55 protein-coding genes and 2 tRNA genes (2 of these 57 running past the window's edge) are annotated in these 56595 nt (G+C 60.8%); 36 read left to right on the top strand and 21 right to left on the bottom strand.

The annotated features are described in order from the left end of the window. The 3 genes from ACSQ8V_RS12160 to ACSQ8V_RS12150 all read right to left on the bottom strand — a co-directional run. On the bottom strand, positions 1–620 hold the beginning of the coding sequence (locus ACSQ8V_RS12160; protein ID WP_213761844.1) for a fumarate hydratase. 904 nt of this gene lie to the left of the window's left edge; only the first 620 of its 1524 coding nucleotides appear in the window; the start codon lies at positions 618–620; the stop codon falls past the left edge of the window. A 91-nt stretch (positions 621–711) separates the two neighbouring features. Further along, positions 712–1299 carry a TIGR00645 family protein gene (locus tag ACSQ8V_RS12155; RefSeq protein ID WP_213761843.1) on the bottom strand — a complete coding sequence of 196 codons (588 nt, stop codon included), beginning with the start codon at positions 1297–1299 and terminating at the stop codon, positions 712–714. 319 nt (positions 1300–1618) lie between these two features. Then, positions 1619–2527, bottom strand: coding sequence for a DMT family transporter (locus ACSQ8V_RS12150; protein WP_213761842.1), 909 nt, complete (start codon positions 2525–2527; stop codon positions 1619–1621). A gap of 409 nt (positions 2528–2936) precedes the next feature. On the opposite strand from ACSQ8V_RS12150, the gene acs reads away from it, so the two are divergent. The 3 genes from acs (at position 2937) to ACSQ8V_RS12135 (ending at position 7401) form a co-directional block, all read left to right on the top strand. Continuing rightward, positions 2937–4919, top strand: coding sequence for an acetate--CoA ligase (gene acs, locus ACSQ8V_RS12145; protein ID WP_436205862.1), 1983 nt, complete (start codon positions 2937–2939; stop codon positions 4917–4919). 126 nt (positions 4920–5045) lie between these two features. Beyond that, positions 5046–5375 (top strand): DUF4212 domain-containing protein, encoded by a 330-nt coding sequence (locus ACSQ8V_RS12140; RefSeq protein WP_436205861.1) that lies wholly within the window; start codon positions 5046–5048, stop codon positions 5373–5375. A 7-nt stretch (positions 5376–5382) separates the two neighbouring features. Next, complete coding sequence (locus tag ACSQ8V_RS12135) at positions 5383–7401, top strand: sodium:solute symporter family protein (RefSeq protein WP_436205860.1); 2019 nt, start codon at positions 5383–5385, stop codon at positions 7399–7401. A 102-nt stretch (positions 7402–7503) separates the two neighbouring features. On the opposite strand, the gene ACSQ8V_RS12130 is transcribed toward ACSQ8V_RS12135, so the two are convergent. Together ACSQ8V_RS12130 and ACSQ8V_RS12125 are read right to left on the bottom strand one after the other, a co-directional pair. Then, positions 7504–7593 (bottom strand) — tRNA-Ser (locus ACSQ8V_RS12130). Between the two features lie 106 nt (positions 7594–7699). Next, positions 7700–9874 (bottom strand): malate synthase G, encoded by a 2175-nt coding sequence (locus ACSQ8V_RS12125; RefSeq protein WP_436205859.1) that lies wholly within the window; start codon positions 9872–9874, stop codon positions 7700–7702. A gap of 250 nt (positions 9875–10124) precedes the next feature. Between ACSQ8V_RS12125 and ACSQ8V_RS12120 the strand changes: the two genes are divergently transcribed. From ACSQ8V_RS12120 to ACSQ8V_RS12045, 16 genes are all read left to right on the top strand, one after another. Beyond that, on the top strand, positions 10125–10829 hold the full coding sequence (locus ACSQ8V_RS12120; protein WP_436205858.1) for a glutathione S-transferase N-terminal domain-containing protein: 705 nt from the start codon (positions 10125–10127) through the stop codon (positions 10827–10829). A 409-nt stretch (positions 10830–11238) separates the two neighbouring features. Then, entirely contained in the window at positions 11239–11397 is a 159-nt protein-coding gene (locus tag ACSQ8V_RS12115; protein ID WP_031359061.1) for a periplasmic nitrate reductase, NapE protein, read from the top strand. 53 nt (positions 11398–11450) lie between these two features. Further along, on the top strand, positions 11451–11786 hold the full coding sequence (locus ACSQ8V_RS12110; protein WP_213761739.1) for a chaperone NapD: 336 nt from the start codon (positions 11451–11453) through the stop codon (positions 11784–11786). Next, positions 11758–14262, top strand: a complete 2505-nt coding sequence (napA, locus tag ACSQ8V_RS12105) for a periplasmic nitrate reductase subunit alpha (RefSeq protein WP_213761738.1) — start codon at positions 11758–11760, stop codon at positions 14260–14262. The genes ACSQ8V_RS12110 and napA overlap by 29 nt, the downstream gene beginning before the upstream one ends. A 10-nt stretch (positions 14263–14272) precedes the next feature. Next, positions 14273–14770, top strand: coding sequence for a nitrate reductase cytochrome c-type subunit (locus ACSQ8V_RS12100; protein WP_213761737.1), 498 nt, complete (start codon positions 14273–14275; stop codon positions 14768–14770). A 9-nt stretch (positions 14771–14779) separates the two neighbouring features. Then, positions 14780–15394, top strand: a complete 615-nt coding sequence (locus ACSQ8V_RS12095) for a NapC/NirT family cytochrome c (protein ID WP_436205857.1) — start codon at positions 14780–14782, stop codon at positions 15392–15394. 10 nt (positions 15395–15404) lie between these two features. Beyond that, positions 15405–16100, top strand: a complete 696-nt coding sequence (gene ccmA, locus ACSQ8V_RS12090) for a cytochrome c biogenesis heme-transporting ATPase CcmA (RefSeq protein WP_213761735.1) — start codon at positions 15405–15407, stop codon at positions 16098–16100. Further along, positions 16088–16756 (top strand): heme exporter protein CcmB, encoded by a 669-nt coding sequence (gene ccmB / locus ACSQ8V_RS12085; protein WP_213761734.1) that lies wholly within the window; start codon positions 16088–16090, stop codon positions 16754–16756. Before ccmA ends, ccmB begins: the two co-directional genes overlap by 13 nt. Before the next feature lie 13 nt (positions 16757–16769). Continuing rightward, complete coding sequence (gene ccmC / locus ACSQ8V_RS12080) at positions 16770–17489, top strand: heme ABC transporter permease CcmC (RefSeq protein WP_436205856.1); 720 nt, start codon at positions 16770–16772, stop codon at positions 17487–17489. Then, positions 17486–17677 (top strand): heme exporter protein CcmD, encoded by a 192-nt coding sequence (locus ACSQ8V_RS12075; RefSeq protein WP_436205855.1) that lies wholly within the window; start codon positions 17486–17488, stop codon positions 17675–17677. The genes ccmC and ACSQ8V_RS12075 overlap by 4 nt, the downstream gene beginning before the upstream one ends. Continuing rightward, positions 17674–18144, top strand: coding sequence for a cytochrome c maturation protein CcmE (ccmE, locus tag ACSQ8V_RS12070; protein ID WP_436182076.1), 471 nt, complete (start codon positions 17674–17676; stop codon positions 18142–18144). Before ACSQ8V_RS12075 ends, ccmE begins: the two co-directional genes overlap by 4 nt. Beyond that, on the top strand, positions 18141–20198 hold the full coding sequence (locus ACSQ8V_RS12065; protein WP_436205854.1) for a heme lyase CcmF/NrfE family subunit: 2058 nt from the start codon (positions 18141–18143) through the stop codon (positions 20196–20198). The genes ccmE and ACSQ8V_RS12065 overlap by 4 nt, the downstream gene beginning before the upstream one ends. Beyond that, positions 20195–20734: a DsbE family thiol:disulfide interchange protein gene (locus tag ACSQ8V_RS12060; RefSeq protein ID WP_213761730.1), complete on the top strand. Its 540-nt coding sequence runs from the start codon at positions 20195–20197 to the stop codon at positions 20732–20734. The genes ACSQ8V_RS12065 and ACSQ8V_RS12060 overlap by 4 nt, the downstream gene beginning before the upstream one ends. Beyond that, the gene (locus ACSQ8V_RS12055; RefSeq protein WP_436205853.1) at positions 20727–21320 is read left to right on the top strand and encodes a cytochrome c-type biogenesis protein; all 594 of its coding nucleotides are present in this window, start codon (positions 20727–20729) and stop codon (positions 21318–21320) included. The genes ACSQ8V_RS12060 and ACSQ8V_RS12055 overlap by 8 nt, the downstream gene beginning before the upstream one ends. Then, positions 21317–22543: a c-type cytochrome biogenesis protein CcmI gene (gene ccmI / locus ACSQ8V_RS12050; RefSeq protein WP_436205852.1), complete on the top strand. Its 1227-nt coding sequence runs from the start codon at positions 21317–21319 to the stop codon at positions 22541–22543. Before ACSQ8V_RS12055 ends, ccmI begins: the two co-directional genes overlap by 4 nt. A 99-nt stretch (positions 22544–22642) precedes the next feature. Beyond that, entirely contained in the window at positions 22643–23401 is a 759-nt protein-coding gene (locus ACSQ8V_RS12045; RefSeq protein ID WP_436205851.1) for a ribonuclease HI family protein, read from the top strand. Here the strand turns inward: ACSQ8V_RS12045 and ACSQ8V_RS12040 are convergent. After that, the gene (locus ACSQ8V_RS12040; RefSeq protein ID WP_436205850.1) at positions 23341–24072 is read right to left on the bottom strand and encodes an SDR family oxidoreductase; all 732 of its coding nucleotides are present in this window, start codon (positions 24070–24072) and stop codon (positions 23341–23343) included. The genes ACSQ8V_RS12045 and ACSQ8V_RS12040 overlap by 61 nt on opposite strands. A 406-nt stretch (positions 24073–24478) precedes the next feature. On the opposite strand from ACSQ8V_RS12040, the gene ACSQ8V_RS12035 reads away from it, so the two are divergent. Both ACSQ8V_RS12035 and ACSQ8V_RS12030 read left to right on the top strand, forming a co-directional pair. Beyond that, complete coding sequence (locus ACSQ8V_RS12035) at positions 24479–26011, top strand: peptide MFS transporter (protein ID WP_436205849.1); 1533 nt, start codon at positions 24479–24481, stop codon at positions 26009–26011. 78 nt (positions 26012–26089) lie between these two features. Further along, positions 26090–26166, top strand: a tRNA-Met gene (locus ACSQ8V_RS12030). Positions 26167–26750: 584 nt separating this feature from the next. Here the strand turns inward: ACSQ8V_RS12030 and rpsU are convergent. The 4 genes from rpsU to ACSQ8V_RS12010 form a co-directional block, all read right to left on the bottom strand. Further along, complete coding sequence (gene rpsU, locus ACSQ8V_RS12025; protein ID WP_006999077.1) at positions 26751–26963, bottom strand: 30S ribosomal protein S21; 213 nt, start codon at positions 26961–26963, stop codon at positions 26751–26753. Positions 26964–27183: 220 nt separating this feature from the next. Further along, positions 27184–27531, bottom strand: coding sequence for a 2Fe-2S iron-sulfur cluster-binding protein (locus ACSQ8V_RS12020; protein ID WP_436205848.1), 348 nt, complete (start codon positions 27529–27531; stop codon positions 27184–27186). After that, the gene (locus ACSQ8V_RS12015) at positions 27528–28130 is read right to left on the bottom strand and encodes an IMPACT family protein (RefSeq protein ID WP_213761725.1); all 603 of its coding nucleotides are present in this window, start codon (positions 28128–28130) and stop codon (positions 27528–27530) included. The genes ACSQ8V_RS12020 and ACSQ8V_RS12015 overlap by 4 nt, the downstream gene beginning before the upstream one ends. A 117-nt stretch (positions 28131–28247) precedes the next feature. Beyond that, positions 28248–28793, bottom strand: coding sequence for an N-acetyltransferase family protein (locus ACSQ8V_RS12010; RefSeq protein WP_436205847.1), 546 nt, complete (start codon positions 28791–28793; stop codon positions 28248–28250). A 472-nt stretch (positions 28794–29265) separates the two neighbouring features. Here ACSQ8V_RS12010 and ACSQ8V_RS12005 point away from each other — a divergent pair, with 472 nt between their 5' ends. The 9 genes from ACSQ8V_RS12005 (at position 29266) to astE (ending at position 39349) form a co-directional block, all read left to right on the top strand. Beyond that, positions 29266–30477, top strand: coding sequence for an EAL domain-containing protein (locus ACSQ8V_RS12005; RefSeq protein ID WP_436182066.1), 1212 nt, complete (start codon positions 29266–29268; stop codon positions 30475–30477). 33 nt (positions 30478–30510) lie between these two features. After that, positions 30511–30939: a hypothetical protein gene (locus tag ACSQ8V_RS12000; RefSeq protein WP_255631105.1), complete on the top strand. Its 429-nt coding sequence runs from the start codon at positions 30511–30513 to the stop codon at positions 30937–30939. A 144-nt stretch (positions 30940–31083) separates the two neighbouring features. Continuing rightward, positions 31084–31899 (top strand): ABC transporter ATP-binding protein, encoded by an 816-nt coding sequence (locus ACSQ8V_RS11995; protein WP_255631104.1) that lies wholly within the window; start codon positions 31084–31086, stop codon positions 31897–31899. Between the two features lie 232 nt (positions 31900–32131). Then, complete coding sequence (locus ACSQ8V_RS11990) at positions 32132–33343, top strand: aspartate aminotransferase family protein (RefSeq protein WP_436205846.1); 1212 nt, start codon at positions 32132–32134, stop codon at positions 33341–33343. 55 nt (positions 33344–33398) lie between these two features. Beyond that, positions 33399–34454: an arginine/ornithine succinyltransferase subunit alpha gene (gene aruF / locus ACSQ8V_RS11985; protein WP_436205845.1), complete on the top strand. Its 1056-nt coding sequence runs from the start codon at positions 33399–33401 to the stop codon at positions 34452–34454. Further along, positions 34451–35488, top strand: coding sequence for an arginine N-succinyltransferase (astA, locus tag ACSQ8V_RS11980; protein WP_436205844.1), 1038 nt, complete (start codon positions 34451–34453; stop codon positions 35486–35488). The genes aruF and astA overlap by 4 nt, the downstream gene beginning before the upstream one ends. Before the next feature lie 11 nt (positions 35489–35499). Next, positions 35500–36975: a succinylglutamate-semialdehyde dehydrogenase gene (gene astD, locus ACSQ8V_RS11975; protein WP_436205843.1), complete on the top strand. Its 1476-nt coding sequence runs from the start codon at positions 35500–35502 to the stop codon at positions 36973–36975. Positions 36976–36984: 9 nt separating this feature from the next. Continuing rightward, on the top strand, positions 36985–38328 hold the full coding sequence (gene astB, locus ACSQ8V_RS11970; RefSeq protein ID WP_213761719.1) for an N-succinylarginine dihydrolase: 1344 nt from the start codon (positions 36985–36987) through the stop codon (positions 38326–38328). Beyond that, positions 38312–39349, top strand: a complete 1038-nt coding sequence (gene astE / locus ACSQ8V_RS11965) for a succinylglutamate desuccinylase (protein ID WP_436205842.1) — start codon at positions 38312–38314, stop codon at positions 39347–39349. The genes astB and astE overlap by 17 nt, the downstream gene beginning before the upstream one ends. On the opposite strand, the gene ACSQ8V_RS11960 is transcribed toward astE, so the two are convergent. Genes ACSQ8V_RS11960 through ACSQ8V_RS11945 form a run of 4 tightly spaced genes read right to left on the bottom strand, consistent with a single transcriptional unit; the run spans position 39344 to position 44114 of the window. Next, positions 39344–40222 (bottom strand): efflux RND transporter periplasmic adaptor subunit, encoded by an 879-nt coding sequence (locus ACSQ8V_RS11960; protein ID WP_436182058.1) that lies wholly within the window; start codon positions 40220–40222, stop codon positions 39344–39346. The genes astE and ACSQ8V_RS11960 overlap by 6 nt on opposite strands. 28 nt (positions 40223–40250) lie before the next feature. After that, positions 40251–40451 carry a DUF1656 domain-containing protein gene (locus ACSQ8V_RS11955; protein ID WP_213761716.1) on the bottom strand — a complete coding sequence of 67 codons (201 nt, stop codon included), beginning with the start codon at positions 40449–40451 and terminating at the stop codon, positions 40251–40253. After that, positions 40441–42612: an FUSC family protein gene (locus tag ACSQ8V_RS11950; protein ID WP_436205841.1), complete on the bottom strand. Its 2172-nt coding sequence runs from the start codon at positions 42610–42612 to the stop codon at positions 40441–40443. The genes ACSQ8V_RS11955 and ACSQ8V_RS11950 overlap by 11 nt, the downstream gene beginning before the upstream one ends. Positions 42613–42614: 2 nt before the next feature. Further along, a complete protein-coding gene (locus tag ACSQ8V_RS11945; RefSeq protein ID WP_436205840.1) occupies positions 42615–44114 on the bottom strand; it encodes an efflux transporter outer membrane subunit in 1500 nt (499 codons plus the stop codon). Positions 44115–44321: 207 nt separating this feature from the next. Here ACSQ8V_RS11945 and ACSQ8V_RS11940 point away from each other — a divergent pair, with 207 nt between their 5' ends. After that, positions 44322–45260 (top strand): LysR family transcriptional regulator, encoded by a 939-nt coding sequence (locus ACSQ8V_RS11940; RefSeq protein WP_436205839.1) that lies wholly within the window; start codon positions 44322–44324, stop codon positions 45258–45260. 181 nt (positions 45261–45441) lie between these two features. Continuing rightward, the gene (locus ACSQ8V_RS11935) at positions 45442–45612 is read left to right on the top strand and encodes a hypothetical protein (protein ID WP_158934310.1); all 171 of its coding nucleotides are present in this window, start codon (positions 45442–45444) and stop codon (positions 45610–45612) included. Positions 45613–45854: 242 nt separating this feature from the next. On the opposite strand, the gene ACSQ8V_RS11930 is transcribed toward ACSQ8V_RS11935, so the two are convergent. The 4 genes from ACSQ8V_RS11930 to wrbA form a co-directional block, all read right to left on the bottom strand. Continuing rightward, positions 45855–46658 carry a metallophosphoesterase gene (locus ACSQ8V_RS11930; RefSeq protein WP_436205838.1) on the bottom strand — a complete coding sequence of 268 codons (804 nt, stop codon included), beginning with the start codon at positions 46656–46658 and terminating at the stop codon, positions 45855–45857. A 22-nt stretch (positions 46659–46680) separates the two neighbouring features. Continuing rightward, on the bottom strand, positions 46681–48144 hold the full coding sequence (locus ACSQ8V_RS11925; protein ID WP_436205837.1) for an FAD-binding oxidoreductase: 1464 nt from the start codon (positions 48142–48144) through the stop codon (positions 46681–46683). Positions 48145–48255: 111 nt separating this feature from the next. Continuing rightward, a complete protein-coding gene (locus tag ACSQ8V_RS11920; protein ID WP_436205836.1) occupies positions 48256–48708 on the bottom strand; it encodes a DUF2069 domain-containing protein in 453 nt (150 codons plus the stop codon). Next, on the bottom strand, positions 48708–49325 hold the full coding sequence (gene wrbA / locus ACSQ8V_RS11915) for an NAD(P)H:quinone oxidoreductase (RefSeq protein ID WP_436205835.1): 618 nt from the start codon (positions 49323–49325) through the stop codon (positions 48708–48710). Before wrbA ends, ACSQ8V_RS11920 begins: the two co-directional genes overlap by 1 nt. 134 nt (positions 49326–49459) lie before the next feature. Here wrbA and ACSQ8V_RS11910 point away from each other — a divergent pair, with 134 nt between their 5' ends. After that, positions 49460–50767, top strand: a complete 1308-nt coding sequence (locus ACSQ8V_RS11910; protein WP_436205834.1) for a YihY family inner membrane protein — start codon at positions 49460–49462, stop codon at positions 50765–50767. Between the two features lie 24 nt (positions 50768–50791). Here ACSQ8V_RS11910 and ACSQ8V_RS11905 read toward each other — a convergent pair whose 3' ends face one another. The 3 genes from ACSQ8V_RS11905 to ACSQ8V_RS11895 all read right to left on the bottom strand — a co-directional run bounded on the left by ACSQ8V_RS11905 (position 50792) and on the right by ACSQ8V_RS11895 (position 53442). After that, positions 50792–51112, bottom strand: a complete 321-nt coding sequence (locus ACSQ8V_RS11905; protein ID WP_060819075.1) for an Mpo1-like protein — start codon at positions 51110–51112, stop codon at positions 50792–50794. Positions 51113–51298: 186 nt separating this feature from the next. After that, complete coding sequence (locus tag ACSQ8V_RS11900; RefSeq protein WP_436205833.1) at positions 51299–52120, bottom strand: alpha/beta fold hydrolase; 822 nt, start codon at positions 52118–52120, stop codon at positions 51299–51301. Next, complete coding sequence (locus tag ACSQ8V_RS11895) at positions 52117–53442, bottom strand: O-acetylhomoserine aminocarboxypropyltransferase (protein WP_436205832.1); 1326 nt, start codon at positions 53440–53442, stop codon at positions 52117–52119. The genes ACSQ8V_RS11900 and ACSQ8V_RS11895 overlap by 4 nt, the downstream gene beginning before the upstream one ends. A 266-nt stretch (positions 53443–53708) precedes the next feature. Here ACSQ8V_RS11895 and ACSQ8V_RS11890 point away from each other — a divergent pair, with 266 nt between their 5' ends. The 3 genes from ACSQ8V_RS11890 to aroC form a co-directional block, all read left to right on the top strand. Beyond that, positions 53709–54161, top strand: coding sequence for a CBS domain-containing protein (locus ACSQ8V_RS11890; RefSeq protein ID WP_031359018.1), 453 nt, complete (start codon positions 53709–53711; stop codon positions 54159–54161). A gap of 207 nt (positions 54162–54368) precedes the next feature. After that, complete coding sequence (locus tag ACSQ8V_RS11885; protein WP_436205831.1) at positions 54369–56303, top strand: MFS transporter; 1935 nt, start codon at positions 54369–54371, stop codon at positions 56301–56303. Between the two features lie 150 nt (positions 56304–56453). Then, positions 56454–56595, top strand: partial view of a chorismate synthase gene (aroC, locus tag ACSQ8V_RS11880; protein WP_436205830.1) — the start only. Its footprint extends 962 nt past the window's final position; 142 of the gene's 1104 nt are visible here — the first part of the coding sequence; it begins with the start codon at positions 56454–56456; the stop codon falls past the right edge of the window.

The raw sequence follows: 56595 nt of genomic DNA, 5'->3' as shown, positions 1-56595 counted from the left end.
TCCTTCGCCATGACCATCGCTTTCTCCGCCGTCCCGCCGATGCCGATTCCCAGCATGCCGGGCGGGCACCAGCCGGCGCCCATCAGCGGCACGGTTTTCAGCACCCAGTCCACGATGGAATCCGACGGGTTCAGCATCGCGAACTTCGTCTTGTTCTCCGATCCGCCGCCTTTCGCTGCGATCTGGACGTCGACTTTATCGCCGGGGACGATCTCGTAATGGATCACCGCCGGCGTGTTGTCCTTCGTATTCTTGCGCGCGCCTTCGGGCGGACTCACGATGGATGCGCGCAGCACGTTGTCCGGATTCAGATAACCGCGGCGCACGCCTTCGTTGATCATGTCGGTGACGCCCATGGTTGCACCGTCCCACCGTACGTCCATGCCCACTTTCACGAACACCGTGACGATGCCGGTGTCCTGGCAGATCGGCCGGTGACCTTCCGCGCACATGCGGCTGTTCGTCAGGATCTGCGCGATGGCGTCTTTCGCGGCCGGACTCTCTTCGAGTTCGTACGCGCGGCCGAGCGCCTGGATGTAGTCGAGCGGATGGTAATAGCTGATGTGCTGCAACGAATCCGCAATGCTCTGGATCAGGTCTTCCTGCTTGATGATGGTCATGGCTTGAACGTGTGGGGAACGGGACGTTATCGGGACTGTTTGCGGCGCTTTAAGAAGCGCTCATGGGTGTATTTCTGCTGCTGGTCTAAGCTTACTCGTGCGCCTTCGCGGGCGTGCCGGAAGGTTCGTGAAAATGCTCCGGATGCGTGTGCGTGGTCAGCCGGTCGACCCACGCCATGATCAGCGCCGACGCGAGGAACGCCACATGAATGATCACTTGCCACATCACCGCATGTTCGGAGTACTGGTCCGGGTTGATGAAGGTTTTCAGCAGATGGATGGACGAAATGCTGATCAGCGCCATGGACAGCTTCACCTTCAGCACGCCGGCATTCACGTGATCGAGCCATTCCGGCTGATCGGGATGGCCTTCCACGCCGAGTCGTGAGACGAAAGTCTCGTAGCCGCCCACGATCACCATGATCAGCAGGTTGGAGATCATCACCACGTCGATCAGGCCGAGGACGACCAGCATGATGTTGGTTTCATCGAGCGTCGTCATGTGAGTGACGAGATGCCAGACCTCCTTCAGGAACAGGACGACGTAGACGCCCTGCGCCACGATCAGGCCGAGATACAGCGGCACCTGGAGCCAGCGGCTCATGAAGATGACGGCTGGAAGGGGTTTCATGGGACGGCGGGGAGGACGGGTGCCGGGGATGTTCGAGGATGCGGACATGAGCGGTGCCGGGTCGTGGAAGGTTGATTGAATCGAGTAACTGCTTGGGTCGTGGCGAGCGCGAAATAAGGCGAAACCGGATGAAACCGGATGAAACCGGATGAAACCGGATGAAACCGGAAATAGGGCGAAACCGGATTTCGCGCGCATTTTTTTGAGAAAGCCCGTCATTGTAGCGCGATGGCGGCGCCGGGTTGCGGGTGAACCCTGAGGCAGTCCGCACGCGCAACCAGCCCCAAAACCTGCTCACCGGCGGTTCCACCACGCGTGCGAAATTCGTGCAAAGCCCGTGCAAAGCCCGTCTGGAAGCCGTCCCCGGTCAAGAAATCATCGGCGGCGCCGTTTTCGCCTTCGTGCTGGCCAGGACGATCCCGGTGACCACGCATGCCAGTGCAATTCCATGCGCGATAGTCGGACGCTCGCCGAGAAACACGATGCCGTAGAGCGCCGCCGCGATCGGCAAGAGGCCGGAAAATACGCCGGCGAGACTGCCATCGACGTGCCGGATGCCTTTCATCCACAGCCAGAACGAGAAGATGCTCGCCGATAACCCGTACCAAAGCACGAGGCTCCAGACACTCAGGCTGACGCTGCTGTAATTGAAGCTGACGAGCGCGGAAAACCCGAACGGCAGCATCAGCAGGAAGCCGAAGAAATGCGTGTAGGCGCAGATATCGATGGCGGGAAGCGTCTGCGTCAGGCGTCGCGACAGGATCACGTAGAACGACTCGCAACACACCGCGCCGAGCACCATCAGGTTGCCAAGTACCGAGCTATCCTGCGGTCCGCTGCCCGATCCGTGGCCGCCCGTTCCTTGCGCAACGTTGATCACGACCACGCCGACAATGGCAAGCGCAATGGAAATCAACGCACGCCCGTTCGGGCGTTCTTTCAGGAAAAACCACGAGAACAAGGCGACCACCGCTGGAATCGTACTGGTGATCACGCCCGCCGCGACGACGCTCGTGCGCTGCACGCCGTTGAGCATCAGCAACGTGAACATGAAGGTGCCGAAGAACGCCTGCTGGATCAGGTTGGCCCATTCGTCGCGCTTGACCAGCCGGATCTTCGCGGGACGCAACAACGGCCAGAGCACCGCCATCGCAATGACAAAGCGCAGCAGCGCGAACAGCGGGACCGGAATGAAAGCGACCACCGACTTGCCGACGCCGACATTGCTGCCGGCCAGCAGCATGGCTGCGATGAGATAGAGCGCGTAACGATTCAAGCTGGAATCCGGACGGCGAGTTCAGTTAACATGGCGTGGCGCGTCATGGATCGCGCGCAACGCGGGATGGGGGTAAGCAGCACGTGAGCGCAAAGCGCATCATTGTATTGATGCGTTGAAACGGTCGAATAGTATAAGTGCGGGTGCGTACGTGTATACCCCGTGGCTTTCGGGGCGATCGCGTAAGTAGCGGGTAAGGCGCGCGGCTTATCTTCGTCCCATCGTCACATAAAGCCTGGCGCGCCTATGCTGCGCTGCATCGAACAGGCAACGCACAGAGGCAGGAGACGCGGCAGGTCGCATGACAAATATGAATGCGCCTGCCGTCCACGCCTAAAGACATGGCGGCTTCGGAGCTTGGGCTCCGGTGTCGCGGTTATCAGATTCACCATCAAAGAAGGGGTTGTCGATGTCTGCGATTGAATCCGTACTCCAGGAACGCCGTATTTTCCCGCCCTCGGCCAAAGCAACGGCCGGCGCAACGATTTCCGGCATGGACGCGTACAAGGCTTTGACGTCTGAAGCCGAACGCGATTACGAAGGTTTCTGGGCGCGGCTCGCGCGCGAAACGCTTAGCTGGCACAAGCCGTTCACAACTGTCCTCGACGAATCGAATCCGCCGTTCTACAAGTGGTTCGAAGACGGCGAAATCAACGCGTCGTATAACTGCATCGACCGTCATGTGGAAGCCGGCAACGGCGCGAAGAACGCGATCATCTTCGAAGCCGACGACGGCACCGTCGTGAACGTCACGTATCAGGATCTTCTGCAGCGCGTCTGCCGCTTCGCCAATGCGCTGAAAAAGCGCGGCGTGAAGAAGGGCGATCGCGTGGTGATCTACATGCCGATGTCTATCGAAGGCGTGGTCGCCATGCAGGCCTGCGCGCGGATCGGTGCGACGCACTCGGTCGTGTTCGGCGGGTTCTCATCGAAGTCGCTCAACGAACGGCTGGTGGACGTGGGCGCGGTCGCACTTGTTACGTCGGATGAACAAATGCGCGGCGGCAAGGCCCTGCCGCTGAAGAGCATCGCCGATGAAGCTATCGCAGCCGGCGGATGCGAAGCGGTCAAGAGCGTGATTGTGTACAAGCGCACGGGTGGCAAGACGCAATGGCATGAAGGCCGTGATCTCTGGATGCACGAGCTGGTCGAGCATGAATCCGATCAGTGCGAGCCGGAATGGGTCAGCGCCGAACATCCGCTGTTCATCTTGTACACGTCCGGTTCCACGGGCAAGCCGAAGGGCGTTCAGCACAGCACCGGCGGCTTTTTGCTGTGGGCCGCGCAGACCATGAAGTGGACCTTCGACGCCAGGCCCGACGACGTGTTCTGGTGTACCGCCGACATCGGCTGGATCACGGGGCATAGCTACATCGCGTATGGTCCGACTGCCATTGGTGCGACCCAGGTCGTGTTCGAAGGTGTGCCGACCTATCCGCACGCCGGGCGCTTCTGGGACATGATCGGCAAGCACAAGGTCACGATTTTCTATACCGCGCCGACCGCTATCCGCTCACTCATCAAGATGGCCGAAGCCGATGCAAAAGTGCATCCGAAGAGCTTCGATCTGTCGTCGCTGCGCATTCTCGGCACGGTCGGCGAGCCGATCAATCCAGAAGCGTGGATGTGGTATCACGAGAACGTGGGCGGCGGCGTGTGTCCTATCGTCGATACATGGTGGCAGACCGAAACCGGCGGCCACATGATCACGCCGCTGCCGGGCGCGACGCCGCTTGTGCCGGGTTCCTGCACGCTGCCGTTGCCCGGCATCATGGCTGCTGTCGTCGATGAAACCGGCCAGGACGTGCCGAACGGGCAGGGGGGCATCCTCGTCATCAAGCGGCCGTGGCCGTCTGCGCTACGCAACGTTTGGGGTGATCCGGACCGCTACAAGAAGAGCTACTTCCCTGAAGAACTCGGCGGCAAGCTGTACCTCGCGGGCGATGGCGCCGTGCGCGACAAGGACACGGGTTACTTCACGATCATGGGCCGGATCGATGACGTGCTGAACGTGTCGGGGCATCGGTTGGGGACCATGGAGATCGAGTCGGCGCTGGTGTCGAATCCGATCGTGGCGGAAGCGGCCGTGGTCGGCCGTCCCGACGATACGACCGGCGAAGCGGTGTGCGCGTTCGTCGTGCTGAAGCGTTCGCGGCCTGAGGGCGATGAAGCCAAGCAGATCGCCAATGAACTGCGGGCGTGGGTCGCAAAAGAGATCGGTCCGATCGCGAAACCGAAGGACATTCGTTTCGGCGAGAATCTTCCCAAGACCCGTTCAGGCAAGATCATGAGGCGGTTGTTGCGTTCGCTGGCGAAGGGCGAGGAGATCACGCAGGACATCTCGACGCTCGAGAATCCCGCGATCCTCGATCAACTTGGCGAAGCGCGTTGAATTTGCTTTAGTATCATCTGGCTTGAAAGAACGGCTCCCTGTTTCAGGGAGCCGTTTTTATATCCCCGGCCGGCGCACGATGTCGATCCCGATTGCCGCGTCTTAAAGCATTTGGTAGATAAGCACATGTCCTCGATTCCACCGCCTGCTTCGAGTCCCGCCGAACCACCGCCCGTCACGGAGGCGATGGCGCAAGCGCATCGGTTCTACTGGCGAACGAATCTTGCGGTGATATCGGTGCTGATGCTGATCGGATTCGTGGTCTCGTTCGGCATTCCGCTCATGGCGACGCGGCTCGCTGATGTGCGTTTCGCGGGTTTTCCGCTGCCGTTCTACTTTGGCGCCCAGGGCGCGATCCTGGTGTATGTCGCGTTGATCGTGGTGTATATCGTGCTGATGCAATTCGCCGATGCCCGTTTGCAACGGACCCTTGCCGTAGCTAAGCCCGAGCCATGAAGCGCCGATGAAGCTTACCCATCGACTCATCCGCGCCTACGCGCTTTACACGCTCGGCTTCTTCCTGTTCATCTACGTGATGGCGCGGATCGAGCGCGTGACCGGGCCGGGCATGTGGATCGGCTATGTGTTTTTGTTCGTGCCGATAGCCGTCTATGCCGTCATCGGCTTGTTGTCGCGGACGTCGGATCTGGTCGAATATTACGTGGCCGGGCGGCGCGTGCCGTCCGCGTTCAACGGCATGGCCACGGCGGCGGACTGGTTATCGGCGGCGTCGTTTATCGGGCTGGCCGGGTCCATCTATGCAACCGGTTACGACGGTCTTGCGTATATGATGGGCTGGACTGGCGGCTATTGTCTCGTTGCGTTCCTGCTCGCGCCCTACGTCCGCAAGCTTGCTCGATACACCATTCCCGACTTCCTCGGCACGCGCTTTTCAAGCAACCTCGTGCGCGGGATCGCGGCGTTCGCGGCCATCCTGTGCTCGTTCGTTTATCTCGTCGCGCAGATCCAGGGCATCGGGCTGATTGCGTCGCGGTTTATCGGTATCGACTTTGCTATCGGGATCTTCTGCGGGCTTGCGGGTATTCTCGTGTGCTCGTTTCTTGGCGGCATGCGCGCTGTCACGTGGACGCAGGTCGCGCAGTACATCATCCTGATCAGCGCCATGCTGATTCCCGTCTCGATGATCGCCCATCGCGAAGGGCTCGGCTGGTTGCCGCAGCTTTCGTATGGACGGTTGCTGGAGCGTGTGGAAGTGCTTGAACGGGAGGTGGAACGCTCGCCCGAAGAAGCCAGGGTCCGTGACGATTACCGGCGTCAGGCGCAGCAGATCCAGACGCAGATCGATGAGTTGCCCACGTCGTTTCATACCGGGCAGGCTCGGCTGATGGAGGAGATCGCGGGTCTGCGCCGGCATAACGGGCCGTTGCGCGATATTAACGAGCGGGAACGTGAACTGGCGTCGTTCCCGAAGACACCCGCGGAGGCGCACGTTCAATGGACCCGCGCCCGCGATGCGATGCTCGAGCGCGCTGCGCCGCCGGTGCCAATGGCTGAAGCATTCCCCCCATCCGACGATGAAAACGCGCGGTTGCACAGGCGGAATTTTTTGTCGTTGCTGCTGTGTTTGTCGCTGGGAACGGCGAGCTTGCCGCATATTTTGACGCGCTATAACACGACTACATCTGTGGCTTCTGCGCGGCGCTCGGTCGGCTGGACGCTGTTTTTTGTCGCGCTGTTTTATGTGACCGTGCCCGTGCTCGCGGTGCTGATCAAGTACGAGATGCTGACGGGAATCGTCGGGCACAAGTTCGCTGATCTTCCTACGTGGGTCATGCAATGGCGCAAGGTGGAGCCGTATCTGATTCGTATCGGCGATGTGAACGGTGACGGCATCGTGCGCTGGTCCGGGATTCAGATGCAGCCGGATATGGTGGTGCTCGCCGCGCCGGAGATTGCCGGGCTGCCGTATGTGATGTCGGGATTGATTGCTGCGGGGGCGTTGGCCGCGGCGCTTTCTACCGCCGATGGCTTGCTATTGACGATCGCGAATGCGCTTTCGCACGACGTCTATTACTGCATGGTCGACAAGACGGCGAGCAGTCAGCGAAGGGTGACGATATCGAAGATATTGTTGCTGGGGGTGGCGTTGTTTGCTTCTTATGTGGCTTCGCTGAATACCGGGAATATCTTGTTCTTGGTGGGGGCGGCGTTTTCGTTGGCGGCGTCGAGTTTGTTTCCGGTGTTGGTGCTGGGCGTGTTCTGGAAGCGGACGACGAAGCTCGGGGCGGTCGCGGGAATGCTGGCGGGCTTGAGCGTGTGCGTCTATTACATCGTGTCGACGTATCCGTACTTCACACAGATGACGGGTTGGTCGGGCGCGCGGTGGTTTGGGATCGAGTCGATCAGTTCGGGGGTGTTTGGCGTGCCGGCGGGGTTTGTGGTGGCGGTGGTGGTGAGTCTTTTCGATCGGAAACCGGACGCGTATACGAGGGCGTTGGTGGATTATATTCGGCATCCGTGAGGAGGAGATTTGCGGGTTTGGCGGTGGCGAAAAACAAAAAACCCGCGTCGGCACAAGGCGCGATGCGGGTTTTGGGGATACTTGACAATGTGATACGTATTCTGGCGGAGAGACGGGGATTCGAACCCCGGTTAGGTTTGACCCTAAACACGCTTTCCAGGCGTGCGACTTAAACCGCTCATCCATCTCTCCAGCAAGTCGCGGATTATAGCAAACTCGCGCGTCTGTGCCAGCCCCCTTGTGGAGAAGAGGTTATCGAGGTTGAAATCCGGCGGCGACGCGACTTGCCACCGGTCGCTCACCCCCGCTGCTTAACCTCCAGCCGGAACTTATGCAGCAAAGGCTCCGTATATCCGCTAGGTTGCGCACGCCCCTCAAAAACCAGCGCCTTCGCCGCCTTGAAAGCCAGCGACGTTTCAAAGTGACCGGCCATCGGCTGATAGTGCGGGTCGCCGGCATTCTGCTGATCAACCACCTTCGCCATGCGCTCGAACGTCTCGCTGACCAGCGCCTCCGACACCACGCCGTGATGCAGCCAGTTGGCAATATGCTGGCTCGAAATCCGCAGCGTCGCGCGGTCTTCCATCAGCCCGATATCGTGGATATCCGGCACCTTCGAACATCCCACGCCCTGGTCGATCCACCGCACCACGTAACCCAAAATCCCCTGCGCGTTGTTCTCGATTTCCTGGCGAATTTCCTCATCCGACCATTGCGCCTTTTCGACGACGGGAATCGTCAGCAGCCCATCGAGCAATTCATCGCGGGCGCCGCTGTAACGGGTTTTCTCCAGCTCCTTCTGCACGGCTTGCACATCGACCTGATGGTAATGCAGCGCATGCAGCGTCGCGGCGGTCGGCGAGGGCACCCATGCCGTGTTCGCGCCCGCTTTCGGATGAGCGATCTTCTGCTCGAGCATCGCGTGCATCAGGTCGGGCATGGCCCACATGCCTTTACCGATTTGCGCGCGCCCACGTAACCCCGAGCTCAGTCCCGCGAGCACGTTATTGCGCTCATAAGCCGTGATCCACGCCGACGATTTCATGTCGCCCTTGCGCATCATCGGACCGGCTTCCATCGCGCTGTGCATCTCGTCGCCGGTGCGGTCGAGGAAGCCCGTGTTGATGAACGCCACCCGCGCCGAAGCCACCGCAATGCACGCCTGCAGGTTGACGCTCGTACGCCGTTCCTCGTCCATGATGCCCATCTTGACCGTGTAGCGCGGCAGGCCGAGCAGGTCCTCCACGCGGCCGAACAGCTCATCGGAGAAAGCGACTTCCGCCGGGCCGTGCATCTTCGGCTTGACGATATAAATCGATCCCGTGCGCGAATTGAGCTTGTTTTGCAGGTCGTGCATTGCACCGAGCGACGTCATCACGGCGTCGAGAATGCCCTCGGGAATCTCGTGCCCGTCGCGATCGACAATAGCCGGATTCGTCATCAGATGCCCGACGTTACGGATGAACAGCAGCGAGCGGCCATGCAGCTTCACCGTCGAGCCATCGGGTGCGGTGTATTCGCGATCGGCGTTCAGACGGCGCGTGAAGGTCTTGCCGTTCTTGGTGACTTCCTCCGCCAGATCGCCTTTCATCAGGCCGGTCCAGTTGCGGTAGAGCTGGACCTTGTCGGCGGCATCGACGGCGGCCACCGAATCCTCGCAATCGATGATCGTCGAGACCGCGGCCTCCATCAGCACGTCCTTTACATGCGCGGCATCGGTCTTACCGATGGAGTCGGTCGCGTCGATCTGGATCTCGAAGTGCAGGCCGTGATGCTTGAGCAGCACCGCGGACGGCGAGCCGGCATTGCCCTGGAAACCGATGAACTGATCGGGTGATTTCAACGCCGATGAACCGCTTTTCAGCGCAATGACAAGCTTGCCGCCCTCTACGCAATACGAGGTGGCATCGACGTGAGAACCGTTGGCGAGCGGCGCGGCTTCATCGAGGAACGCCCGAGCGCGGGCAATTACCGCTGCACCGCGAGCCGGGTTGAATTGTGCTGTGCGTTCGGCGCCGTCGGTGTCGGGGATTGCGTCGGTGCCATAAAGCGCGTCGTACAAACTGCCCCAGCGCGCATTCGCGGCGTTGAGTGCATAGCGCTGGTTCGACAGCGGCACGACGAGTTGCGGCCCGGCTTGTTCGGCGATTTCCGTATCGACGTTTTCGGTTGTGGCCTGCACAGCAGCGCTCGCCGGCACGATGTAGCCGATGCCTTCCAGAAATGCACGATACGCTTTCAAATCGCGCACCGGTCCCGGATTCGCCTTGTGCCACTGATCCAGTTCCGTCTGCAACCGGTCACGCTCGGCGAGCAGCGCACGGTTCTTCGGGGCGAGGTCGTGAACGAGGGCATCGAGTCCTTTCCAGAACGCTTCGCTCTCTATACCGATTCCCGACAGCGCTTCGTCATCGACATACTGGCTAAGCTCGGCTGCAACCTGCAATCCGTTTCGCTTGATCATTTGACTCATGGGTAACTCCAGCTCGGTTTGTATTCTGTCCGCGTTCGCCGCTTTGCAGCAATGTATTGCCATGTTAACGCTTCTTGATTGTTTCGATCGGTTCCGGCGTAGGCGATCACCTCGACACACAGCCGCAGCGCGTAAAGACAAGATCCGCGGGAGTGACTATATTTGTCGTCCTGTGCGCCGAAACAGACCAATAAACCGCTCCGGCCAGGCGTTATGCCGCACCTTCCACGCTTTTGTCTAAAGGATATCCATGACCGATTTGTCCGCTTTCCCCATCACAGCAAAATGGCCTGCGCAGCATCCCGACCGGATTCAGCTTTATTCGCTGCCGACACCGAACGGCGTCAAGGTCTCGATCATGCTGGAGGAGACCGGGCTGCCGTACGAGCCGCATCTGGTGAGCTTCGAGACCAACGACCAGATGTCGCCCGCGTTTTTATCGCTGAATCCGAACAACAAGATCCCCGCAATCCTTGATCCCAATGGCCCGGATGGCAAGCCGCTGCCGTTGTTCGAGTCGGGCGCGATCCTGCTCTATCTCGCCGACAAGACCGGTCAGTTCATCCCGCAGGACGCGGCCGGCCGCTATGAGACGATCCAGTGGGTCATGTTCCAGATGGGCGGCATTGGCCCGATGTTCGGCCAGCTCGGTTTCTTCAACAAATTCGCCGGCAAGGACTACGAAGACAAGCGCCCGCGTGAGCGCTACGTGGCCGAGTCGAAGCGCCTGCTTGGGGTACTTGAGCAACGCCTGGGCGGGCGTGAATGGATCATGGGCGACACCTACACGATCGCCGATATAGCAAGCTTTCCGTGGATACGAAACCTGATCGGCTTTTACGAGGCAGGCGAGCTGGTCGGTATCGAAAACTTCCCGAATGTCAGGCGCGCGCTCGATGCGTTCGTCGCCAGGCCGGCGGTAGCAAGAGGGCTGAATATTCCGAAGCGGGGGTGAAGAGGCTTGCGAACCGGCTGAAGTGTATTCTCGACGAAGGCGGCCACGCGCCGGCTTCGTTTATCTGGACATTGACCAACGCCATATCGGGCCACGTTTCTCTTCCGGCCGAATGTTTGTTCACCCGTCGCGAGCGTCGATCTTTAATCAAGTTATCAAAAAAATAATAGATTTTATTCAAATTTCCAAAATCCGGGTTTTAACTAAATAGAGTTTAAGTTGGTTTAGTAATCAGCGATATAAAGCTGTCCGTTTTTAATAATTATTTTTAAATGAAACAATCGATCGTTTCTCGTATGTCCGTAAAACAATAAATCCCTTGACGCTTTCCCCGCGTACGCCAACAATCATCTCCACAGCATCTCGAAAAACCGGATTTTAATCGCACGGCCTCTCGTATTTCATAATCATGACGGAAACCGAAACTCGCCTTCGAAAGACGGAAGAGCTCCGTAGCTTCCTCTTTCTGACCATTATCATGGTTCCTGTATTGACCATCATGTTTGTTGCCATTTATGGCTTCAGCGTGTGGTTCTATCAAATGCTGATCGGCGGTCCGCCTCACTGACCAATGCGCGGATTAATTCGTTTCATGTAATTGAAAGCGACAGGAGTCGATTCATGTCTGCACGCCTGAAAAATGCATTCGCTGAACTCGTTTCAATTCCCGAGGCGCATATTGCGGGAATTGTCGTGCATGCAAGTCAATCGAATCTTGAAAAGATCAAGCAGGCTATTTCACTTATCCCCGGGTCCGAGATTCACGTAACCAGTCCAGAGGGAAAAATAATCGTGACGCTGGAGGCGCGCCGCTCTGTTGACATCGTCGATCAACTGAATGCCATCCATGCGCTGCCGGGTGTTTATTCGGCGTCGCTTGTTTATCAACATCACGAGGATATTGAAGCGCTCGACCAGGAGATTCGCGATGAGCCTGACGCGTCGAAGCTTTATTAAGCAGACGGCGGCGGCGACCGCTGCATCGGCGGCCGGCGTCGCGCTGCCAGCGCTTTCCGCTGGCGTGAACAAGAGCCTCGCTGCTGTCGCCGATGCCGACGTGACCTGGTCGAAGGCGCCATGCCGCTTTTGCGGGACAGGCTGCGGTGTGAGCGTAGGCGTAAAAGCCGGCAGGGTAGTCGCGACCCAGGGCGATCCGCTGGCCGAAGTGAATCGCGGCCTGAACTGCGTAAAAGGTTATTTCCTCTCGAAGATCATGTACGGCGAGGACCGCCTGACCACGCCGCTGCTGCGCATGAAGGACGGCAAGTATGCGAAGGACGGTGAGTTCACGCCGGTCTCGTGGGACCAGGCATTCAGCACGATGGCCGAGCAATTCAAGCGCGTGCTGAAAGCGAAGGGGCCGACAGCAGTCGGCATGTTCGGCTCGGGCCAGTGGACGGTGTTCGAAGGCTATGCCGCGGTGAAACTCATGAAGGCGGGGTTTCGCAGCAACAATCTTGATCCGAACGCACGGCATTGCATGGCGTCGGCAGTGACCGGTTTCATGCGCACCTTCGGCATGGACGAGCCTATGGGCTGCTACGACGATATCGAGCAAGCCGACGCGTTCGTGCTCTGGGGATCGAACATGTCGGAGATGCATCCGATCCTCTGGACTCGTGTGACGGACCGCAAGCTGAGCGTCCCGAAGACAACGGTCGCCGTGCTGTCGACGTTCGAGCATCGCAGCTTTGATCTCGCGGACTATAGGGTGATTTTTACGCCCCAGTCCGACCTCGCGATCATGAATTACATCGCGAACGTGATCATCAAGACGAATCGCGTGAACAAGGACTTTGTCTCGAAGCACGTGACGTTCAAGGAAGGCAATACGGATATTGGCTATGGCCTGCGTCCCGATCATCCATTGCAGAAAGCCGCTAAAAACGCGGGCGATCCGAATGGTTCGAAGCCCATGGACTTCGACGCATTCGCGCGCTTCGTCTCGAAGTACGACGCGGATTACGTGACGAAGTTGTCGGGCGTGCCCAAGGCCAAGCTCGATCAGCTCGCCGAGCTTTACGCCAATCCGAATATCAAGGTGGTGTCGTTCTGGACCATGGGTTTCAACCAGCACACGCGCGGCACGTGGGCGAACAACATGATCTACAACCTTCACTTGCTGACGGGCAAGATCGCAACGCCGGGCAATAGCCCGTTCTCGCTGACCGGGCAACCGTCGGCATGCGGCACGGCACGGGAAGTGGGGACGTTCTCACATCGGCTGCCGGCGGACATGGTGGTGACGAACCCGGAACACAGGGCGCACGCGGAGCAGATCTGGCGGTTGCCCGCAGGCACAATTCCAGAAAAGCCCGGCTATCACGCGGTGCTGCAAAACCGCATGCTGAAGGACGGCAAGCTGAACGCGTATTGGGTCATGTGCAATAACAACGTCCAGGCAGGCGCGAACCTGAACGAAGAGACGTTGCCCGGATATAGGAACCCTGAGAATTTTATTGTGGTGTCGGACGTATACCCGACCGCGACGGCCGTGTCCGCCGACCTGATCCTGCCCGCGGCAATGTGGGTGGAGAAAGAAGGCGCGTATGGCAATGCCGAACGCCGGACGCAATTCTGGCATCAACTGGTGGAAGCACCTGATGGCGCCCGCTCCGATTTATGGCAGTTGATGGAGTTCTCGAAGCACTTCAAGGTCGAGGAGGTCTGGCCGCCGGAGTTGATCGCAAAGAAGCCGGAACTCAAGGGCAAGACGCTCTACGACGTGCTCTACCGCAACGGCCAGGTCGATAAATTTTCGAGTAAAGATAGCAATCCGAACTATAAGAACGATGAAGCGAAGGCCTTTGGTTTTTATGTGCAGAAGGGGCTCTTCGAAGAATACGCGACCTTCGGTCGTGGGCATGGTCACGATCTTGCCCCCTTCGACGCTTATCACGAAGCGCGCGGTTTGCGTTGGCCGGTAGTCGATGGCAAGGAGACGCGCTGGCGTTACAGGGAGGGATCGGACCCTTACGTGAAAGCCGGCACGGGGTATCAGTTCTACGGCAACAAGGATGGCCGGGCAGTGATTTACGCGCTGCCCTATGAACCGCCGGCCGAAGCGCCGGACAAGGATTTTCCGTTCTGGCTCGCAACGGGACGCGTGCTCGAACACTGGCATTCCGGATCGATGACGCGCCGCGTGCCGGAGTTGTATCGGGCATTCCCCAACGCCGTATGTTTCATGCATCCCGACGATGCAAAAGCGCTCGGCTTTCGACGCGGAGACGAAGTCAAGGTGATGTCGCGACGCGGTTTTATCCGTACGCGGATCGAGACACGCGGTCGTGACAAACCGCCGCGCGGTCTCGTTTTTGTACCGTGGTTCGACGCGAGTCAGTTGATCAACAAAGTGACGCTCGACGCCACCGACCCGATCTCGCTACAGACCGACTACAAGAAGTGCGCCGTCAAGATTGTCCGAGTCTGAGGAGGCTGCCATGCGAGCGTGGACCGTGGTGGTTGCAGCAAGTCTTTGTGTTTTTTCCCAGGCGGCGTCGACCCAGCCGGTGATTCCTGCCGAACCGTTTCACGACGCCATGCGCGGCACAACGCCGATCGATGAAGAGGCGAAACCGCCTTTGATTGCACCTATCGAAAATAAGGATGTCATCCGTGGCCGCGCCTATGCACAGCAGCCGCCGACGATCCCGCACAAGATCGACGGTTATCAACTCGACAAGAACGCCAACCGTTGCCTCGCGTGCCATGCGAGGAGCCGCGCGGCCGAGAGTGGAGCCGTGCCTATCGGCGTATCGCATTACCTCACCCGAGACAACGTCACGCTCGGAAGCCTCTCGCCGCGGCGCTATTTCTGCACGCAGTGTCATGTCCCGCAAGCCGATACGAAGCCGCTTGTCGGCAACACGTTCACGGATGCGGAAGATGTGCGCGTCGCGCCCGGGCCTGCTGGGCCGAACGCGGCCGGGAAGAAGTAGGAGCGTGCGATGTTCGGCTTGATAAAGCGCTACTGGCAGACGATCAACCGCCCGAGCACCTACTACAGCCTCGGCTTCCTGACGCTGGGCGGGTTTATCGCGGGCGTGGTGTTCTGGGGTGCGTTCAACACGGCGCTGGAAGTGACGAGCACTGAAGCGTTCTGCACCAGTTGCCATGAGATGCACGACAACACCTTCGCTGAACTGAAGAGCACGATTCATTACAGCAACCGTAGCGGCGTGCGGGCGATCTGTTCTAACTGCCATGTGCCGCACGACTGGACGGACAAGATCGCGAGAAAGATGCAGGCGTCGAAGGAAGTGTGGGCCAAGGTATTTGGCACGGTCAACACGCGCGAGAAGTTCCAGGAGAGGCGGCTTGAACTCGCCGAACACGAGTGGCGCCGCATGAAAGCGAACGACTCGCTGGAGTGCCGCAATTGCCACTCGTTCGAGTCCATGGATTTCACGCGCCAGAGCCCGCGGGCACAGAGCGCGCATCAGCGCTTTCTCGGCACGGGCGAGAAGACGTGTATCGATTGTCACAAGGGTATTGCACACGAATTGCCGGACATGACCCAGGCAATGCGAGATCAACAGCTGCGCGAAGCGCGTTCACATTGAGAGGTCTACGATGAAGCAGAACACGTTTATCCCGTCGGAATTCTCTTCGGCAAGATCGGGCGATGCACTTTTGTCTGTCGACAAACTGGCCTTCGACCGCGGTGGGCAAAGGCTCTTTAGCGACGTTGGATTCGACGTTGACGCCGGCCAGGTGCTGCAGATCCACGGCCCGAATGGCAGCGGCAAGACCACGCTGCTGCGCGTGCTCGCGGGTCTGTTGCAACCGAGCGAGGGCACGGTGCGATGGCGCGGCAAGGATGCGCAGGCGCGTCCGGAAGTGTGGCGGCAATCGCTTGCGTATCTCGGGCATCTGAACGGCATCAGCGACGATCTGACCGCTGCCGAGAACCTGACCTTCAGCTCGGTGCTGGGCGAAGTTGCCGAAGAGCGGGTAGAGGTCCAGGAGAAGGCGCTCGAGAGCGTCGGGCTCGACCGCTATCGGCACGCGATTGTGCGCGGCTTGTCCGCGGGACAAAAGCGCCGGCTCGCTATCTCGCGGCTGTTGCTGGAACACAAGCCGCTGTGGTTGCTCGACGAACCGGCGGCAGCGCTGGACGAAGAATCGTCCGGTGTGCTCGAACGCTGCATTGCGGGACATCTGGAGCGAGGCGGCATCGTATTGATGACCACGCATAAGCTCATCACCACCGCGCCTTCGGCCACCCGCAATCTCTATTTCGAACCGTGCGGCCGATGTTCCGACTGACGGCGCGCATCGTGCAGCGCGAACTGGCCCTGACGTGGCGGCGACGCACCGCCGCGCTCGGCTGCCTGCTGTTTTTCGTCATCGCGGCGAGCCTGTTTCCGCTCGCGGTCGGGGCTGATCCAGCGCTGTTGCAAGCTATTGCACCCGGCGTGTTGTGGGTGACCGCGCTATTCGCCGCAATGCTTTCGCTAGGGCGTTTATTCGGCCCTGATTTCGCCGATGGCGCGCTCGACCAGATGCTGCTTTCGCCGCGTTCGCTAATGACGATTGTCGTGGCGAAGATCGGCGCGCACTGGCTCACGAGCGGCTTCGCGCTCGTGTTGCTTGCGCCCGTTCTGGCGCTTCAATACGGTTTGTCCTTCGATAGCGTCTGCCGCCTCACGGCAGCGTTGTTGCTCGGAACGCCTGTTCTGAGCCTTATCGGTTCGATGGGCGCAGCGTTGACGCTCGGCGTGCGGGGCGGCGGCATGCTGCTCGCGGTATTGGTGCTTCCACTCGAAACCCCCGTGCTGATCTTCGGCGCCAACGCGGCCGATCCATCACGTGCCGGCGCATGGTCGACGGCCAATTTTTCGCTGCTCGGCGCAAGCCTGCTGGCGGCACTCGCGCTGTGCCCGGTCGCAACCGTCGCGGCGCTGAGAATCTCGGCGGAATGAGGGCGTATCGATCATGAACTCATCTATCGCGCTGACCGGCTGGTTGCGTTACGCATCGCCGAGACCGTTTCATCGGCTGGCGGGGAAGATGATTCCCGGCTTCGCTATGGCCGCGCTATTACTCGCCATGCCGGGCATCCAGATCGCGTTGTTCATCGCGCCCACGGATGCCGTGCAGGGCGACGTTTATCGCATCATGTTCGTGCATGTGCCGGCGGCGTGGATGTCGATGCTGCTCTACGTCGTGATGGCCGCTTACGCGGCGCTCGGCCTGATCCTCAACGCGCGCCTTTCCGCGATGATGGCCCGCGCAATCGCCCCGACCGGCGCGATTTTCACCGCCCTCGCGCTGATGACCGGCGCGCTGTGGGGCCGCCCGACGTGGGGGGCGTGGTGGGTCTGGGACGCCCGGCTCACGTCCGAACTGATTCTGCTGTTCTTGTATCTGGGCTTCATGTCGCTGCATGGCGCCATCGACGACACCCGTCGCGCCGATCGTGCCTGCGCCGTGCTCGCGCTCGCCGGCGTGGTCAATGTGCCCGTCATCTATTTTTCGGTGCAGTGGTGGTACACGCTGCATCAGGGGGCATCGCTTTCATTCGGCAGCGGGGTATCGATGGACAGCTCAATGCTCGCCGGCCTCGTTGTAATGACGCTGGCGTTCTGGTGTTACGCGATTGCCATGGTGCTCGTGCGGGTGCGGCGGATTATCGATGAACGAGAGGCAGCATGATGAACATCGTGAACAGCTTGACCGGTGGCGATGGCGATCTCTGGTACCTGTGGGTCGCGTTCGACATCACCTTCCTCGTGCTCGCCATCGAGATCGCGATAACGGTCGGTTCGAACAGGCGGCAGCGCAGGCGCGGGCATGTTGTCCATCCGCACACACGCGGCAACACGTTGACGGAGAAACCGTGAAAGGGCGCACGCGGCGCGCGTGCGGTGTCGCCGCCGGGCTTGTGGCGCTCGGCGGCGCTGCGGCGCTTGTGTTGAATGCGTTCAACGCCAACGTGATGTTCTTCGTCACGCCCTCGCAACTCGTCTCGGGCAGCGTGAAACACGCAGCACGACTGCGCGTGGGTGGCCTCGTGGAGCGCGGGTCGGTCGAACGCGATGCGAGTGGGCTGACCGTGCGTTTCATGATCACCGATACGGCCCGGGAGATTCCCGTGCTTTACAGCGGGCCTCTGCCCGACCTGTTTCGCGAAGGCAAGGGCGTGGTGGCGCAGGGCAGATTGTTGCCGGACGGTGTGTTCCTGGCGGATCAGGTGCTGGCCAAACACGACGAGAAATACATGCCGCCGGACGCCGCTGAAGCCATCAAACGCGCGCGTTCCATGCGGGTATCGGACACGGCGCTTGTTCCCGCTGGGGCACCACAATGATCCCGGAACTTGGCCAGTTCGCACTGATCGTCGCGTTGGTGCTCGCGATCACAGCCGGCGTGTTGCCGCTTGTCGGCGCGGCCCGTGGGGTCCCCGGCTGGACGCGAAGCGCGTGGACGCTTGCACGTGGCCAATGCGGATTTGTCACGATGGCGTTCGGTTGCCTGGCGGTTTCATTTATAGGCAATGATTTCTCGGTGGCGTATGTCGCGTCGAATTCCAATTCGATGCTGCCGGTCATCTACCGCTTCGCGGCGGTCTGGGGCGGCCATGAAGGTTCGCTGTTGCTCTGGACCTTGCTGCTCACGTGGTGGATGGCGGCGGTATCCGTATTCAGCAAGCAGCTTCCCCTACCCATGGTCGCGCGTGTGCTCGGCGTGATGAGCTGGATCAACGTGGGTTTCCTGCTGTTCATGCTGTGGACTTCGAATCCGTTCACGCGTCTTTTGCCACCAGCAATGGATGGCCGCGATCTCAACCCGTTGCTGCAAGACCCGGGTATGGTCTCGCATCCACCCATTCTTTATATGGGGTACGTCGGCTTCGCGGTAGCGTTCTCGTTCGCCGTCTCGGCGCTGTTGTCGGGCGAACTCGATGCCGCCTGGGCGCGCTGGTCGCGACCGTGGACCACGGCCGCGTGGACCTTCCTCACGCTGGGCATCATGCTCGGCAGCGGCTGGGCGTACTACGAACTCGGATGGGGCGGATGGTGGTTCTGGGACCCCGTGGAGAACGCGTCGTTCATGCCGTGGCTCGTCGGTACGGCGCTGATGCACTCGCTTGCCGTCACTGACAAACGCGGCAGTTTTCGCGCGTGGACCGTGTTGCTTGCCATCTGCGCGTTTTCGCTGAGCTTGCTCGGCACGTTCCTTGTGCGTTCGGGCGTCATTACGTCGGTGCACGCATTCGCCTCTGATCCTACGCGCGGCATTTTCATCCTCATGTTCCTGTCGATAGTGACCGGCGGCGCGTTGATATTGTTCGCATGGCGAGCGCCGAAGATCGGACTGGGCCCAGGATTCGCCGCGATATCGCGTGAATCGTTGCTGTTGTCGAACAACGTCTTGCTGATGGTCGCGGCCGCTTCCGTATTCCTCGGCACGCTGTACCCGCTCGTGCTCGATGTGCTCGGGCTCGGAAAGATTTCCGTCGGTGCGCCGTATTTCGACGCGGTATTCGTGCCGTTGATGACACCCGCCATATTCCTCATGGGCATCGGACCAATTGCGAGGTGGAAGTCCGCGCGCCTGCCCGATATTCTCGTGCGTTTGTGCTGGGCGGCGTTGGTCAGCGTGGCGTCGGCGATTGCGTTGCCATGGCTCGCGGGCGGATGGAAACCGATGGTTGCGCTGGGCATGCTGCTGGCCGTGTGGTGCGCAACCTCCGTGCTCACTGCGTTGGCCGGACGTATCGCGGAACAACGAGGAATCTGGATCCTGCGATTCTTTCATGTGCCGCGCGGGTTCTACGGCATGCTGGTTGCGCACTTGGGCATCGGGGTTTTTATCGCTGGGGTGACGCTGGTCAAAGGCTATGAAACGGCCGGCGATGCGCGGCTCGATATCGGGCAATCGATCGAGGCCGGCGGCTACACCTTTCGCTTCGATGGCACGAAACCGGTCGATGGCCCGAACTATCGCGCATTGCGGGCGAGCATAGTGGCGAGCCGCGAAGGGCGCGTGATCGCGGTGATGCATCCGGAGAAACGCTTCTTCGTCGTGCAGAAAACAACGATGACCGAAGCCGCCGTCAACCGCGGCGTGTTCCGCGATCTCTACGTCGCACTCGGCGATGCAGCCGATAACAGCGACACCGCGTGGACCGTGCGCGTGCAGATCAAACCCTTCGTCGACTGGATCTGGGCGGGGTGTTTGTTGATGGCGTTCGGCGGTGTGCTGGCGGCAAGCGATCGGCGGTATCGGCTGGCCGTGCGTGAGCGGCGGCAGGCTGTGGCGGGTGCGCCGCATGTGCGGATTCGAACGCAGGCGGCTATGGCGGCAGCTAACGTAACGAATGTAGCGAACATCGCGAACGTAAAGGAGACGAAATCGTGAAACGCTTCCTGCTCCCGCTGATTCTCTTCGCGTGCCTGAGCGCGGTGTTGGCGGCGTCGCTATCGAACGATCCGAGACGCTTGCCGTCAACATTCATCGGCAAGGAAGCGCCCACGTTCGACCTGCCGCGTCTCGATGCCGCCGACCGGCAACTGTCTCCCGAAGCGTTGCGCGGGCAGGTATGGGTGATGAACGTGTGGGCCTCATGGTGCGAGTCGTGCCGCGATGAACATGCGGCACTCGTCGCGCTCGCCGGCAAGAATATCGTGCCAATCTATGGGCTCGATTACAAGGATGATCCGGACGCCGCGCGACAGTGGCTCAGGCAGGCAGGCAACCCGTATATTGCATCGATGATGGACCGCTCGGGGCAGACAGGAATTGACTATGGCGTGTATGGCGTGCCTGAAACGTTTGTGGTCGACCGGCATGGTGTGATCCGCTTCAAACGCTCGGGACCGCTGACGCAAGCCGCACTCGACACGCAAATCCTGCCGCTGGTGCGAAGCCTTCAAGGCGAGGGCAGCGATGAATAGCATCGTGGTCGGGTTGTGTTGCGTGTTGGTGATTGGCGTGGCAAGCGCAGCCGCCAACTCCGGCGTCGTGATGATTGCCGACGCCGATGTCAGCACTCAGGGAACCGCCCACTTCCCCGCTGACGTTGACGCACAGGTTCAAAGCAACAGTAACGTTCGAACGCAAGCCGATGCCAACACGAGCGCAGGAATCACCTTGACTGCGAGCGCCGCCCCGGAACTTGCCGCCCGCATCCGCGACCTTGAATCGAGCTTTCGCTGTCTCGTATGCCAGAACGAAACCATCGCGGATTCCACCGCCGATCTCGCCGCCGACCTGCGCATGATCATTCACGAGCAAGTCCAGCAGGGCGCAACCGATGCGCAGATTCGCGACTACATGGTGACGCGTTACGGAGATTTTGTTCTCTACGATCCGCCGTTCAAAACACTGACATGGGTTCTCTGGCTCGGCCCGTTCGTCCTCCTCGCGCTTGGTCTCGGGGTGTTCGCAGGCATCGTTTTGCAACGCCGGAAGATGACCCCGCCGCCGCTCACTGACCTGCAGCAGCAACGCGCCAGACGGCTGCTGGGCGACCGGCCATGATTACCTTCTGGATCATCGCGGCCGTGATGTTGATAGCGGCTATCCTGTGCGCGGTCGTGCCGTTGATGCAGCGGGAAAATGCAACCAATGCACCGAGGGCTCGCGAGCTGAGCGTGTCGCTGTATCGGCTGGAATTGGCTGATGCCGACGCGGATCTGCGCTCGGGCGCGCTATCGCCAGACCAGCATGCAAGCGTGCGCAACGATATAGAACAGCGCGTACTCGCCGATACCGCTGGTTCGCCTTCGCTCGCACGCAGTTCCACGTCGGGTACGGCTACACGCGCCGCAACCTGTGCCGTGCTGATTGCGCTGTTCCCGAGCGCCGCGTGCCTGCTGTATCTGAAGCTCGGTGAACCGGCCGCGCTCAAGCTGGACACGTCGCTGGACGACTCGCTGGGCCTCTCGCACGACATGTCGTCGATGTCGGTGGAGATGATGGTTTCGCGGCTCGCGTTTCGTCTGCGCGATCATGCGCCAGATCCTCGCGATGCCGCCGCCTGGGCCACGCTCGCGCGCTCGTACACCGTGCTCGAGCGGCCGACGGACGCGGTCGCGGCCTATGCGAAGGCGGTGGCGCTCGAACCGGGCGACGCACCGCTGCGGGCCGATTTCGCCGATGCCATCGCCAGCGCGGACGATGGCCGGCTCGCCGGGCGAGCATCGGAGGAGATTGCGGCGGCGCTCGCCATCGATTCCGCCGATCCGAAAGCGCTTGCGTTGGCGGCATCGGCGGCGTTCGACGCGCGGAGTTATGCCCGCGCGATCGGGTATTGGCGAAGGCTGATCGCGACGTTAAAGCCGGATTCGCCCGAGGCTGTCCGGGTGCGTAAGAATATTGATGAGGCGGTGGGCTTGAGCGCGGTTACCGTGGATATTCGACTGGCCGATGGCGCGCACGTCGCGCCCGATGCAGCGGTCATCGTGACGGCTCGCTCGAGCGACGCGCCGGCTTCGGCGCCGACGAACACGGCGAGCGCGGCGGTGCCGACGAACACATTGCTCGGCGAGCGTCGGCTGGCTGCGGGTGAACTTCCCATCACGATCGTTCTCGATGACTCGCTTGCCATCAACGCAACCGACACCTTGTCGGCGCACCAGCAGGTTGTGGTGGAAGCGCGGATTGTTTCTGCATCGGGAGAGAACTACTTGATCGGACGAGGCGACGCCAAGGGATTGGAGAATCGACACGCCAGCGTGGTGATCGCGGCGCCATCGCCATAGGCGCTTCATATCAACCGCCACTTTGCCAGCGCTCCGATTTTCGACCTGCTGCAAAAACTTGTTAAGCTCGGCATTTGGTCACCTCATTCGATTACCTTAATGCCCGGCATGTTCGAGTTCGAAGCGCTATTGCTAATTGCCTACAAGAAGGAGCGCGCGACGAGCCGGCGCTTGTCGAAGCTCACTTCGCTCTCCGCTCACGCCGCTTTGGCGCAGACGCTGGAAAAATCCGCCGGCACGCAGACACTTGCGGAGCTCGTGAGCGCACGCCGTCGGGAAAAGGCCGCGACAGAACAGGCGCGACACCGTCGTGAAGAAGAACGTGCAGCCGCGCGCGCGGCCAAAAAAGTGCGACCCGCTGTCCGTGATGCCCTCGCCTGGCACGCCTGGTTCGACGGTTCGGCGCATCCGAATCCTGGCAAGATCGGCATTGGCGGTGTGCTGGAGGGCCCGGACGGCGACGTTGTGAAAATCAGCGCACGGGCCGGTCATGGCGACAGTTGCGAGGCGGAATATCTTGCGCTTATCGCGGTGCTCGAAGCCGCGGTATCACGAAAGCCGGCGCCGGCCAGGCTTGTGATTCATGGCGACAGTCAGGTCGTCATTGAAGACGTGCTTCGCGACGAAGCCAGCAGCGCGCCCGCACTAAGTACCTACGCAGCGCAGGCGCGCGGTCTGATCGCGCAACTCGCCGATGTCCGCCTTCAGTGGATTCCCCGCGCCCGCAACGCCGCCGCCGACGCGCTCTCGCAGCACGCAGTTCGCAGCGATATTCATGCGGACACCCGTGCAGATACTCACGACAGATCGCGTACGTCCACCACGGGCGTGTCGCCGAACGTATCGCTCAACGCGTAGTCGAGGACTTTTCGCGCAGCGTCGGCCGGGGTCGAAAGCTGGCCGCTGCGTTTGAGTTCCTCGAATTTTTCTCGCAGCGGAAAGTGCTCCAGACCGGTGCCTCGGATCTCGGCTTGCATGTCGGTATCGACCACACCCGGTGCCACGCTGCACATTCTCAACGCCCGGTTGTTATCCAGCGCGACGGCGCGCGCGTGATGATCGAGCGCTGCCTTCGTCGCGCAATAGATGCTCCAGCCGGGATACGCATTGCGGGCCGCGCCGCTCGATATATGCACGATACGTCGATCAACAGCCGCCGGGCTTGCTGCAGCCACTGCCGCTGACAACATCAATGGCGCGGCAACATTCAGGCTCACCGATCGCCCGATCGCGTTCACGTCTTGCGCCTCAATTGCCCCCACCGGCTGCAACATGCCGGCATTGTTGATCAGCAGGACGGTATGCGCACCATCGACAAACCGGGCGAGCGTTTCAGTCCCAAGCCATTCGCCGAGCGCGGTGGGATTCGCGAGATCGAGTTCGACCTCTTGCAAGAGGGGTGAAGTGGACGCGTTGCTGCGCGTGCGCGATACCCCGAGTACCGCAATGCCGCGTGACAGCATGAGGCCGGCCAGCGCTGCACCGAGACCGCGTGTGTGACCGGTGAGAATCGCCTTGATAGTGTTCATGTCGATGCAACCTGAGGGTGGATTGAAGACGCAAAGTTACCACGAGTTCTAAAAAGGCAACGGGCCGGTCATTTATCGACCCAATAGATCGTTATACGAAATGATTGAAGGTATACAAAAACACATTCAATATGAAGAGGAATTAACGGTAACAACCAATAAAATCGAAAACGCCTCCAACGCTTCATCGAGATTTCATCCATCGTCTTAGTCTCAAAAAACTGAACGCTGTATATGCAAGCCTTTGCCACACATTTCTATAAAGTGTTGGGATAATCGCGACTTCCCATGTATCGGACTCCTGTATTAATGAATCAACCGCGTTTTTTCATATCGCCTGTCAGGCGTGTGTGTCGCGAACGGTTCAGAGGCGGGGGGCGCCGTCCAACTCTATTGAGATTTACCCATGACTCCACATCCGTCCGGCGCGTCTCAGACGCGCTCGTTCACGACTGTTTTCCTCATCGAGATGTGGGAACGTTTCGGTTATTACGGCATGGCTGCGTTACTCGTGCTGTTCATGATCGACAAGCTCGGTTTCGCCGATTCCCACGCCAACCTCACATGGGGCGCGTTCACCGCGCTCGTGTTCTCGGCGCCGGCAATTGGCGGCTGGATTGGCGACAAGGTGCTGGGTGCGCGGCGCACGATGATCTTCGGCGCGTGCGTTTTGGCATCGGGTTATCTGATGCTTTCCATTCCGGTCGAGTCATTGGGGTACCTGTACGCGGCGCTGGGTGTGATCGTGGTCGGCAACGGCCTCTTCAAGGCGAACGCGGCGAATCTCGTGCGGCGCATTTACGAAGGCGATGACGCGCGCCTCGACAGCGCGTTTACCATTTACTACATGGCCGTCAATATCGGCTCGACCATTTCGATGCTCGCAACGCCGTGGATCAAGGATCACTGGGGTTGGCACACCGCCTTCGCCGTGTGTTTCGCGGGCATGGTGCTCGGCTTGGTCAATTTCATGGTGATGCGGCGTACGGTCGGGCACATCGGCTCTGCTCCAGACGATGAACCCATGATGTGGGGCCGCTTTGCAGCGGTCGCGGTGGGTAGCGTGGCCTTGGGCCTCGCGACGGTATTCGTGCTGCAGAACGAACACGTGGCGGCGATCTGCGTATATGCGGCAGGTGTTGCCGTGCTCGTGATCTTCGGCTGGATGCTTTTGAAATGCGATCGAAGCGAACGCGCTGGTCTGCTCGCTGCGTTGATCCTCACGCTGCAGGTCATCCTGTTCTTTATCTTTTATCAGCAGATGTCCACCTCGCTGACCTTGTTCGCGCTGCGCAACGTGGACGCATCGTTCACGCTCTTCAACGTGACCTTGTTCTCATGGAGCGCGGCGCAATTCCAGGCGTTGAATCCGCTCTGGATCATGCTGCTGAGTCCGTTCCTCGCGATCGCCTATACGCGGCTCGCGAATAGCGGTCACGATATCCCCATCGCCGCAAAGTACGCGCTCGGTTTCATGGTGGTCGCGCTGGGCTTTTTCGTGTTCGCGTTCAGCGGCCGTTATGCCGTCGATGGCCGTGTGTCGTCGTGGTTCATGGTTGGCGGCTACGGGCTCTATTCGCTTGGCGAACTGCTGGTGTCCGGGCTGGGTCTCGCGATGATCGCCCACTATGTGCCCGCACGCATGAGCGGCTTCATGATGGGAGCGTATTACGTCGCAACGGGGGTGTCGCAGTATTTGGGCAGCGTGGTCGCCAACTTCGCGCGCATGCCTTCCAATGACCTGAGTTCGCTGCAATCGCTGCCGCTTTATACGAAGCTTTTTTTCGGACTCGGCTGGCTCGCGGCGGGTGGGGCGGCGGTGGCAATCATTCTGCTGCCGCTGTTGAATCGCTTGTCGCGAGAACACCGGCGTTGTGTGGAAGCGGTACGCCGTGGAACTGATCCGTACCCTCGGCCGAAGCCGGCATCGCTGCAATAACTTCAACGCATTGGTATTCGATAGCAATATTCTTCGATTCGGTTTGACCTGACATACCCTTAGCGCTATAATCTTTTTCGCGGGGTGGAGCAGTCTGGCAGCTCGTCGGGCTCATAACCCGAAGGTCGTAGGTTCAAATCCTACCCCCGCAACCAGAGATTCAACGCATAAAGCCCGGTCTATCCGGGCTTTATGCGTTTACGGCTTGCTGCATGGTTGGAAAGCGCTTCAATGACGAGTAATGAAGTGATCGTCAAGCGCAAAAAGCCCACACAATAGGAATTGTGCAGGCTTTTGAATTCTGGATGCGTGGGCAAGGTCGACGCAGTGATCGACGCAGTGATCGACGCAGTGATCGACCCAGTGATCGACCCCTTGAGACTGATTCACCGTTCAGCGGAAGTAGCGCAGGGAAGCACGGAGCGCGTTTTATATTTCCGCGCGATCTATTCATGCGGGCAAGCCGTCATGGTCGATTCAGCGAGTCCGCTTTCAACGGTGCTTGATGCGGCTGCAGCCTTAGCCTCGCTCGGTTCGCCTCTATGGGCGAAGTGCTTCACGAGGTTGATTCGCGCGGATCGAGCCACACATTGGCCGCCGGGCCTGGGCGCTTGGGCCGTGTCGAAGTCCGGCATTGATCAGGCATATACCCCGGGACCTATTGAACAAGTCCCCGGCTACTCGGCGCTTCGATCGAACTTGATCGACCTGCAAGCCGCCGTTCAGACGTGCAACAACATCAATAGAATTTCTTGGGCAGCTGTGCGCGACGGATCTGCTTGCGCAGGCGAGCAACAGCAGCAGCTTTCTTGCGCTTGCGCTCGGTGGTCGGCTTTTCATAAGCCATACGCGACTTCAGTTCCTGAATCAGGCCGGTACGTTCGACGGTGCGGCGGAAGCGGCGCATGGCGACGTCGAAAGGCTCGTTCTCTTTCAACAATACTTTAGTCATTGATATCTCAGTTGGTCTGGCCCTGCCAGAAAATCGGGCGAAACGCAATTGTACACTTTTCGGCGCATCGATTACGGGCGGCTGAACAATGGGACGCGCTTCGCCGCTCGGGAATGTCATCGTATGTCTTTGATAAAAGACAACAATCCCGGATTACCCGGGTTCCAGCTTTGGGCCGTCGGGGGTTTGCGCACACGCGCGCCGAGCCCGATTCAAGCGCTCAGAAGCCCCGGCCGCGACGTGGTTTTGTATCGGCGAGATTTGGAATGTCCAGAAAATCGACTTGATCGATAATCAGATCGGACGTGGGCAGCGCCACGCACGGCAGAATCCAGCCACTGGCTTTTTCGTCCGCACTCAGACCCGGCCAGTCGATCCGATAACGCACGCTGCCATTGATCACATGGCACAGGCACGCGCGGCACGTGCCGTTGCGGCACGAACTCGACAGGCGTAGCCCGGCGAGCGCGGCGGCCTCCAGGATCGTGGTCTCCCCGGTCGACGCAAAGCTTCGCCCCGACGGCCGCAGCGTGATCGTGAAAGAGCCTGGATGGCCGGCGGTGTTCATGATGCTGAGGGCACTTTGGTAATGACCGCGCGACCGTGGGTCAGGTCGCGGATAACATCGGCGGCCTGGTCGCGCACGGCAAGCGGCATCTGGATCGACAGGCATACGGTCATGCCGTAGCCGGGTTCATCGAGCGCATGGCCCTCCTGTTCGACCCAGCGCCGCACGCGCGCTTCATCGGCGTAATCCACCTCCACTTGCAGCAGGCCGAGCGCCACGCGTTCTATGCGTTCGGCCAGTTGCATCGCGGTTGCAATGGCGTCCGTGTATGCGCGGACCAGGCCGCCCGCGCCGAGCTTGATACCGCCGTAGTAGCGCACGACGGCGGCCAGCACGCCATCCACTTCATGGTGGCGCAGCACTTCCAGTATCGGCCGGCCGGCTGTGCCGGAAGGCTCGCCATCGTCCGACATGCCGGATTCACCGCCCGCCAGCAGCGCCCAGCAGACATGCGTGGCGCCGGGATGCTGGACGCGCAGCGCATCGAGTTCGAGCATCGCGGCGGCGCGATCGGCGACAGGAATCGCCAGCGCGATAAAGCGGCTTTTGCGAATGTCGATTTCGGCACTGACAGCGGCGGCGAGAGTGTAAGTGGGCAACTAAAGCTCAGGGTGTAAGAGAGGCGACCGGAAGGTCGTCATGCAATGGTAGGGTGAAAGCGGCACCGCGGCGAACTATCCGGCGATGAACCGGGTGCGCCGACCAGCGTGGCTTATTTATGTCTGCGGAATCAATGCCTTGTCTTCGCCGAGGGGCCGTTGCATAAGCACCGTATCCACCCATTGGCCGTGTTTGTAGCCCACCTTGCGCAACACGCCGACGTGCTCGAATCCAAGGCGCACATGCAACGCGATCGACCCGGCGTTGCCGCTGTTGCCGATCACCGCGATGACTTGGCGCCACGGCCCCGCGTCGCAACGTTCGATCAGCGCCGTCAGCAGGGCGAGACCGAGGCCACGCCCACCGAAGCCATCGGCGATATAAACCGAATCCTCAATCGTGTGCCTATATGCCGATCTGGGCCGATACGCCGTCGCATACGTGTAACCCACGACCACGCCGTCCATTTCAGCCACGAGATAGGGCAGGCCCGCACCAGTGATTGATGCGTGCCGGGCGCGCATTTCATCGGCAGCCGGTGGCGTTTCCTCGAAGGTCGCCAGGGCATGCAGCACGTAGTGGGCGTAAATGCGGGCGATTGTGTCGAAATCGGCGGCGTTCGCGTCGCGGATCGTGAGAGCGCTGGCTTCGTGCAATGCCATCGAGTGCCTCCGTGGTTTGGGTGTTGATCATGTTGATCATGTTGATCGTGGTGATCGGCCGGTGAGCGAGGTCATCATCCGGAGATCCTATTTTCTCACGACTATAGGACTTATCCGCCAACTGCCAGACGTCTGCGCACTCGTGCCGCAAAAGCATCGAGCCGGCGTGCGCCAGCCCACCAAAGCAGGCATTTCGTGGGCCGCGAAGCATTGAAGCCCGGTGTACCACGCCGCTAAACTGGGCCGTTTGCCGGGACGATGCAAGGAAACAGGAATACGGTCGCAAGCCAAGCGGACACGACTTGCGGCATGAACACCCCGGACCACGACTAACAGCGATAACGGTGATGACGGCGCGAGCCACCCAGCCTTGACGAAAACGCGCATGACACACATGTCATCAGGTGCCCCATCAGAAACCATTATGCAGCGCGTATTCAGCGCAAAGGCGTCGCTACATGAAAAGCGCACGATGAACACGTTCAAACACAGCGGGCGCGTAGCGTTCCTGGCTGGCATCGTGCTGATAGCGGCGTTGCTGCCGGGGGTGTTGTGCGTCCTGTTTGCGCCCGGCGTGGATGAACGCGTCGCTGCAGCCCGGGAAGCCGCTGCGCTCGAGAATTACGTTGTGCGCCTGGTAGACACTGGCGCGATCCGCCTGATCGCCAAGCCGTCGGTGGTGACATCTTCGCGGGTGTTTGCCCCGTTCCCGGTGCCCGTATTCGCTGCAACGGCGATGCCGCCGAATCCCAATGCGTTCCGCCGCGGTTACGAGGTAGCAAGCCCCGCAAACGCGGCGAACACATCGGACGCGACTTTCACTGAACGCCTGCGCGCGCTGCCCTGGACCTGGCTGCTCGCAGGCGTCGCGGGCGGCCTGACGCTCTCCGCGTGGCTCGGCCTCTTCATGGTGCGCCGTCTCTCGCCGCTCGGGCAGCTGAGTGACGCCGTGCGCCGGCATCAGTTCATCGTGGCGTACCAGCCGATCGTCGATCTCGCGACGCGGCGGTGTATTGGCGCTGAAGCGCTGGTGCGCTGGAAGCACCAGAATCGCATCGTGCGCCCCGATCACTTCATTCCGCTCGCGGAACATCGCGGCCTGATCCAGGCCATCACGGACCAGGTATTCGATACGGTCCTGCTCGAACTCGGCGAGTTCCTGCAGCGCTACAAAGAGCTCTACGTGTCGATCAACCTGAGCGCGCCGGACCTGACTTCGCGGCGGTTCCTGGAGCGCCTGACGCCCGCGCTTGCGGCCGCGAACATCGCGCCGCGGCAGATCAGGATCGAGGCGACCGAGCGCTGTTTTCTCGACGCCGACGCCGCCAAGGAAGTGATCCAGGCGTTCCGCGACGCCGGGCATCCGGTGTATATCGACGACTTCGGGACGGGTTATTCCAGCCTCTCGCATCTGCAGAATTTTCAGGTGGACGCGCTGAAGATCGACAAGTCTTTCGTCGATACCGTCGGTCAGGACGCGGCGTCCAGCAGCGTGGCGTCGCACATTATCGACATGGCGCTGACGCTGCATGTCCAGGTGGTCGCCGAGGGGATCGAGCGCGAGGAGCAGGCGTCTTATCTGCGTACGCGCGGCGCCCAATTTGGCCAAGGCTGGCTTTTTTCCGCGCCGCTGACCGCGCCGGATTTTATTCGCTATGTAGGGCGTGGTCTGGCGACGGTGTAGGCTTGCCTCATTTTCCACTTCGGGGCAATGACCATGACCATCATCAGGATGACCGACCCGGCCGCGACCACGTTTCTCAAGGACGTCCGCCATCCGCTGCTGGCGCTGCACCGTAGCATCCTCGACGAATTGCGCACCCGCCACGAAGCCGAATTCGGCGCGGTGTCGCCCGGCGAATTCCTGCAGATCGTGATCAACGGCAGCGCTTACAAATGGCTTGGCCCGTTGTCCACGCTGATTGCTGCGCTTGACGACGTACTGGACGACACAGACGCCACGCCCGATGGCCGTATCGACATGGCGCACGCGGTCACGGCCATGTTCGGCGCGAAGGACCGCAACGCCGCTTTCGACGCCCAATATCTGCCGATGCTGCAAACCAGCCCCGAGATCGCGATGGCCAATGGCCGCGTGGCGCAGCAAGTACGCGCCGTGACGCCAGCGCCTGCCGCGAAGGACTGACCCATGACCACCGGCCGTCAGGCGAGGGCGTTTGTCCCTATGCCTGTCCGCCGGCGGCTTTCGGTAGAATCCGCAGCCATGATCGACATAGGGCGGGGTATCAGACCATGAGACCCGTCAGACCCATCTTCCGGGGAGAATGCGTTGGACTCATTCGCACAAAATGCTGCATCGGCCGTCGCGCAAAACACCGCGGTCAAACTCGTCGCCCGCGATATCCACAAGCGTTTCGGCGAAAACGAGGTGCTCAAGGGCGTGTCGCTCGCAGCCAACGCCGGCGATGTGATCAGCATCATCGGTTCGAGCGGCTCGGGCAAAAGTACTTTTCTGCGCTGCATCAACTTCCTCGAACGGCCGAACGCGGGCGAGATCATCGTCGACGGCGAGCCGGTGCGCACGAAACCCGACCGCATGGGCAATCTCGAAGTCGCGGACCACAAGCAGTTGCAGCGCGTGCGCACGAAGCTCGCGATGGTGTTCCAGCATTTCAACTTGTGGGCGCATATGACGTCGATTGAAAACGTCATGGAAGCGCCCATGCACGTGCTGGGGTTATCGAAGAAGGAAGCGAGCGAACGGGCGCGCGAATGCCTGGAGAAGGTCGGGCTGGCGCCCAAGGTGGAGAAGCAATATCCGTCGCATTTGTCGGGCGGGCAGCAGCAGCGGGTGGCTATTGCCCGGGCGCTTGCCATGCATCCCGACGTGATGCTCTTCGATGAACCCACATCGGCGCTCGATCCCGAGCTGGTGGGCGAAGTGCTGAAAGTGATGCAGAAACTGGCTGAAGAAGGCCGTACGATGATCGTCGTGACGCATGAGATGGGCTTTGCGCGCAATGTATCGAATCATGTGATGTTTCTGCATCAGGGCCGCACGGAAGAAGAGGGTGCGCCGGCTGAAGTGCTGAGCACGCCGAGGAGCGAACGGCTGAAGCAATTCCTGTCGGGCAGTCTCAAGTAGCGCTGAACGCGTTGGCGCGGCGGCGGGATTTGGTGGGGCGATCGGTGCGATCGCTCCGCGTTCAATGTGGCGCGACAGGCCGCACGCCTATGTCTTTCGGCTGACTTACAACCGTCAATCCCCTCGAATACCATGAAACCTTGTCGCGTTCCCGCAAGACGCGACGCCCGCGCGCGCCTACCATCTGGAAACGATGTGTAAGCTGAATACCGAACAAGCAAAGGAGCGGTTCATGACGGATCTCAATGTAACGCGCGGTACGTTCGACGAAGTGATGGTGCCTCTTTTCTCTCCGGCGAATTTCGTGCCGGATCGCGGACTTGGTTCGCGTATATGGGACACGGAAGGCCGTGACTATATCGATTTCGCTGGAGGTATTGCGGTGACGGCGCTGGGTCACGCGCATCCCGAACTGCTGAAAGTGCTCCACGATCAAGGCCAGAAGCTCTGGCACATCGGTAATGGCTACACCAATGAACCGGTGCTGCGTCTTGCCACTCGCCTGACCAATCTCACCTTCGCTGACCGTGCGTTTTTCGCCAACTCCGGCGCGGAAGCGAACGAAGCCGCGCTGAAACTCGCGCGCCGTTACGCTATCGACAACACCGGTCCGCAGAAAGTTGAAATCATCTCGTTCACGCAGTCATTCCACGGCCGGACGCTGTTCACCGTCAGCGTGGGCGGCCAGCCGAAATACGCTGAAGGCTTCGGCCCGACGCCGCAAGGCATCACGCATCTTCCCTATAACGACCTGGCCGCTGCACGTGCAGCCATCGGACCGCAGACCTGCGCGGTGATCGTCGAGCCGGTACAGGGAGAAGGCGGCGTGCTGCCCGCCGATCCCGCGTTCCTCCAGGGTCTTCGCGAAGCCTGCGACCAGCACGGCGCACTGCTGATTTTTGATGAGGTACAAACGGGCGTGGGCCGTACCGGCTCGTTCTACGCGTACATGGGCTATGGCGTGACGCCGGACATCCTGACGACCGCGAAGGCGCTCGGCAACGGTTTCCCGATCGGCGCAATGCTGACCACGGACAAGATCGCCGCGCATTTCAAGGTCGGCGTGCACGGTACGACGTACGGCGGCAATCCGCTCGGCGCGGCTATCGCGGACAAGGTGGTCGAATTGATCAGCGACCCTGCCGTGCTCGAAGGCGTGCAGCAACGCAGCGCTGCGATCAAGGCGCATCTGAAGCGCATCGATGAGCGTTTCTCCGTGTTCAAAGAGATTCGTGGCAAGGGTCTCTTGATCGGCGCCGAACTCGCCGATGCCTACAAGGACCGCGCGAAGGACGTGCTCAACGCTGCTGCGAAACACGGCGTGATCATGCTGATCGCGGGGCCGAACGTGCTGCGTTTCGCGCCGTCGCTGATCATGCCCATAGCCGATCTCGACGAGGGCTTCGCGCGCATCGAAAAGGCTATCGCCGACGTGGCGCATTGAACGTGCGGGCTTCGGTCCGGGCTTCAGCCTATTCTCTCAACCAACGGAACCGCCGATGTTAATCGTCCGCCCCGCAAGACTCGCCGATCTCGACGCGCTCGAACGGATGGCGAATGCCGCGCATCCGGTGCTGCATTCGTTGCCGCGCGACCGCCGCGTTCTGGAAACGCGCGTTGCGCTTTCTGAAGATTCGTTTCGCGCGGAAGTCGAGTTTCCGGGCGAGGAGTTTTATCTGTTCGTGCTCGAAGAGACCACGACCGGCGCGTTGCTCGGTACGTCGAGCATCGTGGCATCGGCGGGCTATTCGGAACCGTTCTATGCGTTCCGCAATGACGCGTTGATCCACGCTTCGCGCGAACTCAAGGTGAACCGCAAGATCCACGCGCTCACCATGTCGCATGAACTCACGGGCAAGAGCCGTCTGACGGGTTTCTATGTTGACCCATCGGTGCGCGAAGCCACGCACGATGCCGCCGCGCATCTGCTCTCGCGCGCACGCATGATGTACGTGGCCGCGAACCGCAAGCGTTTCTCCGACGACGTCTTCTCGCTGATGCTTGGCGTCACCGATGAAGCCGGTGTATCGCCATTCTGGGAAGCGGTCGGGCGCAAGTTCTTTGGCCGTGATTTTGAGCAGGTCGAACTGGAATCGGGCGGCCGCAGCCGTACGTTTATCGCGGAAGTGATGCCGAGTTATCCACTCTACGTGCCGCTGTTGCCGCCCGAAGCGCAAAGAGTGTTGGGGGAGCCAGACGACGGCGCATTGCTCGCGTATGACATCCACCTTGAAGAAGGATTCGAGCCGGACCGTTTCGTCGATATCTTCGATGCCGGCCCGGTTCTGACCGTCGCGGTGGAACGCAGCGCGTCCGTGCTGGCGAACGAAGTTCGCGCCGTGCGGACTGCACAAGATGATGCGGACACGTCGGGCACGCCGTACCTGATCGCAGCTGGCGGCGCGCACGCGTTTCGTTGCGCCTTAGTCAATCTGCCGTCCTCGCGCGCGACCGGTGCGCCGCTGTCTGCGGAACTGTGCAAGGTTTTAAGCGTGAAAGATTCCGATACGGTGCGTTGTGTGCCGCTTCATCAGGCTTCGGGAGAATTGCAATGATCGTTGTCCGCTGCGTGCAGCCTGGAGATGTCGACGCGCTCGTCGCGCTCGCGCACGAGACCGGACCGGGACTCACCACGTTCAAGCCGGATCGCGACGCGCTGACCGCGCGCGTTGAACGTGCACGACGCACGCTCGCCGATGAAGCTGAAGCCTTCGAAGCAGGTTACCTGTTCGCGATGGAAGACACGGCTACCGGCGATATTGCCGGCGTCTGCGGTATTGAAACGGAAGTCGGGCTGGAGCAGCCGTTTTATAACTATCGTGTGTCGACGGTCGTGCATGCCAGCCGCGATCTGGGTGTGTGGACCAAGATGTCGCTGCTCAACATCTCGCACGATCTCACCGGTTACGCCGAAGTCTGCTCGTTGTTCCTGAGTCCGCGATATCGCACGGCAGGCGTGGGTGGTTTGCTATCGCGTTCGCGTTTCATGTTTATTGCGCAATTTCGCGAGCGCTTCCCGGAGCGTCTGTGCGCTGAACTGCGCGGCCACTTCGATGAAAGCGGCGCGTCGCCGTTCTGGCAGGCGGTTGGATCGCATTTCTACCAGATCGATTTCAACGCCGCCGACTATCTCAGCTCGCACGGCAAGAAGTCGTTCCTCGCCGAGTTGATGCCCCGGTATCCGGTCTATCTCGCGATGCTGCCGGAAGACGCGCAAGCGGCGGTCGGGTTGACGCACCGCGACACCATGCCCGCGCGCAAGATGCTCGAAACGGAAGGGCTGCGCTATGAAAATCACGTCGATATCTTCGATGCCGGCCCGGTCCTCGAATGTCACGTAGCCGATTTGCGCACGGTGCGCGAGAGCGTGCTGGTGACGGTGCGCATGGGCGAGCGTGCAGAAAACGGCGAGGCCCGCAGCCTGGTATCGAATACGTCGCTGGACGACTTCCGCTGCGGCGCGACGTTCGGCGTGCCCGAAGACGGCACCTTTTTGCTGACGCCGGAAGAAGCCGCCGCGCTGCGTGTGCAAGCCGGCGATACGGTGCGTGTACTGGCATCGCAACCGCGCCCGAAGAACGTAAGCTAAGGATAAGGATCATGACGAAGATTTCGACTCAATTGTTTATCGATGGTACGTGGAGCGAGGGCACGGGCGCACCGTTTTCATCGCGTAATCCGGGCAATGGCGACGTGGTTTGGGAAGGCGCGAGCGCGGCGGCTCAGGACGTTGAACGCGCGGTGTTTTCAGCACGGCGCGCGTTCGCTTCGTGGTCCGCGTTGACGCTGGACGAACGCATTGCGATCACACGGCGGTTCGCAGCGCTCTTGACCGAGCACAAGGAAGCGCTGGCTCATACCATCGGCCGCGAAACGGGCAAGCCCTTGTGGGAAGCGCGGACCGAAGTCGCGACAATGGCGGCTAAAGTCGATATCTCCGTCAAGTCGTATCACGAGCGCACCGGCGAAAAGCGCCAGGAAATGGCCGATGGCATCGCGGTTTTGCGGCATCGTCCGCATGGCGTCGTGGCCGTGTTTGGGCCTTACAACTTCCCCGGACATTTGCCGAACGGGCATATTGTCCCGGCGCTGATTGCGGGGAATACGGTTGTCTTCAAACCATCGGAATTCGCGCCCGGAGTGGCGGCGCTGACGGTGGATTTGTGGGCGCAGGCCGGCTTGCCTGCCGGCGTGCTGAATCTTGTACAAGGCGAGAAGGACACCGGCATCGCGCTGGCGAATCATCGGCAGATCGACGGCTTGTTCTTTACAGGTAGTTCGGATACCGGAACATTATTACATCGGCAATTCGGTGGCCGTCCGGAGATCGTGCTCGCGCTGGAAATGGGCGGCAACAATCCGCTCGTCGTGGCGGAGGTTGAGGACATTGATGCTGCCGTGCATCACACGATCCAGTCGGCCTATTTATCGGCAGGGCAGCGCTGCACGTGCGCGCGCCGGTTGTTCGTTCCGGATAACGCATTCGGCGAGCGGTTCACCCAGCGCTTGATCGACGTGACATCGAAGATTAAAACGGGTGCTTTCGACGCCGACCCGCAACCGTTCATGGGCGCAGTGATCTCGGCGCGCGCAGCCGCCAAGCTCGTGCAGGCGCAGACGCAGTTGATCGAAGCAGGCGGCAATCCTTTACTTGAAATGACGCAACGGTCTGTGCAACTCGGCTTTGTCACGCCCGCAATCATCGACGTGACGAATGCGCGTAACGTCCCCGACGAGGAACACTTCGGCCCAATGCTACAACTCACGCGCTACAGCAGCTTCGATCAGGCAATAGAGCGCGCCAACGACACCGCGTTCGGTTTATCCGCGGGCCTGCTAGCCGACGATGAAACCGCGTGGACCCATTTCCAGCGCACCATTCGCGCTGGGATTGTGAACTGGAACCGGCCGACTAACGGCGCGTCGTCGGCGGCGCCGTTCGGTGGTATCGGGCGCTCCGGCAATCAGCGCCCGAGCGCATTTTACGCAGCGGACTACTGCTCGTACCCTATGGCGTCCGTCGAAAGCACGCAGTTGCAAATGCCCGCGAGCGTCTCGCCCGGCCTTCAGTTCTGAGGAACCACGATGCAAGCATTCGAAGCGAACTTCGACGGGCTGGTCGGCCCGACGCACAACTACGCGGGGCTGTCGTTCGGCAATGTCGCGTCGCGCAACAACGAAAAATCGGCCGCCAATCCGAAGGCCGCGGCGAAGCAGGGTCTGCGCAAGATGAAGCAGTTGGCCGACCTTGGATTTCACCAAGGTGTGTTGCCGCCGCTCGAACGGCCGTCGCTCAAGTTGCTGCGTAGCCTTGGTTTCACCGGCGACGACGCTACGGTAGTCGAACGTGCTGCTCGAGAAGCGCCGGAATTGCTCGCCGCTGCGAGTTCTGCTTCGGCGATGTGGACCGCGAACGCGGCGACCGTGAGCCCATCGGCGGATACGAACGATGGCCGCGTGCATTTCACGCCGGCTAACCTGAGCACGAAGTTGCATCGTGCGATCGAGCATGAAGAAACACGCCGTTCGCTCTCGGCCATTTTCTCCGATGAAAAGCATTTCAGGATTCATCACGCGTTGCCCGGCACGCCCGCTTTAGGCGATGAAGGCGCGGCCAACCACACGCGTTTTTGCAACGAGTACGGCGAGAAGGGCGTGGAGTTTTTCGTCTACGGACGCAGCGAATACGCTCAAGGTTCGGCAGAACCGAAGCGTTTTCCCGCGCGCCAAACGCTTGAGGCAAGCCGCGCGGTCGCGCGCCTTCACGGACTGTCGGACGACGCTACCGTGTTCGCGCAACAGCTTCCTGATGTGATCGACGCAGGCGTGTTTCATAACGACGTGATCGCCGTGGGCAATCGCAACACGCTGTTTTGCCATCAACGGGCGTTCCTGGATCAGGGCAGCGTGTACGACCAGCTTCGCGCGAAACTTGAAACACATGGCGGCGCGTTTACCGCTATCGAAGTGCCGGAAGACGAAGTCAGCGTGGCCGATGCCGTCTCGTCGTATCTGTTCAATAGCCAGTTGCTGACGAGGCCCGACGGCCGGCAAGTGCTGGTCGTGCCGCAGGAGTGCCGGGAAAACGCGCGGGTTGCCAAGTACCTCGATTCGTTGCCCGCGCGGTCAACGTCCATCGACGACGTCCTCGTCTTCGATCTTCGTGAAAGCATGAAGAACGGCGGTGGTCCTGCTTGCCTGCGGCTGCGCGTGGTGCTCAACGATGCAGAGCGTGTCGCCGTGAATCCAGGCGTTTGGATGAATGACACGTTGTTCGCGCAACTCGATGCCTGGATCGACACGCATTATCGCGACCGCATTGCGCCCGCCGATCTCGCCGATCTGAAACTCCTCGATGAATCGCGCGCGGCGCTTGATGCGCTGACCGGGATTCTCAAGCTGGGTGCTATCTATGACTTCCAGCGTTGAGCCGGCCATGTTCGCGAACTTTCTCGACTTTGTGCTCGATGGAAAAAAGCCCGCGCTGACGGAAGGCCGGTTGCCGAGTGGCGTGAAGTGGACGTGGCTCGGCGATGGCATCGTTCGCTTTGAACCCGAGGCCGCGGTGCTGCAAAGCGTGGTGGCATCGGCGGGGATTCATGGCGATGAAACCGCGCCAATCGAAATCCTGTCGATGCTTGTTGCGGATATTGCAAGCGGCAAGGCGGCGTTGAAGAGCCGCGTGCTGGTTATCTTCGGCAACATCGACGCGATGCGTGCGTCCTGCCGTTATCGCGACGACGACCTTAACCGGCTGTTCAACGGCCGCTATCTTGAGCTTGCAGCAAGTCATGAAGCGCCGCGTGCAGCGGAACTTGAGAACGTGACGCGCGCATTTTTTGCCGAAGTCGATACCGATGCCGCTTCAACGCACGCTAAGTGGCACATTGACATGCACACGGCGATCCGCCCCTCGGTGTTCGAGCAGTTTGCGTTGCTGCCATACACGGGCGAGCCGCTGTCGCGTGTGATGTTCGACTGGTTGCAGGACGCGGGGTTGTCGGCTGTATTGCTGCACAAGGAGAAGTCGAACACGTTCACGCATTTCACGGCGGAGCAATCAGGCGCGCTTGCGTGCACGCTGGAGCTTGGCAAGGTGCGGGCATTCGGGCATAACGATCTGTCGCGCTTCGAGGCATCGGACGCCTCATTGCGGCGGCTGATCGCGGGGCTTGCGCCAATAGCGCCATCCAACCCAACGTTGAAGGTATTCACCGTCGTCGGACAAATCGATAAACAGAGCGAGGCGTTCAAGCTCCATGTAGCCGGCGATGTCGCGAATTTCACGCCGTTCGCGCGCGGCACGGTGCTCGCCGAGGATGGCGATTACACGTATGAAGTGCTACGCGACGAGGAGCGCATCGTGTTTCCGAATCCGACGGTGAAGCCGGGATTGAGAGCGGGGCTCATGGTCATTGAGACGACTCGGGAAACATTCGACTCGCTATGAATTTCCCGGCTTGCCGGTAGGATCGACCACCACGGTACACGTCGTCCCCGCAGCCAGCACGACATCTTCTGGAACCTCGTCGATATGAATCCGCACCGGCACGCGCTGCGCGAGCCGCACCCAGTTGAACGTGGGGTTCACATCGGCGAGCAGTTCGCGGCTTTGCGGGTTATCGCGGTCATAGATACCGCGTGAAATACTCTGCACGTGGCCCTTCAACACGCCGCCGCTCATCAGCCGCATCTCCGCCTTATCGCCTATCCGCACACGCGGTAGCTTCGTTTCCTCGAAATATCCATAGACCCAGAACGAATGGCTATCGACGATAGCGAGCTTGGCTGCGCCCGTCGTCGCGTAGTCACCGCGATGCACGTTCAGGTTCGTCACGTAGCCGTCCACCGGCGCAAACACCTTGGTGCGCGCGAGATTGAGCTCGGCGGCGTCGAGCGCTGCCTGCGCCTGCTGCAAGTTCGCCGCGGCGCCGGAGGCGGCCTGGCTTGCGTTATCGCGCGATTCCTTCGACACCACTTCGTTGTCCAGATCCGCCCGCCGCGCGGCGTCGTCGCGACGCATGCGTAAATCCGCCTGACGGGCGGCAACGGTAGCCTGCGCCTGCTCTACCGCGATCTTGTAATGCGACGGATCTATCTCCATCAGCAGATCGCCCTTGTGCACGAACTGGTTATCGGCGACCGGCATGGTCACGACCGCGCCGGAGACATCGGGCGCGACGTTGATGACGTCGGCGCGCACGCGGCCGTCGCGGGTCCACGGCTCGTCCATGTAGTGCACCCACAGCACGCGCCCGATCAAGATGGCTGCGCAGAAAATGAGCGCGGTCATGAAGATGCCGAAAATTTTCCTGATGATCATGATGCGGTTTTAGTCCTTCAACAATATTTCAGCGATACACCGCGAGCCCAAGCAGGCCGCATGTACATACGAGCAGACACGCGCGAAAGAGCGACGGATGCCACACCATGCGATACAAGCCGGTGAGCGCGAGCAGCCGGTCGATGAACCAGGTCAGCAAGCCGCCCGCGATAAACAGCAGCAGGATTGTCGGTACGTAGGCATCGAGAATGGCGATATCACGCGGCATGTGACGCTCCTTCGTGCGGGAGTTCGCGATGGCTGAGATGGCCTAACGGCGATTGCGGATCGAGCAGGGCCGTACGAATGAAATGCAGATGACTCGACATCCGTTGCAGCCGATGGCGCTCCTCCCGAGGCTCGCGCACGGTATCTAGCAGCGCACGCAGATCGTCGATGGCCAGCGTGGTCGCCGACAACGCGGCATCGAAACGTCGAGGAGTAGGGTGATCGAAGAGATGTGCCACCCGGTGCAGCGCCTGCGTGATCGACGCCCTGGAGGCGCGCGCCGGCGTGTCAGTGCCCGTATCCGAGCGGCTCAGTTCGGTACGCAGATCAATCACCGCATGTCCCACTTCAAGCACCGCGAACAGCCAGCGCAATGCCTCGCGCTGCAGATCCTCACGACCCGCCGCGAGCGCATCGATCTGAGAAAGCAGATCGCGCGCACCGCTTTCAAAACGCATCGCCAGCCGCGTCAGGCCGCCCTTGCTCGCCGTCACCACTTGCCGCCGCAGTTCACGCATCAGCAGTTGGCGCAGCCACGGCGCGTCGGTGGGCAGCAGCACGGCAAAGGCCATTGAGCAAACGAGCATGGAAGCGACCAGCGCGATGGCGTCGTTGATGAAGCCTGACGGATCGTACTGAATGACGTTGTCGGGACCGGCGAGAAAGCAGAAGAAGATGCAATAACCAACGCCAACGCCCATCATGCCGGGCCGCGTGCTGATGAAAGCGCCGAGCATCAGGAACGGCAGGAGCACGGCCGACAGCAGCAGAAAGCCGTCGGCTCGCGGATACAGCGCAAACACCACGATCATTCCTGCCACGGCCGCAAGTGCGGTGCCGCCTGCCATCTGGAAGGCCATTTGCGTGGGCCGCGGTGACGACGAGGCGAGTGCGATCACCGCTGCCGCGTCGAGCACGGCCGTGCCGCCGCTCGGCCACGCCGACATGATCCAGAAGCCGCTCAGGACCAGGACCACGATGAACGCGCGCAGCCCGGAAACGCCCGCCGCGAGCAGGCTGGTCTTCGGCACATAACGCGTGATGCGGTGCTCGCGTTCGTGCGTAGGCACTGCGAGCGACGCGTAGGTCAGCGTGTAGGCATGCAGGTCATCGACGAACCGATACAGCAGCTCGGCGGCGGTATCGAATTCAAGCAGGTCGATTGCCGGATCGAGCGCGCGCCGCGTCGCCCGGATGCGCCTGGGCAGCGCGGCTTTGAACGTGTCGAGTTGCGAGGCGGCGTGGGCCGCATCGGCGGCTTTTTCCACCGGCGCGCCCGCTGCGCTCAGCAAGGGCGCGACTTCGCGGAAATAGGGTTCCAAAGCGTCGACCGTCGCCGCTGCGCCGTTGACCCGCAGCCGGTTCATCAACTGATGCAGCGCGTGAAAGCGTGTAGACACGCTCATGAATTCGCCGTTCAGCCGCGCGACCCGGCCGCTGCGCATGCGGGTGTCGGGATCTTCGAACACGGCCACGCTGCGCGCAGCCTCAAGCCCGACTATATCTGCGACGAACGCCGCGTTGATGCGCTCGATCTGCGAGCGTTCGATACCCCCGCCCAACGCCTTCGACACGTAGTCGACAAACGCGGTGAAACGCCGCCGAACGGTCGCCCGGACTTGCTCGCCGGCATGCCGCGGAAAGACGAGCGCGCTGACTGCACCCGAACACAGGATGCCTAACGATACCTCGGCTACACGCGTCATTGCTGTCAGGAAGGCGGCATCAGCATGTTGCGCGGCCGGTATGCCAATGAGCGCGGCCGTATAACCCGATAACACAAACCCGTACGAACGGAAGTTGCGGTTACGCGCCGCGCCCGCCGTGCAGATGCCGACCCAGAGCGCCGTCGCCGACAGAAACAAAACCGGTTGCTGCGAGAACAGGCTGATCAGCGCGAGCATCACCACGAGGCCGACGAGCGTTCCGCAGAAACGGTAAAAGCTCTTCGCCAGCACCATGCCGCTTTGCGGCTGCATCACGACAAATACAGTCGTCATCGCGGTACGAGGTTGCGGCAGGTCGAGACGCATGGCGATCCACAGCGCCAGGAACGCCGCCAGCGCCGCCTTGAAGATGTGAATCCACGCGAGGCCGTCGGTGAGCGCCCAGTCCACGAGCAGCGGATGGGGACGGTTCGGCGTGGAGAAGGGAGTCGACATGCTCATTCACTCCGCTCGCCGGCCGACGCGTCCTTGTGCTCGGCGAACGGCCCGATATGCTTCGCGGGTTTCATCTGCGTGTCGGCGGGGCTGTCGGCGGAACTATCGATGCCGCCACCCAGCGCCGCCGAGAACGTCGCATATACCGCGAGCCGTTCAGCGCGCACTCGCGCCTCGCCGTCCTGTGCGCGCAGCAATTGCGTCTGCGCGACGAGCACATTCAGGTAATCGGTCAAGCCGCGCCTATACCCCTCGTCAGCCAGCCGATAACTCTTCTGCGCAGCCGCAACCGAGCGGCCTGACGCGTCGAGCTGGCGATCGAGCGACTTGATCCGCACGACCTGATCGGCGACATCGCGCAACGCCGCAACCAGCGTGGCGTTGTAGTGATCGACGGCCTGGTCGTATTGCGCCGATGCCGCCCCGAGTTGCGAGCGCAGCCGGCCGCCTTCGAAAATAGGCAGCGTCACGGCGGGTCCGGCAGTCCAGCCGCTGCCGTTGCCGGTGAGGAAAGTCAGCAGCGCACCGCCCGCGGACATCTGCGTAAGCGACGCCATCAGGTTGATGTTCGGATAGAACTGCGCCTTCGCGACATCGATACCGCGCGCCTTAGCGGCAACCGTCCAGCGCGCCGCCACCACATCCGGACGACGTCCGATCAGCTCAGCTGGCAAAGCCGACGGCAAGCCGAGCGGCGTTGCCAGCGACAGCACGGGACGCGTGATCGAATCGCCGGCACCCGGTCCCGCGCCGGCGAGCGCCGCAAGCTGGTTACGGGCGAGCGCGATGGCTTCGTCGTAGGTCTCTACCTGACGCTCGTAGTCCGGCAACGACGCTTCCGCCTGCGCGACTTCAAGCTGCGTGCCAATCCCGCCCTGCAGCCGCCGACGCGCACGCGCCGCGATTTTCTGCTGCTGGTCGAGCGTGGACTGAGCGATGTCGCGCAACGCAAATCCCTGCGATAAGCCAATGTATGCGCGTACCACGTTCGCTTCGAGTTCGAGTTGCGCGGCGCGGGCGTCGGCGGCGCGAGCGTGGGTGGCATCCAGCGCGCGTTCCGCTGCGTTACCGTCGCGACCCCAGAGGTCGAGGTTGTACGAGAGTTGCAGCGCCGCCGTGTTGTCCCACGTGTTGACGTTGTTGTAAGTGCCGGGGCCGTAATAGCCGTTTTCCGGCCACTGCTGGCGGTTGATCGCCAGCGATCCGTCGACTTGAGGCGCGAGGGCGGCTTGCGCCACGCCCGCCATCGAACGGGCTTCGCGTACGCGCGCGGCAGCTAGCGCCAGAGTCGGATTTCCAGCCTGCGCACGCGCAATCCACGCATCGAGCTGCGGGTCGTTATAGGCGCGCCACCATGTCGACGCCGGCCATGCCGCGTCGGCGTTAGCCGCGCGCAGCGTCGCGCCGGCATCGAGCGTAGACGTGTCCTTGAGCGTGTCCTCGGGACCGACGTTTTTAGTGCTCGCGCAGCCTGCTATTGTTAAAATAAATGTAAGAACCATCGGAGCGATGGTCTTTCTGATCGTGCTGACTAGCAAAATTATTTCTCAAAACGGATTGAGACACAGGCCAGAATTATATTTTTGCCTTGATTGGCGAGTAACTGGTAAAAATGCAATGCATTGTTACGGGTTATGAGGTAATCGCCGTTGCCCATAACGTAACAATGCGGTAACAATGCGGCACCACTTGGACGAGACTCAAGGCTCATGGATACGCTTCAAAACATGCGCGTGTTTTCGCGGGTTGTTGAAGCCGGCAGCTTTACCGCCGCGGCTCATCAGCTGAACACGACGACGGCCTATGCATCGCGCGCTGTCTCCGATCTCGAAGCGCATTTGCGCACGCGCTTGCTCAACCGGACCACGCGCCGGATCGCGCTGACCGAAGCAGGCGAGCGTTATTTGCAGCGGTGCGAGCAAATCCTGGCTTATGTCGATCAGGCCGAAGCTGAAGCCGGCGATGCGCACGCGCGCCCGGCCGGCAAGCTCAAGATGCACACCATGGCCGGGATCGGCCAGCATTACATCGTGCCAATGATTTCGCGCTACCAGAAGTTGCATCCATCGGTGCAGATCGACCTGACGCTCGCGCAGCGCGTGCCGGACCTGCTGGACGAGGGCTTTGACGTGTCGATCGTCCTCGGCACTGAACTGCCTGATTCAGGACTGGTTTCCCAACGACTGGGAAGTGCGTTCAGCATTGCCTGCGCGTCGCCGGGCTATATTCAGGAACATGGCGTGCCCCACGTCTTGTCTGATCTGGTGCGGCATACGTGCTTGCAACTCATTACGCCCGCGTTCCCGCCGAACAAATGGACTTTTGACGGCCCGAACGGCCAGGAAACCATCACGCTCGGACCCGCGACCTTCACGGTCAACGTGGCTGAAGCCATGGCCGTGGCAATCAGCGAAGGCATGGGCGTGGGGATATTGCCGACGTCGTCAGCGTTACCTGCATTGCGTGCAGGGACGTTGGTGCGTGTTTTACCGCAATACACCATGCAGATGCTCAACCTGTTTGCGCTGTATCCGTCGCGTCAGTACCTGGATGCGAAAATCCGGACTTGGGTGGAGTATTTGCGCGCTGAGTTGCCTGCCGCACTCGCCGTCGACGAAAAATCGCTGCAGGAATTTGTGGCGTCGTAAGCTTATGAGCAGGAGAATGGGGGTAAGCTGGCCGACATGCTTTCAACAGTGTTTTTCATTTGCCGCGCCGCAACACTTGCTTACGTCTATTTCGGCCGCATGTTGATAGCTTGTGGTTTGTGTTTTAGCTTCACCGATTCACTATTACCGATTTATCGATTCGACAACATCCGAGGAAGTTATGAATACGCCGCTGATGATCGCCATCTACGCACTGCTGGCTCTGATCGCCGTGCCCGCTACCCGTGAATTGCTGCGTACGGCTCGCGAAAATGCGAAACGCGCGCGCCTGATCCCGATCCGTATCGACGAACGTAAGAACCGTCAATCGCGCGATTCGTCGGATCGTTGAGAAAAAAAGACCGATCTATCGGTCTTTTTGTTTTTTGCAGCCGGTGCAGTGACATTTAAGCCTGCGCCGGATAAACCGTATCTGGTGCCAGAGAGCTCTAGCCCTGGAACGGGTGTTTTTACCTATAACGCTGAAGGGTTAGGCGTCCGCGTCATGATCGGTTAGGTTTTTACCGGCCCCACGCACCTGCAGCGTATCTGCACCGAAAACGCGATTCTTGGCAATTCATTGCCACTGGTCGCTCAGATCTCGACCACCCTGTCCCATTTGAACAACGGATTTTCAGGCGCACCCGTGCGCCGGTCGCGATAGCCGCGCGGATTACAGATCACGCGCGTTCCTTCTGCGAAATAATCGAACGCGGTATGCGTGTGACCATGAACCCACAGCGCGACCGGCGCGCGCACGAGCGAGGGTAGATCGCTCACAAAACCCGCCGATGCCCGGTCCGTCGCGAACTTTTCGGCCAGGCTTTGTTTCAGCGGCGCGTGATGCGTGACGACAATCGTCTTGCCGTCGAAAGGTTTTGCCAGCTCATCTTCCAGCCATGCCCGTGCTTGCCCGTGGAGCGCCAGCGAGTCGCCGGGACTAAACGAGCGTGGCTCATCTTCGGGTTCGGGCCACGCAACCTGGATCACGCCCCGGAAGTCGACCATCACCCGCTCGGCCGCTGCGATGGACTCGCGCAACGCCTCGTCGCTCGCGCCGAACAACGCGAAATCCGTCCACAACGTGGTGCCGAGCACGCGCCATTTGCCGTATCGGTCGGTGAGGGCGGTGTTGTTCAGGAAATGGACGTTGGGCAAGCTGCGCGCGGCGTCCTGCATCGCGGTTTCAAGTGCACCGAACTCACCGTCGTAATACTCATGGTTGCCCGGCACATAAACAACCGGTACGTCCGAACCGAAATTTTCCGCCGCCCAGCGCAGACCTTCCGCGTGATTATGGATGTCACCGGCCAGCACGACGAGATCGGCCTCGGCGTACGGGATGGCAAGCGGTTCATCGTGCTCGAGATGCAGGTCGGACAGAACGCGAATCTTCACGGCGCTTATCTCCTCAATACTGTTATGCCGCGCCCGCGGCACCCGGCGCACGCACGTCCGGCAACACCTTGGCCGGATTCATCAGGTTCTCGGGGTCGAGCGCTGTCTTGAGCGCGCGCATGAGCCGCACTTCCACCGGGGACTTGTAGTGCATTGCTTCGGCTACCTTCAATTGTCCTAACCCATGTTCTGCGCTGATGCTGCCGCGATGCGCGTGCACGCTTTCATACACGAGCGCATTGACCGGTGCCTGGAATTCGGCGAGAAAGCTCTCGGGATCGACCCCTTCCGGCGCCTGCACGTTGTAATGCAGATTACCGTCGCCAAGATGGCCGAACGTCACCATGCGCACGCCCGGAATGGCCTGGGCGATGAGCGCGTCGGTTGCATCGATGAAATGCCCGATGCGGGAAATAGGCACCGCGATATCGTGCTTGATGTTGAGTCCTTCCGCCGCCTGCGCGAGCGGGATATGTTCGCGCAAGTTCCAGAACGCCCGCGACTGCGACAAATTCTCCGCAACGACTGCATCCTCGACCAGGCCTTGCTCCATCGCATGTTCCATCAGCCGTTCGAACAGCGCGCGGCCGTGCTGCTCGCTCTCGCTATCGGACAATTCGAGTAACACGGTCTGGCCGTGTTTCTTGCTGAACGGATAACGCATCTGCGGGAAATGCGTGGTTACGAGATGAAGCGAAAAATCCGACATCAGTTCGAAGCCGGTCAGCAATGGCCCTGCATAACGCTGTGCCGTAGCGAGGAAATTGAGCGCGGCCTGTGGCGAGGCGAGCGCCGCGAGCGCGGTTACGCGAGCGACAGGTGCCGGATGCAGTTTCATGACGGCGGCAGTAATGATGCCGAGTGTCCCTTCCGCACCAATGTACAGGTCGCGCAGATCGTAGCCGGTGTTGTCCTTGCGTAGCCCGCGCAAACCGTCCCAAATTTCACCCTGCGGCGTCACCACTTCCAACCCGAGACACAACTCGCGGGTGTTGCCATAGCGCAGAACGGCGGTGCCCCCGGCATTCGTTGAAAGATTGCCACCGATCGTGCAACTGCCTTCGGCGGCGAGGCTCAGGGCAAAGAGTCGCTGTTCCTGCCCGGCGCGCGCCTGGATATCGGCAAGGATCACGCCGGCTTCCACCGTGACGGTGTTGTTGAGAGGATCGACGTCGCGAATCCGGTTCAACCTGCGCAAGCTGATAACCACCTGTTTGCCGCTGGCGTCTGGCGTTGCCCCGCCGGAGTGTCCGGTGTTGCCGCCTTGCGGCACGATAGGGACACGGTATTCCCGCGCGAGCTGTACAACTTTAGCGACCTGTTCGGTGGTGCCGGGAAGCACCACGGCGCACGTCTGACCGTGATAACGCTTGCGCCAGTCAGTGAGAAACGGCGCGGTATCGTGTGTGCCGGTCAGCACATGGGCTGCGCCAATCGCTTCGATGCAGGCTTCAACAAAGTAACGTGAACGGTCGGATGCGGTCATGAGTTTCGAAAAGCGGTGGCGTGGACGACGGGTGACACAGTATCGCGTAACGTCGGGCCGGGCGAACCCTGGCCTGATGGCATAGGTCTCGTCTACGCAAACTATTCCGTGCTACAAATGATTGCCGTCGGGCGTTGAATCTGATGTTGAGGTTGTTACGGTTGTGGCGGCCTTTGCTCGCTTCGCGGCGCGTGCAGCGCGTTTGAACGGCGCGACAAAGCCAAGCGCGCAGACGAAGAACGCAAGAGCAAGAAGCGCTTCGAACCAGCCAAGGCGCGCTGATAATCCGCCGTCGGTCATGCCGCGCACAATGCCTTCAGCGAAGTAGAGCAGAACGAGCATCGAAGCCCATTGCAGCGTGTACACGTTGCGCCGGATCGTGCCGCGCAGCGCGAACAGCAGCGGGATTGCCTTGAGCGCCAGAGCGGAGCCGCCCGGGCGCAGCGGCGCGAGCCAAAGCTCCCACGCGATAGACAACGCAATCAGTGCAATCAGGCTGTACAGCGCGCCGCGTGCAAAGCCGGGTCGGGTGCTGGCAGCGTCCATGGCGGGCGTAGTGGTCATCAATCAGGCGCCGCGTAGGCGCCGCGTTGAAGCGTGAGCGCCGTAGTGGCGAGGCGTGCGCCGAGCGCCATGGCCAATGCTTTCTCGTCTGCGGAGATGCCGCTGTCGGCCGTTTCAGCGCGGGCGAAATGGGACGCGCCATAAGGCGTGCCCCCGGTTTGCGTGGTGGTCAGCTTCGGCTCGGTGTACGGAATCCCCACGATCAACATGCCGTGGTGAAGCAAGGGCAGCATCATGGAAAGCAGGGTGGTTTCCTGCCCGCCATGCAAGCTGCCCGTGGAGGTGAAGACGCTGGCGGGTTTGCCGGCCAGCGCGCCGGACAGCCATTGAGGCGAAGTGCCGTCGAGGAAATATTTCAGCGAGGCCGCCATGTTGCCGAACCGCGTGGGCGACCCGAGCGCGAGTCCGGCGCATTCTTCCAGGTCGCGCACTTCGGCGTAGGGCGGGCCGTCGGCGGGAATATCCGGCTGCGTGGCTTCGCAAACGGTGGAGACAGGGGGCACGGTACGCACGCGCGCCTGCATGCCGGGCACGCTGTCGACGCCTTGAGCGATCGCCTGGGCGAGCGCGCGGGTGGCGCCGTTGCGGCTGTAATAGAGCACGAGAATGTCGTTCATGAGCCTTTTCGGTGAACGGGTATTATAAGGATCGGGTGCGTGGACGGGGCGTTTTGGCATGCGTTTTGGCGTGGTGCCGCTCGCCATTCAAGCCGCGTCGCGGATCTGTTGTAGTGTTTCAAGGAGAGAGATTCTTGCTGAAGTTTCCCATCGATCTCGATACAACGAAGCGGCTTGCCGCATTCGTTGCCCGTCGTACGGGTGAGGATCGCGTGCCGCAGGTGGCCGGTAGCCTGACATTTACCACCGTGTTGTCGCTCGTGCCGCTTGCGACGGTCGCGTTTGCGTTATTCACTGCGTTTCCCATCTTTGCTTCGTTTCAGATGTCGCTGCAGGATTTTCTGGCGGTGCACCTGATGCCGTCGCAAATTAACAGTCAGATCTTCAAGTACCTGAACCAGTTTGCATCGAAGGCAAAGGGGCTTACCACGGTCGGCATGATCATCTTGTTCGTCACCTCGGTGATGACCATGATGACCGTCGAGTCCGCGTTCAACGTGATCTGGCGCGTGCGCAAATCACGTCCGTTCGCTCAGCGCGTCCTGGTGTACTGGGCCATCATCACGCTCGGTCCTATTCTGTTCGGCGTGAGTCTGTCCATGTCGTCCTACCTGTTCGCGCAATCCATCGCATTTGCCGGCTCGCATAACCTCCTGCCACCGGTGGTCGAGTGGGCGCTCGCCAGCGCAACGCTGCCGTTCACGATGCTGGCGTTCTCCATGCTCTACGTGTTCCTGCCGAATTGCAAAGTGGAGTGGCGCGACGCGCTGGTTGGCGGACTTGTCGCGGCTATCGCGTTTGAATTGGCGAAGCGCGGTTTCGGCTATTACGTGCGCCGTATTCCAACTTATACCGCCGTGTATGGCGCGTTCGCGGCGTTGCCTGTATTCCTGTTATGGGTCTATTTGTGCTGGATGATCACGCTGATCGGCGCGATGCTCACGTCGGCCTTGCCGGCAATCCGGATCGGCCAGTTTCATCGAAATGATTTTCCAGGGAGCGACCTGCTCGATGCCCTCGAATTACTCGCTCGCCTGGCGGAGGCACGGGAAGCCGGCCTGCCGGGTTACACCGGCCTCGAGCTTGCACGAATGCTTCGCTGTGACATGGATACCTCCATGCGCCTGGTTCGCAAGCTTGACTCTCTGGAATGGATTGCGAGGCTGGAGAACCTTCGAGTGCCGCGCTATGTGCTGATCGCCAATCCGCAGCAGATCACGGTGGCGAGCTTGTTCGATTTGTTCGTGATCGAGCGCGAAGAACTGGACTATCAGTTGCGCCTCGATTCCTCGCACATTGACCGTGCCGCATTGATGAACGCGCTCAGCAACGAGAAACTTGAGGTTACATTGGCCACGCTGCTGGCGGCGCGCGCCGCGTCTCGTCAAGAAGGCGATCGCGAGACACAGGGGGTAACGTCCATGCCGCATCAAACGGCCTAAAGCGCCTCGCACTTCCGAAGTGCGCTAAAGCGAAATCCTGCCGATGCAGATGTCCTTGAACATGACCCAGTCGCCCATCAGGCTGTAGAGCGGATGGCGAAACGTGGCCGGACGGTTTTTCTCAAAGAAGAAATGGCCGACCCAGGCAAAGCCGTAGCCGCAAATCACGGCAGCGGGAAGCCAAAGCCAGTCGCCGGTGGCAATAGCCATCGCAAGGCAGCCAATCACGCCCAGCGAACCGATGAAGTGCAGCCGGCGCGACACTACGTTACGGTGCTCTTCGAGATAGTAGGGATAGAACTCGGCGAAGCTCGCGAAGTGATCGGAATGCGCGGTTTGGGCCATGACAGTCTCCTTCGAGCAGGTTGCAGCATTAGCTCAGCAAGATTCATTCTCCAGTGATTAAGCCCACTGCGCAACCACGATTCCTGCCGATCTGGAAACAGTTGGAGACCCCCTCCCATTCGGCTGATGGCGCAGTGGAGCGCGCGCGGTTAAGCTGAGTTTATGAGCCATGGAACGATCTGTCGCTTAAACCGGTCGCGTCGCAAAACTGAACAATGCAGCGAGGGTCGCATCGGGTTGTTCACTCATCAGTGCGTGTCCGGCGTCCAGCATGACAGTTTCGACAGCGACATCCGCTTGTTTCATCGCGTCCGTCAGCGCCCGGCTGGCGCGGGGTGGCGTCATGGCATCGAGACGGCCGGCAATGATCTGTACCGGGCAACGTAGCGCCGTTGCTCGTTCAAGTCCGTCCGCATAGGCGTTGCAGGCGCTGAAATCGGTATGAAAGAGATGGGGCTCACCCAGTGCGGCCACTCGTTCCATCAGACGCTGGTTGGCGCCATGCAGCCAGAAGCCCGGCGCGGGGCACGACGGTTTTGCGGCGATCGACGAGTGCGACCACTGGTTGACCATGTCGATGGCGTCCGGTTCGCGATCGCGTGCGGCATCGAGAAGCGAGTCGGACACGGTCATCGGATACGCGGTGGCGAGCAGGGCAAGGCGGGTGACGCGCGACGGATAGCGCGCTGCGCAATCGAGCGCAATCAGCGAGCCCATGCTGTGGCCAATCAGCATTGCCTCTTTGACCTTGGCCGCGTCCACTACCGCGACAAGCCAGTCCGCGAGCGCTCCGATGCTTCGCCGTGCCGGGCCCGCGCTGCGGCCGTGACCGGGAAGATCGACGGCGAGCACGCTCAGGCCGTGATGGGCGAAGTAGCGTGTCTGCAGTGCCCAGACGCTGTGATCGTGCTGTGCGCCGTGCACGAACACGGCCACGGGGCGATCCTGCTCGAACGCGTGGCCGCCGGTGTAGGCGTAGGCCGAAGCGCCGTCGACTTCGAGCATCATGTGCGGCTCCCGTCGCTGCTCCGGGCGGCACTGGGCGAAGCCTTCTGCGATGCCTTGAGGCCGCGTTTGAGATCATCGATGAGATCGTCGGGGTCTTCCAGGCCAATCGACAGCCGGATACGTCCCGGTGCAATGCCCGCTGCGGCGAGGGCGGCGGCGTCCATGCGGAAATGCGTGGTCGAAGCGGGGTGGATGACGAGCGAGCGTGCATCGCCAACGTTCGCAAGATGCGAGAACAGCGTCAACGCTTCAATGAAGCGCCGCGCTGCCGCTACGTCGCCACGCAGGTCGAAGCTGAACACGGCGCCCGCGCCGCGCGGCAGCAGGCGTTTGGCAAGCGCGTAGTCCCGGTGAGTGTCGAGCTCGGGATAGGCCACGCCTTCCACCGCGGGATGAGCGAGCAGGAATTCGACGACCTTGCGGGTGTTGGCGACGTGCCGGTCCATCCGCAACGGCAAGGTTTCGATGCCCTGCAAGAGTTGCCACGCAGCTTGCGGATGCAGGCACGCTCCGAAGTCGCGCAAGCCCTCGCGACGAGCGCGCAGCAGGAACGGTGCAACGGTGCTTTCTTCGGCGAAGACCATGCCGTGGAATCCGTCGTAGGGTTCGGTGAATTCGGGGAAGAGATCGGTAGCTGTGAAGTCGAACGTGCCGCCGTCCACCAGCACGCCGCCAATCGTCGTGCCGTGGCCGCCCAGGAATTTGGTCGCCGAGTGGTAGACGAAGTCGGCGCCATGATCAAAGGGACGCAGCAAATAGGGCGTGGTGAAGGTCGAATCCACCAGCAGCGGTACGTGGTTCGAATGTGCGATGTCCGCGATTGTCTCGATGTCGAGCACATCGAGACCCGGGTTCCCCAGCGTTTCGCCGAACAGCAGACGCGTGTTGGGCCGGATGGCTGCGCGCCAGGCGTCGGCATCGTGCGGCGGGACGAAAGTGGTGTCTATGCCGAAGCGCCTCATCGTGTAATGCAGCAGGTTGTGCGAACCGCCGTACAGTGCGCTCGACGCAACCACGTGCGAGCCTGCGCCCATCAGCGTAGCGATCGCAAGATGCAGCGCGGCCTGTCCGCTGGCGGTGCCGATCGCGCCCACGCCGCCCTCCAGCGCGGCTACGCGCTCCTCGAATACGGCGACGGTCGGGTTCGAAATGCGCGAATAGACGTGTCCTGAGCGCTCCATATTGAAGAGCGAAGCAGCGTGGTCGGTGTCTCGAAACGAGAACGATGTAGTCTGATAGATCGGCGTGGCGCGAGCGCCGGTGGTAGGGTCGGGCGCTGCGCCGGCGTGCAGCACGAGTGTGTCGAAGCGGTTGGCGGGCATCGTGGGCGGGCTACCAGAGGAAAAGAGTCATTTATCGTAACATCGGGTGTGGCCCGATAAACTTGGGGTAGACGCCAGCGTTGGCGGTCGCACCGTGTGGCGCCATGCCACGCAAGGGCAGCCTTGGCCCGGCGTGCGCCGACCCGGTGCAAAAGCCCGCCCCGCTTGGCTTTTGCAGACAAAACACGGGGTTCTTGCGCGCTTTCTTTTTAACGGTCTTTCCGCTAGGATCGATAGATATTCAGGCTTTTCGCGAGGAGACAATCATGCGAGTCAGCGACATTTTGAACGTCAAGGGCAACGCGCTCTTCACGGTAACACCGGACACGCCGCTGCACGAAGCGATCAACACCATGGCGTCACACGACATTGGTTCACTCGTGGTGATCGAATACGGCGATCTCGCCGGCATGCTGACGTTCCGCGAGATCATTCTCACGCTGAGCGAAAACGGCGGCAGCGTGGGCACCTCCACTATCCGCAAGGTCATGGACGACCATCCCATCACGTGTACGCCGGAAACGGACGTGAACGAGGTGCGCCGGATGATGCTCGAGCATCACGTTCGTTACCTGCCGGTCATGGAAAAGAACGTGCTGATGGGCGTGATTTCTTTTTACGACGTGGCCAAGGCCGTGGTGGAAGAGCAAGGTTTCGAGAACAAGATGCTCAAGGCCTATATCCGCGACTGGCCGGAGCAGCAAGAAGAAGCGCGTTGATCGGGGCGTCGCGCGATTAGCGCGATTCGCGCAAACCCGGTCGAAGCGCATCACCACGTCACGCACAAAATGCGCGCCCGAGCGGCGCGCATTTTTTTCGCCCCTTCGGGACCTTTCCGCTCCGTAAAGGTCCGGTCATCACGGTTTCGTCTGTAACCGCCAGGCTCAACGGATCAACACTCTCTCAGCTACCAACTCCAATAATCCATGAGCGAAACATCCGCATCGCCCCGCGAGAAAAAGGCCGGCGCCCAACATGGCGACGGTCAGTTCCGCCTGTTGCGTGAACGTCGTTTCGCGCCGTTTTTCTGGACGCAGTTCCTCGGCGCACTCAACGACAATGTCTTCAAGGTCGGCTTTACGTCGCTGGTCACGTTTCAGGCTGCTCGTTTTTCAGGTGTCGATCCAAAAACCGCCGCTTTCCTGATCTCTGCAGTCTTCATCATCCCTTTCGTGCTTTTTTCCGCGACATCAGGCCAGGTCGCCGATAAATACGACAAAGCCACGCTTACACGCTTCGTGAAGACGTTCGAAATCGTGGTGATGCTGATCGGCGGCGCGGGTTTCATGTTGCACAGCGCGCCGCTGCTTTACGTCTGCACGTTCCTCATGGGTGTGCATTCGACCGTGTTCGGGCCGGTGAAATATGCCTATCTGCCACAGCATCTCCAGCCATCGGAACTGGTTGGCGGCAACGGGCTCGTTGAAATGGGGACGTTCGTGGCCATTTTGATCGGGACAATCATTGGCGGCGCGACGGCCGGGCTGACCGAGCACGGCACCATGTTGCTTGCCGCGTGTTGCGTGACGGTTGCGTTGATCGGGCGCGTGGCGTCGGGTTTCGTACCGAAAACCGCGGCTCTGCAGCCCGATCTGAAGATCAACTGGAATCCGTTCAGCGAGACGTGGCGCAATCTCGCGCTCGCGCGCCGGGACCGCACTGTGTTCCTGAGTCTGCTCGGGATCTCGTGGCTTTGGTTCGTCGGCGCGACTTTTCTCACGTCGTTTTTTAACTTCGGGAAGGACGTCCTGTCGGCTAACCCCGACGTCGTGACCGTGCTGCTCGGCACATTTTCGATCGGTATCGGCATCGGTTCGCTGATGTGTGAAAAGCTTTCAAAACGCCGTGTCGAGATCGGACTGGTTCCGCTCGGATCGATCGGTATCAGCGTTTTCGCTATCGATCTGTTTTTTGCCAGCCACGGCATCGCGCCCGCCGGGCATCTGATGGGCGTCAGCGAATTTCTTCAGATCGGCGTGCACTGGCGCATCCTGGCCGACCTGTTCCTGCTCGCGATGTTCGGCGGTTTCTACAGCGTGCCGCTTTACGCGCTGATCCAGTCGCGCAGCCAACCCACGCATCGCGCGCGCATCATCGCCGCGAACAATATCCTCAACTCGTTTTTCATGATCGTGTCGGCGTTGATGGCGGTCGGCCTGACGTCGGCGGGCGTCGGCATTCCCGGGCTGTTTCTCACCACGGCGTTGCTGAATATCGTGGTGGCTGCTTATATCTATTCGCTCGTGCCCGAGTTTCTGTTGCGCTTTCTCGCCTGGGTTCTCGTGCATACGTTCTACCGGATCAGACTCGTGAACGCCGAGCGCATTCCCGAGCACGGGGCCGCCGTGCTGGTGTGCAATCACGTGAGTTTCGTCGATGCCATCGTGATCATGTCGGAAAGTCCGCGGCCGATCCGCTTCGTGATGGATCACCGGATTTTCCGCTCGCCGCTGGTCGGCTGGCTGTTCCGTCATGTCAAGGCCATTCCGATCGCGCCCGCTCATGAGGACGCAAAACTGCTGGAAAAAGCCTACGACGCCTGCGGCCGCGCGCTCGCCGACGGCGATCTGGTGTGCATCTTCCCTGAAGGCAAGCTCACCCGAACCGGCGATATCAACCCGTTCCGCCATGGCATCAGCGAAATTCTCAAGCGCCATTCCGCCCCTGTGGTGCCCATCGCTTTACGCGGTTTGTGGGGCAGCGTTTTTTCGCGCCACGACGACAACCGCTGGCCACGTCCGGTTCAACGCGGGGTGATGAGCCGCCTGACGCTGGCGGTCGGTGAGCCGATCGATCCCGCCGATGCCACGCCGGAACACTTGCAAGAGGTAGTCGCGACGTTGCGAGGCGCGCGCAAATAAGGCGCGAGAGGGGCCTCGCGCGGCCAAGAGGCTTCCTCAAGCGGTGCTTTTGCTAACGAAAGCCCTCCGCGCAACAGGTTTCGAGCGGGGGCTTAAAGCGCGCTCGGCTGGCATAATATTGGCTCTTTCGCTTTTTTCAGGACGACGCTCATGTCCGGCAACACACTCGGCACGCTTTTCACCGTCACGAACTTTGGCGAGTCGCACGGTCCCGCGATCGGCTGCGTGATCGACGGCTGCCCGCCGGGCATGGAACTATCCGAGGCGGATATCCAGATCGAACTGGATCGAC

Source organism: Caballeronia sp. LjRoot31, assembly GCF_964253885.1.
Taxonomy (GTDB): Bacteria; Pseudomonadota; Gammaproteobacteria; order Burkholderiales; family Burkholderiaceae; genus Caballeronia.
The sequence above is the reverse complement of the archived record's forward strand: the minus strand, read 5'-3'. Positions and strand labels throughout refer to the sequence as shown.

Bases quoted from the DNA above. Each gene is read 5' to 3' on its own strand.
- ACSQ8V_RS12155 (WP_213761843.1), bottom strand. From the start codon at position 1,299: ATGTCCGCATCCTCGAACATCCCCGGCACCCGTCCTCCCCGCCGTCCC.
- acs (WP_436205862.1), top strand. From the start codon at position 2,937: ATGTCTGCGATTGAATCCGTACTCCAGGAACGCCGTATTTTCCCGCCC.
- ACSQ8V_RS12140 (WP_436205861.1), top strand. From the start codon at position 5,046: ATGTCCTCGATTCCACCGCCTGCTTCGAGTCCCGCCGAACCACCGCCC.
- ACSQ8V_RS12135 (WP_436205860.1), top strand. From the start codon at position 5,383: ATGAAGCTTACCCATCGACTCATCCGCGCCTACGCGCTTTACACGCTC.
- ACSQ8V_RS12125 (WP_436205859.1), bottom strand. From the start codon at position 9,874: ATGAGTCAAATGATCAAGCGAAACGGATTGCAGGTTGCAGCCGAGCTT.
- ACSQ8V_RS12120 (WP_436205858.1), top strand. From the start codon at position 10,125: ATGACCGATTTGTCCGCTTTCCCCATCACAGCAAAATGGCCTGCGCAG.
- ACSQ8V_RS12115 (WP_031359061.1), top strand. From the start codon at position 11,239: ATGACGGAAACCGAAACTCGCCTTCGAAAGACGGAAGAGCTCCGTAGC.
- ACSQ8V_RS12110 (WP_213761739.1), top strand. From the start codon at position 11,451: ATGTCTGCACGCCTGAAAAATGCATTCGCTGAACTCGTTTCAATTCCC.
- napA (WP_213761738.1), top strand. From the start codon at position 11,758: ATGAGCCTGACGCGTCGAAGCTTTATTAAGCAGACGGCGGCGGCGACC.
- ACSQ8V_RS12100 (WP_213761737.1), top strand. From the start codon at position 14,273: ATGCGAGCGTGGACCGTGGTGGTTGCAGCAAGTCTTTGTGTTTTTTCC.
- ACSQ8V_RS12095 (WP_436205857.1), top strand. From the start codon at position 14,780: ATGTTCGGCTTGATAAAGCGCTACTGGCAGACGATCAACCGCCCGAGC.
- ccmA (WP_213761735.1), top strand. From the start codon at position 15,405: ATGAAGCAGAACACGTTTATCCCGTCGGAATTCTCTTCGGCAAGATCG.
- ccmB (WP_213761734.1), top strand. From the start codon at position 16,088: ATGTTCCGACTGACGGCGCGCATCGTGCAGCGCGAACTGGCCCTGACG.
- ccmC (WP_436205856.1), top strand. From the start codon at position 16,770: ATGAACTCATCTATCGCGCTGACCGGCTGGTTGCGTTACGCATCGCCG.
- ACSQ8V_RS12075 (WP_436205855.1), top strand. From the start codon at position 17,486: ATGATGAACATCGTGAACAGCTTGACCGGTGGCGATGGCGATCTCTGG.
- ACSQ8V_RS12065 (WP_436205854.1), top strand. From the start codon at position 18,141: ATGATCCCGGAACTTGGCCAGTTCGCACTGATCGTCGCGTTGGTGCTC.
- ACSQ8V_RS12055 (WP_436205853.1), top strand. From the start codon at position 20,727: ATGAATAGCATCGTGGTCGGGTTGTGTTGCGTGTTGGTGATTGGCGTG.
- ccmI (WP_436205852.1), top strand. From the start codon at position 21,317: ATGATTACCTTCTGGATCATCGCGGCCGTGATGTTGATAGCGGCTATC.
- ACSQ8V_RS12045 (WP_436205851.1), top strand. From the start codon at position 22,643: ATGCCCGGCATGTTCGAGTTCGAAGCGCTATTGCTAATTGCCTACAAG.
- ACSQ8V_RS12040 (WP_436205850.1), bottom strand. From the start codon at position 24,072: ATGAACACTATCAAGGCGATTCTCACCGGTCACACACGCGGTCTCGGT.
- ACSQ8V_RS12035 (WP_436205849.1), top strand. From the start codon at position 24,479: ATGACTCCACATCCGTCCGGCGCGTCTCAGACGCGCTCGTTCACGACT.
- rpsU (WP_006999077.1), bottom strand. From the start codon at position 26,963: ATGACTAAAGTATTGTTGAAAGAGAACGAGCCTTTCGACGTCGCCATG.
- ACSQ8V_RS12020 (WP_436205848.1), bottom strand. From the start codon at position 27,531: ATGAACACCGCCGGCCATCCAGGCTCTTTCACGATCACGCTGCGGCCG.
- ACSQ8V_RS12010 (WP_436205847.1), bottom strand. From the start codon at position 28,793: ATGGCATTGCACGAAGCCAGCGCTCTCACGATCCGCGACGCGAACGCC.
- ACSQ8V_RS12005 (WP_436182066.1), top strand. From the start codon at position 29,266: ATGAACACGTTCAAACACAGCGGGCGCGTAGCGTTCCTGGCTGGCATC.
- ACSQ8V_RS12000 (WP_255631105.1), top strand. From the start codon at position 30,511: ATGACCATCATCAGGATGACCGACCCGGCCGCGACCACGTTTCTCAAG.
- ACSQ8V_RS11990 (WP_436205846.1), top strand. From the start codon at position 32,132: ATGACGGATCTCAATGTAACGCGCGGTACGTTCGACGAAGTGATGGTG.
- aruF (WP_436205845.1), top strand. From the start codon at position 33,399: ATGTTAATCGTCCGCCCCGCAAGACTCGCCGATCTCGACGCGCTCGAA.
- astA (WP_436205844.1), top strand. From the start codon at position 34,451: ATGATCGTTGTCCGCTGCGTGCAGCCTGGAGATGTCGACGCGCTCGTC.
- astD (WP_436205843.1), top strand. From the start codon at position 35,500: ATGACGAAGATTTCGACTCAATTGTTTATCGATGGTACGTGGAGCGAG.
- astB (WP_213761719.1), top strand. From the start codon at position 36,985: ATGCAAGCATTCGAAGCGAACTTCGACGGGCTGGTCGGCCCGACGCAC.
- astE (WP_436205842.1), top strand. From the start codon at position 38,312: ATGACTTCCAGCGTTGAGCCGGCCATGTTCGCGAACTTTCTCGACTTT.
- ACSQ8V_RS11960 (WP_436182058.1), bottom strand. From the start codon at position 40,222: ATGATCATCAGGAAAATTTTCGGCATCTTCATGACCGCGCTCATTTTC.
- ACSQ8V_RS11955 (WP_213761716.1), bottom strand. From the start codon at position 40,451: ATGCCGCGTGATATCGCCATTCTCGATGCCTACGTACCGACAATCCTG.
- ACSQ8V_RS11950 (WP_436205841.1), bottom strand. From the start codon at position 42,612: ATGTCGACTCCCTTCTCCACGCCGAACCGTCCCCATCCGCTGCTCGTG.
- ACSQ8V_RS11945 (WP_436205840.1), bottom strand. From the start codon at position 44,114: ATGGTTCTTACATTTATTTTAACAATAGCAGGCTGCGCGAGCACTAAA.
- ACSQ8V_RS11940 (WP_436205839.1), top strand. From the start codon at position 44,322: ATGGATACGCTTCAAAACATGCGCGTGTTTTCGCGGGTTGTTGAAGCC.
- ACSQ8V_RS11935 (WP_158934310.1), top strand. From the start codon at position 45,442: ATGAATACGCCGCTGATGATCGCCATCTACGCACTGCTGGCTCTGATC.
- ACSQ8V_RS11925 (WP_436205837.1), bottom strand. From the start codon at position 48,144: ATGACCGCATCCGACCGTTCACGTTACTTTGTTGAAGCCTGCATCGAA.
- ACSQ8V_RS11920 (WP_436205836.1), bottom strand. From the start codon at position 48,708: ATGACCACTACGCCCGCCATGGACGCTGCCAGCACCCGACCCGGCTTT.
- wrbA (WP_436205835.1), bottom strand. From the start codon at position 49,325: ATGAACGACATTCTCGTGCTCTATTACAGCCGCAACGGCGCCACCCGC.
- ACSQ8V_RS11905 (WP_060819075.1), bottom strand. From the start codon at position 51,112: ATGGCCCAAACCGCGCATTCCGATCACTTCGCGAGCTTCGCCGAGTTC.
- ACSQ8V_RS11900 (WP_436205833.1), bottom strand. From the start codon at position 52,120: ATGATGCTCGAAGTCGACGGCGCTTCGGCCTACGCCTACACCGGCGGC.
- ACSQ8V_RS11895 (WP_436205832.1), bottom strand. From the start codon at position 53,442: ATGCCCGCCAACCGCTTCGACACACTCGTGCTGCACGCCGGCGCAGCG.
- ACSQ8V_RS11890 (WP_031359018.1), top strand. From the start codon at position 53,709: ATGCGAGTCAGCGACATTTTGAACGTCAAGGGCAACGCGCTCTTCACG.
- ACSQ8V_RS11885 (WP_436205831.1), top strand. From the start codon at position 54,369: ATGAGCGAAACATCCGCATCGCCCCGCGAGAAAAAGGCCGGCGCCCAA.